The sequence below is a fragment of the Lysinibacillus zambalensis genome (assembly GCF_040183165.1).
GTDB classification, from domain to species: Bacteria; Bacillota; Bacilli; order Bacillales_A; family Planococcaceae; genus Lysinibacillus; species Lysinibacillus zambalensis.
Genome location: NZ_JBEGDG010000015.1, coordinates 1 through 57,671 on the forward strand (window position 1 = coordinate 1; position 57,671 = coordinate 57,671).

At 34.8% G+C, this 57,671-nt stretch carries 59 protein-coding genes, 7 pseudogenes and 1 riboswitch (1 of these 67 running past the window's edge); of the genes and pseudogenes, 14 read left to right on the plus strand and 52 right to left on the minus strand.

The window, feature by feature from the left end:
* Nucleotides 1-270: 270 nt before the first annotated feature.
* Nucleotides 271-698: pseudogene (locus ABNX05_RS17685) on the plus strand (HEAT repeat domain-containing protein).
* A 194-nt stretch (nt 699-892) separates the two neighbouring features.
* Here the strand turns inward: ABNX05_RS17685 and ABNX05_RS17690 are convergent.
* A pseudogene (locus ABNX05_RS17690) lies at nt 893-1,488 on the minus strand (phosphotransferase); the annotation flags it as partial.
* Nucleotides 1,489-1,547: 59 nt separating this feature from the next.
* Between ABNX05_RS17690 and ABNX05_RS17695 the strand changes: the two are divergent.
* Nucleotides 1,548-1,811 (plus strand): annotated as a pseudogene (locus ABNX05_RS17695) (transposase); the annotation flags it as partial.
* A gap of 321 nt (nt 1,812-2,132) precedes the next feature.
* On the opposite strand, the gene ABNX05_RS17700 reads toward ABNX05_RS17695, so the two are convergent.
* Nucleotides 2,133-2,597 carry a VOC family protein gene (locus tag ABNX05_RS17700; RefSeq protein WP_349660914.1) on the minus strand — a complete coding sequence of 155 codons (465 nt, stop codon included), beginning with the start codon at nt 2,595-2,597 and terminating at the stop codon, nt 2,133-2,135.
* A 153-nt stretch (nt 2,598-2,750) separates the two neighbouring features.
* On the opposite strand from ABNX05_RS17700, the gene ABNX05_RS17705 reads away from it, so the two are divergent.
* Nucleotides 2,751-3,185: an Lrp/AsnC family transcriptional regulator gene (locus ABNX05_RS17705; RefSeq protein ID WP_349660915.1), complete on the plus strand. Its 435-nt coding sequence runs from the start codon at nt 2,751-2,753 to the stop codon at nt 3,183-3,185.
* Nucleotides 3,186-3,317: 132 nt separating this feature from the next.
* Here ABNX05_RS17705 and ABNX05_RS17710 read toward each other — a convergent pair whose 3' ends face one another.
* The 3 genes from ABNX05_RS17710 to add form a co-directional block, all read right to left on the minus strand.
* A complete protein-coding gene (locus ABNX05_RS17710) occupies nt 3,318-3,455 on the minus strand; it encodes a hypothetical protein (protein ID WP_349660916.1) in 138 nt (45 codons plus the stop codon).
* A 398-nt stretch (nt 3,456-3,853) separates the two neighbouring features.
* The gene (locus ABNX05_RS17715) at nt 3,854-4,243 is read right to left on the minus strand and encodes a spore coat protein (RefSeq protein ID WP_349660917.1); all 390 of its coding nucleotides are present in this window, start codon (nt 4,241-4,243) and stop codon (nt 3,854-3,856) included.
* 418 nt (nt 4,244-4,661) lie between these two features.
* The gene (add, locus tag ABNX05_RS17720) at nt 4,662-5,654 is read right to left on the minus strand and encodes an adenosine deaminase (protein WP_349660918.1); all 993 of its coding nucleotides are present in this window, start codon (nt 5,652-5,654) and stop codon (nt 4,662-4,664) included.
* 71 nt (nt 5,655-5,725) lie between these two features.
* A riboswitch (purine riboswitch) is annotated at nt 5,726-5,824 on the minus strand.
* 258 nt (nt 5,825-6,082) lie between these two features.
* Between add and ABNX05_RS17725 the strand changes: the two genes are divergently transcribed.
* The gene (locus tag ABNX05_RS17725; RefSeq protein ID WP_349660919.1) at nt 6,083-6,250 is read left to right on the plus strand and encodes a hypothetical protein; all 168 of its coding nucleotides are present in this window, start codon (nt 6,083-6,085) and stop codon (nt 6,248-6,250) included.
* A gap of 84 nt (nt 6,251-6,334) precedes the next feature.
* On the opposite strand, the gene pdxR is transcribed toward ABNX05_RS17725, so the two are convergent.
* The gene (pdxR, locus tag ABNX05_RS17730) at nt 6,335-7,735 is read right to left on the minus strand and encodes a MocR-like pyridoxine biosynthesis transcription factor PdxR (RefSeq protein ID WP_349660920.1); all 1,401 of its coding nucleotides are present in this window, start codon (nt 7,733-7,735) and stop codon (nt 6,335-6,337) included.
* A gap of 168 nt (nt 7,736-7,903) precedes the next feature.
* Between pdxR and ABNX05_RS17735 the strand changes: the two genes are divergently transcribed.
* Nucleotides 7,904-8,521, plus strand: a complete 618-nt coding sequence (locus ABNX05_RS17735; protein ID WP_349660921.1) for an FMN-binding negative transcriptional regulator — start codon at nt 7,904-7,906, stop codon at nt 8,519-8,521.
* On the opposite strand, the pseudogene ABNX05_RS17740 reads toward ABNX05_RS17735, so the two are convergent.
* The 7 genes and pseudogenes from ABNX05_RS17740 to ABNX05_RS17770 all read right to left on the minus strand — a co-directional run.
* Nucleotides 8,496-8,790 (minus strand): annotated as a pseudogene (locus ABNX05_RS17740) (GNAT family N-acetyltransferase); the annotation flags it as partial. The gene ABNX05_RS17735 and the pseudogene ABNX05_RS17740 overlap by 26 nt on opposite strands.
* Nucleotides 8,791-9,041: 251 nt before the next feature.
* Nucleotides 9,042-9,452 (minus strand): hypothetical protein, encoded by a 411-nt coding sequence (locus tag ABNX05_RS17745; protein ID WP_349660922.1) that lies wholly within the window; start codon nt 9,450-9,452, stop codon nt 9,042-9,044.
* A 263-nt stretch (nt 9,453-9,715) separates the two neighbouring features.
* On the minus strand, nt 9,716-11,797 hold the full coding sequence (locus ABNX05_RS17750) for a serine hydrolase domain-containing protein (RefSeq protein WP_349660923.1): 2,082 nt from the start codon (nt 11,795-11,797) through the stop codon (nt 9,716-9,718).
* Between the two features lie 352 nt (nt 11,798-12,149).
* Nucleotides 12,150-12,656 carry an NPCBM/NEW2 domain-containing protein gene (locus ABNX05_RS17755; RefSeq protein WP_349660924.1) on the minus strand — a complete coding sequence of 169 codons (507 nt, stop codon included), beginning with the start codon at nt 12,654-12,656 and terminating at the stop codon, nt 12,150-12,152.
* A gap of 17 nt (nt 12,657-12,673) precedes the next feature.
* On the minus strand, nt 12,674-12,931 hold the full coding sequence (locus ABNX05_RS17760) for a hypothetical protein (protein ID WP_349660925.1): 258 nt from the start codon (nt 12,929-12,931) through the stop codon (nt 12,674-12,676).
* Between the two features lie 543 nt (nt 12,932-13,474).
* A complete protein-coding gene (locus ABNX05_RS17765; RefSeq protein ID WP_349660926.1) occupies nt 13,475-13,660 on the minus strand; it encodes a hypothetical protein in 186 nt (61 codons plus the stop codon).
* 288 nt (nt 13,661-13,948) lie between these two features.
* Nucleotides 13,949-14,307: pseudogene (locus ABNX05_RS17770) on the minus strand (MFS transporter); the annotation flags it as partial.
* A 463-nt stretch (nt 14,308-14,770) separates the two neighbouring features.
* Here ABNX05_RS17770 and ABNX05_RS17775 point away from each other — a divergent pair.
* The gene (locus ABNX05_RS17775) at nt 14,771-15,190 is read left to right on the plus strand and encodes a DUF4183 domain-containing protein (RefSeq protein WP_349660927.1); all 420 of its coding nucleotides are present in this window, start codon (nt 14,771-14,773) and stop codon (nt 15,188-15,190) included.
* A gap of 52 nt (nt 15,191-15,242) precedes the next feature.
* Nucleotides 15,243-15,563, plus strand: coding sequence for a DUF4183 domain-containing protein (locus ABNX05_RS17780; protein WP_349660928.1), 321 nt, complete (start codon nt 15,243-15,245; stop codon nt 15,561-15,563).
* A 369-nt stretch (nt 15,564-15,932) separates the two neighbouring features.
* Here ABNX05_RS17780 and ABNX05_RS17785 read toward each other — a convergent pair whose 3' ends face one another.
* The 6 genes and pseudogenes from ABNX05_RS17785 to ABNX05_RS17810 form a co-directional block, all read right to left on the minus strand.
* The gene (locus tag ABNX05_RS17785) at nt 15,933-16,961 is read right to left on the minus strand and encodes a collagen-like domain-containing protein (protein ID WP_349660929.1); all 1,029 of its coding nucleotides are present in this window, start codon (nt 16,959-16,961) and stop codon (nt 15,933-15,935) included.
* 89 nt (nt 16,962-17,050) lie between these two features.
* Complete coding sequence (locus tag ABNX05_RS17790) at nt 17,051-17,191, minus strand: hypothetical protein (protein WP_349660930.1); 141 nt, start codon at nt 17,189-17,191, stop codon at nt 17,051-17,053.
* A gap of 296 nt (nt 17,192-17,487) precedes the next feature.
* Nucleotides 17,488-17,862 carry a VOC family protein gene (locus ABNX05_RS17795; protein ID WP_349660931.1) on the minus strand — a complete coding sequence of 125 codons (375 nt, stop codon included), beginning with the start codon at nt 17,860-17,862 and terminating at the stop codon, nt 17,488-17,490.
* 417 nt (nt 17,863-18,279) lie between these two features.
* Nucleotides 18,280-18,813, minus strand: a complete 534-nt coding sequence (locus tag ABNX05_RS17800) for a VanZ family protein (RefSeq protein WP_349660932.1) — start codon at nt 18,811-18,813, stop codon at nt 18,280-18,282.
* Between the two features lie 165 nt (nt 18,814-18,978).
* The gene (gene vanY, locus ABNX05_RS17805) at nt 18,979-19,866 is read right to left on the minus strand and encodes a VanY-A/VanY-F/VanY-M family D-Ala-D-Ala carboxypeptidase (RefSeq protein ID WP_349660933.1); all 888 of its coding nucleotides are present in this window, start codon (nt 19,864-19,866) and stop codon (nt 18,979-18,981) included.
* A gap of 434 nt (nt 19,867-20,300) precedes the next feature.
* Nucleotides 20,301-21,634 (minus strand): annotated as a pseudogene (locus tag ABNX05_RS17810) (IS3 family transposase).
* 216 nt (nt 21,635-21,850) lie between these two features.
* Between ABNX05_RS17810 and ABNX05_RS17815 the strand changes: the two are divergent.
* Nucleotides 21,851-21,973 carry a hypothetical protein gene (locus ABNX05_RS17815; protein WP_349660934.1) on the plus strand — a complete coding sequence of 41 codons (123 nt, stop codon included), beginning with the start codon at nt 21,851-21,853 and terminating at the stop codon, nt 21,971-21,973.
* Between the two features lie 251 nt (nt 21,974-22,224).
* Entirely contained in the window at nt 22,225-22,596 is a 372-nt protein-coding gene (locus ABNX05_RS17820; RefSeq protein ID WP_349660935.1) for a hypothetical protein, read from the plus strand.
* 437 nt (nt 22,597-23,033) lie between these two features.
* Here the strand turns inward: ABNX05_RS17820 and ABNX05_RS17825 are convergent, their stop codons facing one another.
* From ABNX05_RS17825 to ABNX05_RS17840, 4 genes are all read right to left on the minus strand, one after another.
* Complete coding sequence (locus tag ABNX05_RS17825; RefSeq protein ID WP_349660936.1) at nt 23,034-24,302, minus strand: MFS transporter; 1,269 nt, start codon at nt 24,300-24,302, stop codon at nt 23,034-23,036.
* Nucleotides 24,303-24,647: 345 nt separating this feature from the next.
* On the minus strand, nt 24,648-25,835 hold the full coding sequence (locus tag ABNX05_RS17830; protein ID WP_349660937.1) for an MFS transporter: 1,188 nt from the start codon (nt 25,833-25,835) through the stop codon (nt 24,648-24,650).
* A gap of 193 nt (nt 25,836-26,028) precedes the next feature.
* Complete coding sequence (locus tag ABNX05_RS17835; RefSeq protein ID WP_349660938.1) at nt 26,029-26,184, minus strand: hypothetical protein; 156 nt, start codon at nt 26,182-26,184, stop codon at nt 26,029-26,031.
* Nucleotides 26,185-26,522: 338 nt separating this feature from the next.
* Nucleotides 26,523-27,455, minus strand: coding sequence for a bile acid:sodium symporter family protein (locus ABNX05_RS17840; RefSeq protein ID WP_349660939.1), 933 nt, complete (start codon nt 27,453-27,455; stop codon nt 26,523-26,525).
* A 149-nt stretch (nt 27,456-27,604) separates the two neighbouring features.
* Between ABNX05_RS17840 and ABNX05_RS17845 the strand changes: the two genes are divergently transcribed.
* Entirely contained in the window at nt 27,605-28,630 is a 1,026-nt protein-coding gene (locus tag ABNX05_RS17845; protein WP_349660940.1) for an S-layer homology domain-containing protein, read from the plus strand.
* Nucleotides 28,631-28,828: 198 nt separating this feature from the next.
* On the opposite strand, the gene ABNX05_RS17850 is transcribed toward ABNX05_RS17845, so the two are convergent.
* Complete coding sequence (locus tag ABNX05_RS17850) at nt 28,829-29,719, minus strand: LysR family transcriptional regulator (RefSeq protein WP_349660941.1); 891 nt, start codon at nt 29,717-29,719, stop codon at nt 28,829-28,831.
* Between the two features lie 113 nt (nt 29,720-29,832).
* Between ABNX05_RS17850 and ABNX05_RS17855 the strand changes: the two genes are divergently transcribed.
* Nucleotides 29,833-30,390 carry a flavodoxin family protein gene (locus tag ABNX05_RS17855; protein ID WP_349660942.1) on the plus strand — a complete coding sequence of 186 codons (558 nt, stop codon included), beginning with the start codon at nt 29,833-29,835 and terminating at the stop codon, nt 30,388-30,390.
* A 215-nt stretch (nt 30,391-30,605) separates the two neighbouring features.
* Here the strand turns inward: ABNX05_RS17855 and ABNX05_RS17860 are convergent, their stop codons facing one another.
* The 3 genes from ABNX05_RS17860 to ABNX05_RS17870 all read right to left on the minus strand — a co-directional run bounded on the left by ABNX05_RS17860 (nt 30,606) and on the right by ABNX05_RS17870 (nt 32,359).
* Nucleotides 30,606-31,244, minus strand: coding sequence for a hypothetical protein (locus ABNX05_RS17860; RefSeq protein WP_349660943.1), 639 nt, complete (start codon nt 31,242-31,244; stop codon nt 30,606-30,608).
* 87 nt (nt 31,245-31,331) lie between these two features.
* Nucleotides 31,332-31,679 carry a hypothetical protein gene (locus ABNX05_RS17865; protein WP_349660944.1) on the minus strand — a complete coding sequence of 116 codons (348 nt, stop codon included), beginning with the start codon at nt 31,677-31,679 and terminating at the stop codon, nt 31,332-31,334.
* A gap of 257 nt (nt 31,680-31,936) precedes the next feature.
* On the minus strand, nt 31,937-32,359 hold the full coding sequence (locus tag ABNX05_RS17870) for a pyridoxamine 5'-phosphate oxidase family protein (RefSeq protein WP_132359637.1): 423 nt from the start codon (nt 32,357-32,359) through the stop codon (nt 31,937-31,939).
* Nucleotides 32,360-32,518: 159 nt separating this feature from the next.
* On the opposite strand from ABNX05_RS17870, the gene ABNX05_RS17875 reads away from it, so the two are divergent.
* The 3 genes from ABNX05_RS17875 to ABNX05_RS17885 all read left to right on the plus strand — a co-directional run bounded on the left by ABNX05_RS17875 (nt 32,519) and on the right by ABNX05_RS17885 (nt 34,169).
* Complete coding sequence (locus ABNX05_RS17875; RefSeq protein ID WP_349661022.1) at nt 32,519-33,145, plus strand: YczE/YyaS/YitT family protein; 627 nt, start codon at nt 32,519-32,521, stop codon at nt 33,143-33,145.
* A 144-nt stretch (nt 33,146-33,289) separates the two neighbouring features.
* Nucleotides 33,290-33,577 carry a PadR family transcriptional regulator gene (locus tag ABNX05_RS17880; RefSeq protein WP_349661023.1) on the plus strand — a complete coding sequence of 96 codons (288 nt, stop codon included), beginning with the start codon at nt 33,290-33,292 and terminating at the stop codon, nt 33,575-33,577.
* Complete coding sequence (locus ABNX05_RS17885; RefSeq protein WP_349660945.1) at nt 33,564-34,169, plus strand: DUF2812 domain-containing protein; 606 nt, start codon at nt 33,564-33,566, stop codon at nt 34,167-34,169. Before ABNX05_RS17880 ends, ABNX05_RS17885 begins: the two co-directional genes overlap by 14 nt.
* A gap of 49 nt (nt 34,170-34,218) precedes the next feature.
* Here the strand turns inward: ABNX05_RS17885 and ABNX05_RS17890 are convergent, their stop codons facing one another.
* The 25 genes and pseudogenes from ABNX05_RS17890 to ABNX05_RS18005 form a co-directional block, all read right to left on the minus strand.
* On the minus strand, nt 34,219-34,854 hold the full coding sequence (locus ABNX05_RS17890) for a 50S ribosomal protein L25/general stress protein Ctc (RefSeq protein ID WP_349660946.1): 636 nt from the start codon (nt 34,852-34,854) through the stop codon (nt 34,219-34,221).
* Nucleotides 34,855-35,101: 247 nt separating this feature from the next.
* The gene (locus ABNX05_RS17895) at nt 35,102-36,391 is read right to left on the minus strand and encodes an opine metallophore biosynthesis dehydrogenase (RefSeq protein ID WP_349660947.1); all 1,290 of its coding nucleotides are present in this window, start codon (nt 36,389-36,391) and stop codon (nt 35,102-35,104) included.
* A 24-nt stretch (nt 36,392-36,415) separates the two neighbouring features.
* Nucleotides 36,416-37,207 (minus strand): methyltransferase domain-containing protein, encoded by a 792-nt coding sequence (locus tag ABNX05_RS17900; protein ID WP_349660948.1) that lies wholly within the window; start codon nt 37,205-37,207, stop codon nt 36,416-36,418.
* 603 nt (nt 37,208-37,810) lie between these two features.
* Nucleotides 37,811-38,512: a YjjG family noncanonical pyrimidine nucleotidase gene (locus ABNX05_RS17905; RefSeq protein WP_349660949.1), complete on the minus strand. Its 702-nt coding sequence runs from the start codon at nt 38,510-38,512 to the stop codon at nt 37,811-37,813.
* A gap of 454 nt (nt 38,513-38,966) precedes the next feature.
* Nucleotides 38,967-39,926, minus strand: coding sequence for a thymidylate synthase (gene thyA / locus ABNX05_RS17910; protein ID WP_349660950.1), 960 nt, complete (start codon nt 39,924-39,926; stop codon nt 38,967-38,969).
* Complete coding sequence (locus ABNX05_RS17915; RefSeq protein WP_349660951.1) at nt 39,926-40,573, minus strand: sigma-70 family RNA polymerase sigma factor; 648 nt, start codon at nt 40,571-40,573, stop codon at nt 39,926-39,928. Before ABNX05_RS17915 ends, thyA begins: the two co-directional genes overlap by 1 nt.
* Nucleotides 40,574-40,620: 47 nt before the next feature.
* Nucleotides 40,621-41,349 carry a pyrophosphohydrolase domain-containing protein gene (locus ABNX05_RS17920; RefSeq protein WP_349660952.1) on the minus strand — a complete coding sequence of 243 codons (729 nt, stop codon included), beginning with the start codon at nt 41,347-41,349 and terminating at the stop codon, nt 40,621-40,623.
* 3 nt (nt 41,350-41,352) lie between these two features.
* Nucleotides 41,353-41,475, minus strand: a complete 123-nt coding sequence (locus ABNX05_RS17925; protein ID WP_349660953.1) for a hypothetical protein — start codon at nt 41,473-41,475, stop codon at nt 41,353-41,355.
* Between the two features lie 23 nt (nt 41,476-41,498).
* The gene (nrdF, locus tag ABNX05_RS17930; protein ID WP_349660954.1) at nt 41,499-42,509 is read right to left on the minus strand and encodes a class 1b ribonucleoside-diphosphate reductase subunit beta; all 1,011 of its coding nucleotides are present in this window, start codon (nt 42,507-42,509) and stop codon (nt 41,499-41,501) included.
* Nucleotides 42,510-42,528: 19 nt separating this feature from the next.
* Nucleotides 42,529-44,622, minus strand: coding sequence for a class 1b ribonucleoside-diphosphate reductase subunit alpha (gene nrdE, locus ABNX05_RS17935; protein ID WP_349660955.1), 2,094 nt, complete (start codon nt 44,620-44,622; stop codon nt 42,529-42,531).
* On the minus strand, nt 44,619-45,002 hold the full coding sequence (locus ABNX05_RS17940; RefSeq protein WP_349660956.1) for a class Ib ribonucleoside-diphosphate reductase assembly flavoprotein NrdI: 384 nt from the start codon (nt 45,000-45,002) through the stop codon (nt 44,619-44,621). Before ABNX05_RS17940 ends, nrdE begins: the two co-directional genes overlap by 4 nt.
* Nucleotides 44,999-45,223: a glutaredoxin family protein gene (locus ABNX05_RS17945; RefSeq protein ID WP_349660957.1), complete on the minus strand. Its 225-nt coding sequence runs from the start codon at nt 45,221-45,223 to the stop codon at nt 44,999-45,001. Before ABNX05_RS17945 ends, ABNX05_RS17940 begins: the two co-directional genes overlap by 4 nt.
* A gap of 41 nt (nt 45,224-45,264) precedes the next feature.
* Nucleotides 45,265-45,675, minus strand: a complete 411-nt coding sequence (locus ABNX05_RS17950) for a nucleotide modification associated domain-containing protein (protein WP_349660958.1) — start codon at nt 45,673-45,675, stop codon at nt 45,265-45,267.
* 66 nt (nt 45,676-45,741) lie between these two features.
* On the minus strand, nt 45,742-45,888 hold the full coding sequence (locus ABNX05_RS17955) for a hypothetical protein (RefSeq protein WP_349660959.1): 147 nt from the start codon (nt 45,886-45,888) through the stop codon (nt 45,742-45,744).
* A 353-nt stretch (nt 45,889-46,241) separates the two neighbouring features.
* Nucleotides 46,242-46,352 (minus strand): annotated as a pseudogene (locus ABNX05_RS26560) (hypothetical protein); the annotation flags it as partial.
* A gap of 110 nt (nt 46,353-46,462) precedes the next feature.
* Entirely contained in the window at nt 46,463-46,792 is a 330-nt protein-coding gene (locus ABNX05_RS17960; RefSeq protein ID WP_349660960.1) for a hypothetical protein, read from the minus strand.
* A gap of 668 nt (nt 46,793-47,460) precedes the next feature.
* Complete coding sequence (locus tag ABNX05_RS17965) at nt 47,461-47,643, minus strand: hypothetical protein (RefSeq protein WP_349660961.1); 183 nt, start codon at nt 47,641-47,643, stop codon at nt 47,461-47,463.
* On the minus strand, nt 47,628-47,771 hold the full coding sequence (locus ABNX05_RS17970; RefSeq protein WP_349660962.1) for a hypothetical protein: 144 nt from the start codon (nt 47,769-47,771) through the stop codon (nt 47,628-47,630). The genes ABNX05_RS17965 and ABNX05_RS17970 overlap by 16 nt, the downstream gene beginning before the upstream one ends.
* A 156-nt stretch (nt 47,772-47,927) precedes the next feature.
* Nucleotides 47,928-48,122: a hypothetical protein gene (locus ABNX05_RS17975; protein WP_349660963.1), complete on the minus strand. Its 195-nt coding sequence runs from the start codon at nt 48,120-48,122 to the stop codon at nt 47,928-47,930.
* Nucleotides 48,123-48,273: 151 nt separating this feature from the next.
* Nucleotides 48,274-49,053: a 3D domain-containing protein gene (locus ABNX05_RS17980; RefSeq protein ID WP_349660964.1), complete on the minus strand. Its 780-nt coding sequence runs from the start codon at nt 49,051-49,053 to the stop codon at nt 48,274-48,276.
* A 121-nt stretch (nt 49,054-49,174) separates the two neighbouring features.
* Nucleotides 49,175-53,212: a PHP domain-containing protein gene (locus tag ABNX05_RS17985; RefSeq protein WP_349660965.1), complete on the minus strand. Its 4,038-nt coding sequence runs from the start codon at nt 53,210-53,212 to the stop codon at nt 49,175-49,177.
* Nucleotides 53,213-54,267: 1,055 nt separating this feature from the next.
* The gene (locus ABNX05_RS17990) at nt 54,268-54,477 is read right to left on the minus strand and encodes a hypothetical protein (RefSeq protein WP_349660966.1); all 210 of its coding nucleotides are present in this window, start codon (nt 54,475-54,477) and stop codon (nt 54,268-54,270) included.
* A gap of 256 nt (nt 54,478-54,733) precedes the next feature.
* Nucleotides 54,734-56,509, minus strand: coding sequence for a DHH family phosphoesterase (locus tag ABNX05_RS17995; RefSeq protein WP_349660967.1), 1,776 nt, complete (start codon nt 56,507-56,509; stop codon nt 54,734-54,736).
* Between the two features lie 56 nt (nt 56,510-56,565).
* Nucleotides 56,566-56,712: a hypothetical protein gene (locus tag ABNX05_RS18000; protein WP_349660968.1), complete on the minus strand. Its 147-nt coding sequence runs from the start codon at nt 56,710-56,712 to the stop codon at nt 56,566-56,568.
* Nucleotides 56,713-56,763: 51 nt separating this feature from the next.
* A protein-coding gene (locus ABNX05_RS18005) for a hypothetical protein (RefSeq protein ID WP_349660969.1) crosses the window boundary here: on the minus strand, nt 56,764-57,671 show its 3' portion. The gene runs 205 nt beyond the window's last position; 908 of the gene's 1,113 nt are visible here — the last part of the coding sequence; the start codon falls outside the window, past its right edge — the gene reads right to left on this strand; it ends in the stop codon at nt 56,764-56,766.

A 57,671-nucleotide genomic window follows, 5' to 3' on the forward strand; every position in this document is an offset into this window, starting at 1 on the left:
TGGGTTGCGCTTTTTAGTATAGCATGAAGTGTTTATTAATTTAAAAGATTTTTATTGACAATCTATTAGCTGGTTTAGTTTAATAAGAAAAGCAAATCCAATAAAGAATAGTACCTACTTATGATACGGTCCACCTTAATGTAGTTAGTTTCCATTTTCTATATATATCCTTATCAGCGATTCTTCGCTATTTTCACCAAGACAACGTATAATAAGAGAAGCAGAAGAAGAATTCATTTTTTCTCTAGTTAAAAAAAGAGGTGCAATTACTTGAAACAATTTGAAACAGCATTACCTGAGCAGTATGAAACATTAAAAAAACAGGCCAATTATACGTCTAGCTGGCGAGAGCGTTTAGGCGCAGTCGAAATGTTATCGGCTTATCAACATGACAAAATCATAGATTTATTAAAAAATCGTATGCAGCATGATACTGTCTACAAGGTGCAATTAGCAGCTATGAAGCACTTGTGGCGCTTGGCGAGGACGTAGAGAAGCCATCACCTGCACGTTTTGATATTATCAAAGGAACAGACAAAATTTTCCTTCGAGTTAAAAAGAGCTTGCCGAAGGACCATACAGTGGCAGACTTTGCGGATAAACTAAAACGTATGCGTTTAGATGTCTTTGATGCGTATGAAGGCGACAAAGGTGTACAATTTATGAACTGGTTAGAGGAACGTTGGGCAAAACTGTAATCAGTAGTTTTGCGATTTATGAAGGAAAGTCATTCTCTTCGCTTGTGGAGGGAATGGCTTTTTCTGTTGATTTTGAATAAAGTTTGATTAAAAAAGTTCCACAAACACTAATTAAGAAAAAAGACGGGATTGCTGTGGAATCCATCTTGAAGTAAAGTCTTCGTTAGTGAAGTAAAAATTCTATTTTAATGCCTTTATCTTTCAGTTTCGTAATCATTAATAATTACGTTTATAATATTACATTGTTCATCCGCAACTGCTTTGTTAGATTGTTTATTATAGTCGTAGGTTATCAAAGCCTTCCATAAAGCCCAACCTCTTGCTCTATTCCAAGTTTCTTCATCAACATTCAATGCATTCTTAAATGCCTTTCTGCTTTTGTCATCAAAGAACGTCCAAGCAATTGCAGCATCACAAGAAGGATCTCCTACTCCCAATATCCCAAAATCAATACCCGCACGTAATTACCATCTTTAATTAATATATTTCCTGGAGCTATGTCACCGTGGACCCAAACAGGTTCACCAGCCCACTTTGAAGTTAATGCCAATTCCCAGATTTCCTTCAATAAGTTTTATTAAAAGCAGTTACATTATTATTAATGGCATCTCTACACTCATCATCGTATACAACAATACCACCGCCTCTATAAAAATTATATTCCCCAGCTATGGGACCTCCACTGGCGTCAATAGATTGTAATTCAACTAAACCCCTCCAATTCATTCGCAAATTGATTTTTAATTTCTAAATTAGACCTCTCTGGAAATTGGCTTTTTATTAACTTCGAACCTAAATCTACGTCTATTTTTATCATTTAATTTCTCCCTTTAATTTGATTACATTTAATCCGGGAAGTTTATAGCTAAAGACAAGATTAATAAACGCGGCAATAAACACCTACGTAAAATAATGTATCTAACCGTTCAGAACATGATTAGACAGCGACGATTTGGTGGAAATCACATCGTTGAGTACTACGATAAATTAAAAACGCAACCCTATAACAAATGTCATAAGGTTGCCTCCGTCGCATGTGTAAACAAGTTATTGAAAAAGATCTTCTTTCTTGTCACACATAATCAAAACTACGACTACAGGTTGGCTCCCTAGTACAGTCGTAGCATCAGTTTAACATACTAAAGCCTTATGAAAAATCGAAAAATCACTAGGCTTATTCGGCATGGCCCAATTTATCAAAATAATATCAGAGAGTTAAGAAAGTTATTATAGATACTTGACTAATCGTAAGAAAGAGCTGCCTAGGCAACTCTTTGATCTTTAATTACGCACCCGTTAGCCATCCATATCGCTTAAAATCAACACTACACCATAGAAAATGAAAGATGATTACGTTCTTTCATGGGAGTTTAAGAAGAACACAGTGGCATTCTAGAATAGGAAAAAGTCTTAGATTGCCACTAACTTTTTGAACTACTGCCCTGAACTATGGGACTCTATATCAAAATCCACATCTTGAATAAATTCGATAACCTCTCCATTAGGACTGTGGACTAGAGCGTTTCTGATAATAAGAGGAGGCTCTCCGAGAGTTAGATAGTCTGCTTCCACACAAGGTTTTGCCCCATGGGCAAGTGCCGTTTGAAACGCTTTGTCGACATCTTCCACATAAAACGCTAGGTGAAGCATAGCTCCGTAAGCAACTTCCTCTTCCGACCGCGCTTTCTTCCCTTGTGCTGGAATGATAGCTTCGTCATCAAAAACCTCGAGACATGTTCGGCCGTCGGGAGAGATCAGCATCGAAGCTTCCTTGATTTGAAACGAAGGAAGGCTCCAATGATGTCCACGCTTAAATCCCAATGCTTCAATGTAAAACCGGATTGTTGCCGGATAATCTTTTGCCTGAATTGCAATATGAGCAAGACCTTTGATATTCAAATATAATTTCCCCTTTCTAATGAATTTAGTATAGAATAGTGTTGCAAGGAAATACATACAATATAAAAGGAAATTACCGAATTACACTTTCCAAAAATAACGAAAATCAATTAATTTTATTTATTTTCGAAAATGCAGTAGGAGGAATTATATATGGAACATTGGATGGATGAAACTGATTACCACATCTTGGGTCTTCTTCAGCAGAATGCACGTATCTCCATTTCACAAATAAGTAAAGAAGTGTCCATGTCCCAGCCCTCGGTAAGGGAACGAATAAAAAGGCTTGAGGAGAAAGACATCATCTCGGGTTATACGGCAACCTTTCGCCATCAGGCACTAGGTCGAGGGACCACGGCATTCTTTCTTATTAAAACAGAGCAATGTCAAGCACTGGTGGATTTTTGCGAACGAAATCCCGTTGTAACCGATATGTTTCGAATTAGTGGTGAATACAATTACATGGTCAAGATTCAGACTGCTTCCATAGAGGATATTGGTCAATTTCAAGATTCTATTATTAAGTTCGGACCATCCAAGTCCCTTATCAGCTTGAAAAACCTGATTGAGAGTCGGATTCTACTATAAGCGCCATTCTCAAAATAACAAAAGAATCCTACTTATGCTAAACTGCTCCGTTAGTTCAATAAAGAAAAAAAGAGCTGCATTATGCAACTCAATAATCTTCAAGTAAAGCACTCCTTTAGTGCAAAAACAAACTTAGAATCGGAGGTGATAACAATAATAATAGTGCAATGGAGTCCAAATCCCTAACATCTCTGACGCCATAATAATATCGTATCCATTAGATTGTGTTGCTTTTAACGGTACATTTAAATAATCCCACATTGTTTTCATTGGTTGCATCAATTCATATCGAAATGAATCTTCATTACCATTTCCTACTAAACACTTATCATAAAATTCTAAGCTATTGATTAAGTTGATTTTTATTATTTCCACATTACAATGATCTCTAATGTTGAATTTAAGTGTTTTAGCAAATATATAACCTGTTAATCCTAGTGTCGCTCAAATTCTCCCCCGGAAAAGCGCATGCACTTTAGCACCATCTATCCGCCTCATTTACTCGATATGAACTTCGACAGAAAGGACTTTGTTTGATGTGCAAACTCATCCAATCATTCCTAGCTGTCAATGAAATTCGCATGCCAGGTGCACAAAAAAACAAGCACCCAATAAAATAAATTGGACGCTTGTTTATTATACCCATACATTTAATAGGGCAATAACATTTAGTTAATGAAATCTTGAGGAATACATTCACGAACACCTGAATTTCTCAAGGAGTTAAATAAAGCTGCACCGATTCTTAATAAAACATTGGTATCAGTACCATTCTCTAAATCATAAATTACGTAGTATGCATTATCAACTGTAAAAATACATTTTCGTTCTAATTCAAATCCAGGTGGTACAGTTGGAAGATTAATAACTGGTCGAATCACAGGTGTATCTCCTTCATCTCTAATAAAATTGAAAGTTTGTTGGTCAATCTCATAGATATTAACTGGATCAATCTCTACACCTTTTTCTGGAATTGTAATTTCATCTTCAACTAATAGGAAAAAGCGTTCGTTTCGGAAATTGAAAAGACTTCTCGAGCCAATTTCAAATGATGCCATTTTATATTCACCTCCTCTTCATATATTAAGTTTATTCATATCGAATAAAGTTGTTTGGACGAAAAGGAAGGAGGAGTGAAGAATAGAAAATATTATATTATCAATACTTATAATACTCCTGGCTGTTCGTGGGATTTTATCACAGGAATTACTGTTACGATAGATGGAAGATACAAATAACCTACATGAAATCCTATAACAATTCCAATCTCTGATAAACCATGTATGTACTAGTATCTCTTTTGCTTAGAATTAATATAGTAATTTAATTTTACTCAAAAAGATAAGAGCCTTGCTACAATTTATAAGTAGCAAAGCTCTTTATGTTGGTTCATGTTTCATTTACATTTAATAATTATTTATCCCTTAACAGTATGTTCGAGTTCTAGGATAGTTTGTGTTGCTAATTTAATTTTCTTTAATATTGTGCCAAGCACCATTCTTTAGTTTCTTGATCGGCAAAGGATGCTTCTACACTATTTAAATAAATTATCCGATAATCTTCTTCACTTAGATTAAATTCGTTGTCAACTAAATGTATTTCTTTTTCCATAGTAGTATCTGAAACTGTTCTGTTATCCGTATTAAATGTCACTTTTATTCCATCTTTATGAAACTTATAAATCGGATGTTCAGAATAATTATGAACGGCTTTCGTCTGGACATTACTTGTTGGACACATTTCAAGCACTACCTGTTTTTCTTTCACAATCTTATAAGCCTCGGCGCAATCTTTAATAAATACTCCATGCCCTATTCTTTCAGCACCTAGCAGTTCAACAGCATCTAAAACGTTTTTTCCAATTCCTGTTTCACCGGCATGAATAGTAACTCTGTAGCCATATTTTTTAGCTAATGCAATTGGATCTACGAATTTTTCACAAAAGCTTTCTTCTTCAGATGCACATAGGTCAATTGCCACCACACCGTTTCCAAGGAATTTTTTCCCCTTTTCAACTACTTCAAATGCGCTTTCTACAGACATCGTTCTCATGCAAGACAAGATTATATTTCCCTTTATTTCGTAGCGGCTTTCAGCGTCCCTCATCCCCTCTATAACAGATTGAATAACTTCTTCAACATCAAGACCTTGTAATATATGAAGTAACGGGGCAAATCTGACTTCTAAATATTTCACGTTTTCTCTTGTTGCATCCTCAAATAGCTCAAAAGTAATTCTTCTTAAGTTCTCCTTAGACTGCATAACTAAATTAGGAAGAGAAAATCTTTTTAAATACTCATCAAGGGATTCACATTCTAACGGAGCAATTAGCTCCTTTTGCAGTTCATCCTTATCAAAAGATGGTAACTGAATACCTTCCTTCTGTGCAATATCGATAATAGTTTCACCCCTTAGGCTTCCATCCAAATGACAGTGAAGTTCAATTTTGGGCAATGCTAAAAAGTTCATTTTTGTCCTCCTAAAATAAATTTTTAGATTAAAATACAAAAAAATTCCTGACTACAAAGAAGATACAAGTATTGTACTTGTACTTTCTTCGTAATCAGGAATTTCGGTTCCTGGTAGAGACCCCCAAACCATATTATTGGGGTTATACGGAATTTTATTTTTTTAAATAATAATAAAAAAATATTAGGTTGTCAACATGGTTCCGAACCTTTTCTTTAATAAAAAGCATATTCTACAATAAAAATTTTCAGTCAGTAGCCGCATTTGGAATTTCAAGTTATTAACGAACATGAAATTTCAATTAGAACCTAAGACAATTCACGTTTTATAGCACATTAAAAATCCTTCATAAAAAAATGTCTGCTTTATCATTAGCAGTCATTTTTTTATTAGTAATATTTTATATATATAAATTCTATATCAATAAAATGGCAGTAGTAAATGGTTTCATTTTATTTAAGGCAGTGTTTAGTGTAATTACCATTTTACAAATAGAAATTAAATCTTCTGCTACAGCACTTTTAGATAGTCTTTTAGTTACGCAAATGTCTGCAAGCACTCGAAGTACCGAATGCCACCAAAGAAAGCTTTTATAAAAGAGCATGTCCTTTTTTATAATATGCTTTGAATTTTTTTATTTGAAATAATATGCACTTCTTAAAAGCATAAAATAATATGGATTAAAACCAAGCATTTTTTAAAAGCTCTATTCCCTTATAAATTCCTTCTTCATCTAAGTTAGCAAATCCAAGTAAAACTTTTGTTGGTTTTTCTTCTGGAGGAATCGCATAAAAAATTGACGTTGGATATAACTTTACACCTTCCATTTTTGCTTTTTCTATTAGTTCATCTTCGGACATACTATTATTTGGTTCCAGCAGAATATGTAATCCACTACTAGCACCATAAATTTTCACTTTATCTCCCATTATTTGATTAATTGCCTTTAATAAGGCCTCGTATTTTCTCTTATAGCTATTTCTTGATTTACTCAGATGTCTCTCCCAATGACCACTTTCCATAAATAATTGTAAAGTATGTTGATGTAATCTCGACACAGTTTGAACATAATAGCTGTTCTCGATATATAAGTTAATTAATTTTCTTGGTAAAACCATATAACTTAGTTTTATGGAAGGAATCAACGATTTTGAAAATGTTCCCATATAAATAACATGATCATACGAATCTAATCCTTGTAGAGCCGGTATTGGTTTCCCAGCATATCTAAACTCACCATCATAGTCGTCCTCTATGATATAAGCATTTTCTTCTTTTGCCCACTCTAATAATTCTAGTCTTCTTGAGATAGGCATGACTGTTCCCATTGGAAATTGATGAGATGGAGTCACATATATGGCTTTAACCTTGCTATTTTTTAAATGGGCGATACTAATTCCATAATCATCAAGATGTATTGGTTTTACCCTTATACCATTATCTTCAAAAAGGTAGCGAACTCTATAATATCCTGGATCTTCCATACCAAAAAGCTTTTCTCGTCCAATCAAGTTACATACTATTCCTGTAAGATATTGCAAACCTGCCCCTATTACAATTTGGTCTGCAGAGCATTTAACCCCTCTAGCTTCATAAAGATATTTTGCAATATAACCTCTTAATTCAAGCTCACCTTGTGCATCCCCATATAAAAAAAGGTGACCTTGTTCTTCATTAAGACTTTGCATACTCAATTTACGCCATATTTTATAGGGAAAGTCTTTTAAATTTATATCTCCATAATTAAAATCATACTTAATTACAGTAGGATCTTTTTCTTGGTTAGACTTTAATAATGTTTTATCAAATTTAACATTATTTTTTTGAAAATAATCCTTTTCAAGTTCTACAACATATATCCCCTCTCTTTCTCTACTTACCACATACCCTTCTGCAAGGAGCTGTTGATATGCAACGTCTACTGTGTTGCGACTAATGTTTAAATGTTTAGCTAAGCTTCGTTGAGAGGGCAATTTGGTTTTAGCTAAAATGTTTCCATTTTGAATTTCATCTTTAATGTATTTATATAATTGAAAATATAGTGGTTCTCCATTATTTAATATTGGTGTAATTTCAAACATATATTTTTGGCTCCTTTAGAAATAACATTCTTGGCACTTTTAACGGTACCAGAGGGTTATTATAATAAAATCTACATTGTGACAGAGAAAATGTAAACACATCCGATAATAATATTTTTTTATTCCGAAAACTCACAATGATTTCTATTAAGTAAGGAGAGATTTTACATGTATATTCCTAAGTATTACATAAAAACTGATTTAGAAGAAATCAAAGAATTTATTAAAGACAATTCATTTGCAACAATTGTTTCAATAAGAAAAGGAAAACCAATAGCAGCCCATGTACCATTATTATTGAATAAAATTAAGGATGAATATTACCTCACAGGTCACTGTGCATATGGAAATCCTCTATGGAGGACTTTTGAGGATATAGATGAAATATTAGTTATATTTAATGGTCCACATGCGTATATTTCTTCTTCTTGGTATGAAAAAGAAAATGTGCCAACCTGGAATTATCAATCAGTTCATGTTTATGGAAAAGCAAGTCTCATTGCAGGAAATGAGTTAGAACAAGATTTAATTAACTTACTTGAAAAATATGAGAAATTCCGTGAAAATCCTGTATTGTGGGATAAACTTTCTCCTGAAATGTTACAACAAGAGTTAAAAGGAATAAAAGGATTTAGAATTAAAATAGAAGAAGTTCAAGCTGCCTATAAATTAAGTCAAAATCGTAATGCTAATGATTACGCAAATATTATTAGCGAGCTTTATAAAGAAGAGGATCCTAATGCTTCTGCAGTGGCAGAAGCTATGAAGAAAAATAAAAATGACTAAAACAGAAGGCAGAAATGTTATATAAACATTCCTTCCATATATTGTATATACAAATTTTTGTCATGATGATATCAATTTGTTCTTCATCACCCATAAAAAAGAGTGAGTCCCAGTATGGATAAAACCTATTTTCTTGTAAAAAAATATGGCATTATCATTCTTTTCCCAAACACCTAACCAGATGTTTTTTTGTTTTGTGCTACAGCTATTTCCATCGCTTTGTTGATTAAATGTTTTCCTAGTCCTTTTCCTTGATATTTATTCCTAATTCAAATTCTTCCATGCAAAGTAGCACCTACATATGCAGGGAAAAATTTGAAGATACTTATTTGAAGGTTTGGAAAGCATTTTTCTCATAAATAAAAGCTGAACTAAGTTGTTTGAATTAGTTCAGCATAAAAATAATGTATTATAATGTACACATTTTATTAAGGTGACTCGTGTATTTAAGATACTACTTTACTTATTGACTTATAATAAAATATCTAAGATGTTTTTATTTTTTAGGTAATTTGAAGTTTTAGCAAGTCATAAATGTAATTTCATTTAAATCTATTGCAACCTGTTGGCCACTAGGAAGGAAACCACCTAAACTTTTTTCATCAATAGAAGTCACAAATACATTTAAAGTTCTTCCGTCTCTTAACTTCATATTAGCCCATTTTTGAATACATCCACCAGTTTGTTGTGGTGGAGGATATGGTGGGTATGGTGGATATTGTGGTGGATACTGTGGTGGAAATGGTGGGTACTGTGGCGGATATGGTGGAAATGGTGGGTACGGTTGTGGTTGTATCGAGCCTGGACTTATATATGGCTGTGGCTGTATTGAACCTGGACTTATATATGGCTGTGGTTGTATTGAACCTGGACTTATTTGACGTGGCTGTGGTTGGGTTGAACCTGGACTTCGCCGATATGGTTGAGTCATGAACACACACTCCCTTATTAACCTAAATTTTTAATCTAAATTAACTTATGTAAAATATCTAGATATGTATCCGCTATTATCTCTATTACAATCTTAAAAATCTCTAGATTGATTTGTTTTAAGGGCTGATAACCTATTTTAGCCGCTTTTATAGTGCTTGTATGATACAACAAAAACAACGAAATACTCGATTTATAAATTGAGTATCTCGTTATTTTTTTCATGAATTTTATTAAAATTAAAACCCTAAAATTGAATTGCAGCTAGTTCAACGTGATTTCAAATTCCGAGTTCGGCACGCCAGCAAATACAACCGTTCCGTCCTTCGGCAGTTTTACTTTGTTATCGCTACTCACAACAGTAAAATTGACGCATACTCCATTCTCATCATACACCGCGAACGCACTCTTCTCTGGCAACGCCACGTTCATCGTTTTCCCTGCTACCGCTTGCGGGATCGTAAACCATCTCGCATGCCCATTTGCTTGTAACGTAACTTTAGATGAATTGCTTGCATCAAGCGGTTTTACGTTGGTTTCACTTACGTATAACAATCCGGACATCTCCATATATTCATTACCGCCTTCTGTATAAAAAAGAGATTCCGTCGTATCACGGCCTGTCATCCCAGGGATCTGTAGCTGATGCGCGGCCGAGTTTGGGCCTGTAATTTTTCGGCCGGCCCAATAGCCCTCTAGACCTTCATTTCGATTAATTTGTGTTGTAAGCATCATTGGTGCGAGATATTGAGCAGAACTATATTTCTCATTTACGAGATAGAACTTGACGCCTTCCCGCTTCGCCCATGCAGCAGTGGTTTCCTTCGATAGCATGTTGTCTTCTAGTTTCTCGGCTAAATAGTGAGTAAGCGCTACTTGCCCTAAACCAGGCATCGATATAAATGAGCTTTCTTTCAAATAAGTTCTTCCATTCTTCTCAGTGACGAAGTTGAGTTTGGAGGTACCTTTCTCGTTAATAAAGCTTTCATTCGCAGTATATACATATTTTTCTTCTGGATTAGATGGTAAGAACAGTTCTCCATTTTTCTTGATTTCTACATTGAAATGACTGAAACTATTGCCGTAAAAACCCGCTTTCTTCGCTACATCTTGAGGCACCTTGGCCTTGACCGGCTTGCCAAAGGATTTGTTCGGCTTGATATCCTTAATTGTGCCCTTCTCTTTGAGTGCAGCGAGCAGTATTTCAGTCGCCATCAGTTGATTTGTAGCGCTGCTACCGCCGGAGGACAACACAGCCACTGCCATCTTCTGTTCAGGAAGTACGACCAGTGAAGCATGTTGCAGTCCCGTGTCGCCGCCTTTAGTCAAGCCCTTTATCCCATATTCACTGAATGGATATAGTTTCACACTATCCCAGCCAAGACCATAGTTGAAGATATTATCTCCATCCCCCGGCCACATTCCTTTTTTATATTCCTCTTGCTCCATCGCCTTGACTGCCTTATCAGAGAGGATTCCTTTTCCCTGCCCCATAAATAATTGTGAGAATCGAACCATATCTTCTGCTGTGGAAGAGATCCCTCCCGTACCGATCACATTCACCGATTCGGTAGGAAGCTGCCCTTGATAAGTTGGAAAATAAAGTCCAGCCCGCTTATCGTCTTCCCATTTGTCCTGCGGCGTTTTCGTATGATTTAGCTTTAAGGGTTTTGTAAACCGTTGATGTATAAATTCGGTAAAGCTCATACCACTGACTCTTTCCACCATAATCTCGGCTAGCGTAAAGCCGTCGTTGCAGTATACGGAGAACGCTCCAGGATCCGCCTTCAAGTGCTGGTTGGACAATTGCCGCAACAAGTTATCATGTGCATAGGTATCATTATCTTTGAATAAAAATGTATTACCATACCCAGTACCTTGCAAGCCGGAGGAGTGGTTCAACAGCATACGCGGCGTAATGCGTTTATACCGTTCATCCTTCATCTTGAAATCAGGAACATAGTCGACGACAGGAGCATCCAAATCTACTTTTCCTTCGTCGACCAATTTCATCACAGCTGCCGCTGCATACATTTTACTGACTGAACCAATCCCGTATAGGGTATCTTTGGTCAGTGGCTGTTTCCCTTTCATATCGTTCTTGCCTGTCTGACCCGACAAAATAAGTTTGCCATTATCAATTAACGCATACTGCACACTAGTCGTCTCATAGGACTTTGTAAGTAGCGCAGCCTTCTCTGCTGCAATCTTTTTCAGTTCTTGACTAGTTACTTCTTGGCTAGCAACAACCGTAGTCTGACTGCTAGAAGACGCCATCACCCCTGATGGTAGGCTCATCGTTAACGCTAATGTAGCAGCTAACGCCCCAGATAGTTTATTTTTCATAAAAGAATTGCCTCCTTAGATAAGTATCGATTTCATTGCTTATTTCGAACAAAGGTATCTCCTTGTTGTCCTTGTTAAGCAGTATACATAACCAAAACCAAATTAAAGGAAAAACAAAGTAAATAAAAGGTAAAATTCAGTATCTACCTTCCGTAAAAAAACTATTTAGTTAAAACAAGAATAGCCGCCTATCAGTAGTAATCTTTTTAAAATTTGTGAGTAGATTTTCTTATAAATAAAAACTGAACTAAATTTTATAAATATTAGTTCAGTTTTTAAATACCCTATTATAATGCTCCACATTTTATTAAGAATACTAGTCTATTAAAGATATAACTTTATCTATTGGCTTTTATTGAATAAACAATTTTGCATCTGCCCAGTTGGTATGATCATTGTCAATATTATCATTAGCATCAAACACAACTAAATCAAGTGTATTTTTTCCTGCAATATTTACTTCTACATGTTCAGCTGGTTCGTTCGATTTTTTAACCGGACTTATATTTAAAATTTTACCATCAGCGATTATCACAAAATTCACAGATCCATGACCCGGCGCTACTTGATCATCTATTCCTACATCTACTGTAAATTTAGTATACTGTCCATTCAAATTATACTTAATTGAACTATTTGAGTGCGATCCAATCTCTTTTTCATATTTCACACCATTAATAGATATCTGTGTTTTATAAAACGATTGGTTTTTATTATAAGAAAAATAATTAGATGTCATTTGCTCTATATCTCCTGTAACTGAAATTGGAGTTAATTCATCCCTTAATTGCACAAATACAGGTGTAACAGCTAAAGTAGTAGTATTTCCGCTTACAAAAAATGTACAAATTGTAAGCATTAAAACCACAGCTAAACTTAATACATTAAATCGAAAACCTTTTGATAGATAACCTTTTTTGTGTTTTTCATATCAAATAAATCCCCTTTCGATTTTGAAATACATTTCTTATCTTCACATAACAAACCAAAATTTTCAATCTTTTTTAATAATTGTGAATTTCGTCTTAAAAATAGAATATCGGAAACATTAATCCTCAGGTTGGGAAAACGTTCATTAACACTTCCTAAATAACTGTTGCCATTAGGAAGAAATCCACCTAAACTTTTTTTCATCAATAGAAGTCACAAATACATTTAAAGTTCTTACGTCTTAACCTCGTAATAGCTCATTTTTATGGTGGATACTGAGGCGGAAATGGTGGGGACGATTGTGGTTGTATTGAACCTGGATTTATTCAACGATATGGTCGAGCATTTAACATACCCTACCTTTTTTACCTAAATTTTCAATCTTTATTAACTTTAGTACTTGTATGATACAACAAAAATAACGAGGGCTCCTTTATAAATGGAGCACCTCGTTATCATGAATTTTATTAAAATTAAAACCCTAAAAAGAAACTGTTCTAAGTAAGTGTGAGTAGTTCTTTCAAAATACATTACCTTACCGTAAAAGCTTTGCTGGTGATAAATTTGGACCGACTGGTTCATTCATCAAAGATTTGAATTCAGGTCCAGAACAACTTAAAGACAATGATTACGAGTTCGGTGCAATACCGAACTCATTTTACCCAAGCTCCTAATGCTATTAGCGGGTTACTTCACATAGAGTGGCTTTTTCTAAGATATTTAACTAGAGAACTTGCAATGCAAAATCTATCTATTGTTTTCTTCTTCATGATCATTTTCGTGATCATTTTCGTGATCATTTTTATTTTGATCTCGTTGTTCAGAAGGTTCTTCAGTCGGATCTGGCTCCTGTTCATCATTAGGTGTACCACATCCGAACAATATTCCAGTAGACAGTATCGCTGTAAACGTACCTAAAAGTATTTTTTTCATATATTCACCTCATTTAAGGAAATTTTATTTTCCCCTTTATTATTGTCCAAATTATTTTTTACATACGATATATTTTTAGTGACTGTAAAGTTAGAATTACACTCATAAAACATCTACTTAAAAGTTTCATTGTAAACATAAAATTTTTTGTGAGTCTAAATAAAAACTTAAAATGTAAATACTTTTTTATGTTTTTCCAATCGTTATTAAGTTTCCCTTAAAGGCATAACGATTGGCCTTTCGATTTATGTAATAACCTATAGACCAAACAATATTCAGATCTATACCGAGCGTTGGAAGAACCATAGAACCTAATGAAATCCTAAAACAAGTCCAACCTCCGATAAACCGTAACTATGCTGTTTCATATGTATTGGTGTCATCGACATAATAGCAACCATTTCAATTTGAGTAAGTACCATCATCGTTTCATCGACTGTAAGACCTCTTTTATTGTGAGCTTTATTAAAAAATCCTGCCTTATTTCTATGTCCATATTCTTGTTTGTGCACTTCTATCATTTTCGCTATTTCTAATGGATCCGGACGCAACATAATAAAAAGGACCAAAACTGATAAGATAAATGGACCTGTAAGAGCCGGCACACCAATAGAAACTGCAAATTCACCCATAATATCTGAACTATTCTTCCATTAACCCCTGTTAGTTTGATAATATCCTATAACATTTTAATTTAGATAGCTTTTTCCATTTACTTAAATACCTACTCCTAGGGGGTAAAATTTTTGTCTTTTTGTGTTCATACTATACTTCTTAAAATTTTCCTATGCACAACATTTTTTCTCACTATTTACTCGGTGACCCTTTTATAGTTACTTTCCTCAGATTGCTTAGTAACAAGGTAAAAATCTATCTCCCCGTATTCCTCAAAATCCCATTTTCATAGCTCTCAATTGATTTTAGGTATTTAAAAAATCCCATCTTTTCATTAAAAATATTATTTATTTCTCTTTAATAGACATATTACCAACCATCTTCCAACATACATCCATAAAATATTACTGAAGGAACAGCTTTCTCAATTAATAAGTAACAAACGCCTAAAACTTACGGGGTAAGCAACATATTACGAAATGGAGGTGACAAATAATGAAAAAAATGGATCCACAAAATTTGATTAGTGACAGTTGGTGTGAAAATAACCGAGTTTTTTTGCCCCGGATAAAAGCTGTTGACATATGTTCTATTCAACCTCCGCCAGTGGTAATCCCTGAAGGAACTGTTATTCCAATAATAAATAGATATTTCTATATTGTTGCAGAAGATATTGATTTAACAAACGGAACAACCCTTCCAGCTAATTTATTTACAGATGATAATGGCGATCCAGTAACAGAATTCAAACTTTTTAATCCCAATGGATATGTCAATCTTTACATCAATGCTGTGATGCAAGAGGGCGGTGCTTATAAAGTAACATCAGATTCATTAAACCTTAAACCATTTAATGCCACTATTTTTGCCGGAACACCAATCATTATTGAATCATTGGGATTCCAACAAATATGATATAAAAATCTGCTAAATTACTTTTCTTTTTCCCTTGAAAGGAGGTGAAACAATGGCTCTTTCAATTATTAATATTCATGTAAACGTTAATGCTACTTCCACAAGATTTTTTGATGTGTTAGCAGCAAATTTAACAGTTGCTGACGGTACTACAATCCTTGCGACTGCCTTTCTAGATGATAGCGGGAATGCCGCTACTACTTTTCCAGTAGTAGCAAATGGTTACTATAATTTTTATATAAATGGTGTACTACAAGAAGGTGATTCGTTTACAATTTCTGCAACAGAGTTAACTTTTAACGGTGTTACTGGTACAATCACAGCAGGAACTCCTTTGGTAGTAGAAGCTGTGGAATTAGTTACACAAACTTAATGACTAATAATCATCCAAACAATAAATTTTAATAGTGTAAGCTTTCTAGCTTGTCTTCTATTTTGGTGCTTAGGGTCACTTTTATCCCAAGTGACACCCTCCAAGCCTATAAATATTTATATAGAAATCCCTCTTCTCGAATTCTCTTCATTATCACTTCAGTCATTTCCCCCTAAGGAGATGGCTCTTTTTATTTCATACCTTTCATACATATATAAAGTTGTAATGTTTTTGGCATATACTTACTCGGGATAGCAAACTGTTGCATGTAACGGTCCAAGCTGTTATTGCACTACGCTATCCCCTTTTCCCCTGTACAATTTATTAAACTTGAAATATTTTCTTTTTGTTTCGATCAAAAACATCAAATCACGGAGTATTTAATAAAATAGTCACAGTAACACCATTAGAAAATGCCCCACCTGTTGTAGTTAATTGAACTGATAGAAGTGTACATCTATTAACTGTTAAATTTGCAGATGTTGTTGCACAACAATTCGGAGTTGTAGACGAGTTTGGTCCTGTAACTGTAGCTATAATTCCAGTAGCTATCGGAGCAGTAAATCCACAGTTTGAACTTGTAAATATTTGGGCGGAAGCTATTTGTCCAGCACTTAGACCGTGGTCACGTATATTTAAAGTTATACTTTTTATCGTAGCATCCACTGGAATAACTATTGAACTTCTTACAAACGAAGCTGATGAAGTACCTGATCCAAGAAAGTCATTGTTTCCTACTGATTGATCTGTAGAAAGAAAAACCTCCATTAACCCTGAACCACTTGGTCCGGTTGGTCCGGTTACCCCTTGCAGACCAGTTGTTCCTGTTGTTCCGGTTGCCCCTCGTAGACCTGTTGCTCCCGTTGCTCCGGTTACCCCTTGGGGTCCAGTTGCTCCCGTTGCTCCGGTTACCCCTTGGGGTCCAGTTGCTCCCGTTGCTCCGGTTACCCCTTGGGGTCCGGTTACTCCCGTTGCTCCGGTTACCCCTTGGGGTCCGGTTGCTCCCGTTGCTCCGGTTACCCCTTGGGGTCCGGTTGCTCCCGTTGCTCCGGTTACCCCTTGCAAACCAGTTGCTCCCGTTGCTCCGGTCACACCTTGCAGACCTGTTGCTCCCGTTGTCCCGCTCACACCTTGCAGACCTGTTGCTCCTATTGTTCCAGTTACCCCTTGTGGTCCGGTTGCTCCCGTTATTCCGGATACCCCTTGTAGACCAGTTGCTCCTGTTGCTCCTGTTGCTCCAATTCTCCCCACTATTATTTGCAATCCAGGTGAATCTACCTCTTCCGCTAACCTTTTGAAATCTGTCAAACCAGTTACTCCTGTTATTCCTTGATAACCTACCTCTCCAGTTGAACCTGTTTCTCCGTTTAGCCCTCTTCTAAAATTACTAAATCTCATTAGATCACCTCCTCCTCTTTTTTTATAATATTTTAATTGAAAATAATGAAATAGACATAACACTAGCGAAATAACCGGAAAATGATATCTTATAAATTCTTTATTCCATCCTCAAGATAATATTTTCCTTCATCTAAAGCACGATAAAAAGCTGTAACATCCTGTTTAGTTACAACAGAACCGCCAATATTTGATGCACCACACCAACAAAGGAATCTTTTTGAATACATAAAAAATCAATGCTATATAGATTAGATCTTGATAAAAAAGTCGTTAAAAATATTGAAATAAATACTACCAACCTATATTGTTAATTGACTCATCTATTTTTTGAGTTACTGCTTATTACAGCTTGTCAAAAATCTAACTATTTCACAGTTGAAGCATTAAGAAAAGACCAAAGGCACCTTTCATCGGATGCTTTTTAAGCAGATTCAGTGGTTTATTGTTACTCAACTAACAAAGCAGGTTTGTTACAAAAGGAGATTAAAAAAGTTCAACCATTATGTTGAACTTTTAATGCTTGTTACATATTTTCAAATTGGAGATACTCTAAAATATTTCCGAAGGGGTCTCTGAAACTAATATATTTTCCTGGAGGACAATTAGTTGGTTCATCTACAATAAATTCCACTTCTTTATCTTTTAAAAAATTAACCGTTTCATAAATATCTTCAGTACTCAATCCTAATACAACTCCTGTAATTTTATTATCTTGATTAAAGGTTGTATTATCGTTCTCGTTCTCCTCTAAAATAATTGGTAACTCTCCGTGTACTAGTGATGCAATATTAGGTCCATACTGCTTGTTTAATTCAAAACCTAAAGTATTGGTATAAAAGTCAATTGCTTTGTTTAAATTGGGCACGTAAATACTTATAACACAAACCTGATTCACCATTTCACCCCACCTATTCTTAGTATTACCATAAATATTCTACACACATTTATGAGAATCCTTTATTTTGAAAAAACAGAGTTCATTCTACGCATTTTGTAGATTAGATCTGTCTCTTTGTTTTAATAGCAACAATCTTTGAGAAAACAGCCTTTATTTAAAACCTAAAAAAGCTTAGGAACAACTCCTAAGCCTTTCTATTATTGAGTAACGCTTGAAACAAACTCTATTCTGAAAAATATAAATCAAAATGGAGTTTAACCTTTTCTAGCCCCCGTTAGCCATCCAAGTCGTGTGAAATTAACACTAACCACAGAAAATGAAAGATGATTACGTTCTCATGGGAGTTTAAGTGTATTCATTCACTAATGTGCAAATAAGAGTGCAGAGCAAGGTCTATCAAGCAAGAGTATAAGAATATTAAAGAATGCGAACTTTAATACCGAAAACACCTGATGAAAAACAAATACTCAAAATCAAGAAACTGATTCCTACTATAATTGAAATTAACCCAATAGCATATTCGACTTTATCTTTAAAAATTTTGCATAAGATTTTATAAATAATAATTCCAAGGAATCCACCTAATCCATTCAAAATTATATCATCTATATCAGTAGCACCTACTTTAAATGAGTATTGCAAGATCTCAACTGCCACACTAATAAGAACGCTCCATAAAGTGTTAATGAATATCCTTTTATTGTGATTAAACAAAATCAAATAGATACCTAATGGTATAAATAAAACAATATTACCCAGTACATTAACTAATGAAAAAATACCACCAATAGATAAATAATCTGTTATAGTATAAAACGGTATAAGATTTATAGATTGAAATGAATTCGCTTTAAAAAATAAAAATGCAAATAAAATAAAAATATAAAATCCTAATCCTATAATTAACAAAATATAGTTGTGTTCTGTTTTTTTGCTTTCATTAATCTTCATAGAGTATTCTCCTAATGCTAATTTATTTTCTTATAAGATATCTGCCTATATTATTATAATCCCCTGTAAACATTAATATTTTACTTAATTTAATCCCTATTTTCGCCGTGTGGTAATACCGTTCATCAATTTCGTTCAGTTTATTCCGCACCCTCACCTAAGTTTCTACACGTTATCAGGAAATATTGTCACTATCACACCATCCGTATTATTGCCCGATACCTCAAAACGAAGATTTGCTGGCACATTAATAGTGGTATTTTCACTAACAGGATAATAAAAGGCCTCATATTTTTGACCATTTACAGTAGCAGAAATATGCTTTTCTTCTTTTAGATAGTCTAAATATTCCTCTAACACAAAATTCTTTTCTTTCATAATCGCACTATGTGGTAAACCGACATAGCGAATATGCCATGGTTCATTCATAATTCCCGTTATGTCCGTTTTATCCTCTGGATAACGTAGAGTAAACCCGTATTTCCAAGCGTTCTCTGCAATCCACTCTCCCTCAGGTGCTACCTCCATCTTCCCTTGGGTACTTCCCACATCAAGCGATAAACCTAAATTGTGTTCGCTGTAACCTGCTGGCAAGGCTCGAATGGAACCCATTTCTTTATAAAGTTTAGATTGCTCATCAAATCCTCGAAAACCACTTGTAATTAAAAAACTAGAAACTTCATCTTCTTCCGCATCAAGAACCATATCCGAAAATTTCCTTGCAATATCTTCTGATAAATATGTTTCGCTATTAAACAATCTGTATCCTTTTACCAATTCTTTGCGAACATTTAAATTGATGACATCTGATTTTATACTTTCATTGTGAACTGGGTGCTTACTGTTGACCAAAAGTAAATTTCCTTGATAAATTTGTTCTACTGGAATTTCTACTTTTTTTATATTTCCAGAAGACAACTTTCCCTCCACTACACCATTCTCATTATAGGCATTTCCTATTACACCTTTTTCATCTTGAAAGAATGGTCCTATCTTAAAGGCTGTCACACCCAAACATATTGAAAAAATTAATAAAAAGCCCCACTTTTTCATTCTTAATTTCTCCCTTATTCTTCTTTACTTAAAAGATTATAAGTAAAACTAATTAAGAAAAAAGTAGGATGAATCTTAAGTTTTTCTTAAATTACTTACTTAAAATATGAAGCTACCTTAACTATAGTGAAGAAAAAATAATTTCCCTCTTCATTTATAAAAGTGTTTTGAATTTATATTTATAATTTACAAGCTAGGTGTACGCTTCGCTAAAACCCAATAGAAATAATTAGCTTTTTATCCACTATCTGATGCACAATGGATCTCTGCGATATTTATGACGACGACGTACCCTACCAAACGTCAACAAAGGAATATTTTTAGATACATAAAAAACCAATGCTATATTCATAACTTTTTCTTTCATTTAAAACCTCAAAAAAAGCTTAGGAACAATTAAGTGTACCCTTTATAAAGGACATTTTGAAAAAAAGCTAGGCAACCTTTTGAAGCTGCCGTCTGTATTTTGCAGGCGGCAGTTTTTTCAACTTCCATTGCCCTCGATAATGGTTGTAATACATCATATAACTTTTTATTTCTCATTTTACTTCTTCTAATGTTTCGCACGCTTTCAGATTGGTTTCATCTTTAAAATGACCGAAGAAGGATTCTTGAGGGGCGTTATCCCAACAGTTTCCTCGGCGTGACATAGATTGCCCTAGTCCCATTTTCTTCACAAGTTTCTGGAATTTTGGATTCGTATAATGGAATCCTTGATCTGAATGAATACATGCATCTTTCGTTAAATGGTGGTGATTTCGCTTCAATTTACGAAGAGTATTGAGCGCAATATCCATACTTAATGAAGCAGATACTTCATACGCTAAAATTTCGTTTGTTTCAGCGTCCTTAATCGTTGATAAATAAGCACGTTTGCTGTTTCCATACGTCAAATACGTGATATCTGTTAATAATACTTTTCCTGCTACGCCTTGTTTAAAGTTACGCTGTAATTCATTTGGACATGTACGATGTTCTTTTGTTGCTTTGGCCATTCTACGTTCCGGATTCGCTTTTCGAATTGGGCATACAATCTCGAATTTCTTCATAATACGGCGAATACGTTTTAAGCTATATGTAATTCCATATTGATTTTCTAACGTCATCTTAATCTGACGTGCACCTTTTCTACGTCCTCGGAAATGATACGCTTTTAAAATGATCTCTTTGATTGCTTCATCTGCTAACTCATATGCTGCACGCTTTTGCATTGATTTCTCTGTGAAGTAATTATAGTAACATGAACGAGATACGCCCATGATTTCACATAAATAGCTTACTAAACGTTTTAGTTTATATTTTTGAATCGTTTTACTGATTAATTCAAACTTTAGTTCCGTTGCGATTGTTATTTCTTCTTTAACATCTGCCTTTCGAGTAGATCGAGCTTTTTTAAAAGTTCATTCTCCGCTTGTAATAATCGATTTTTTGCTTCTAATCGTGCAATTTTTTCTTCTAAACTTAATTCCCGTTCTACTGGACGACCTGAATTCGTTTTACGTGTATCTTGTAGACCAGCTACTCCAGTTGTGCGATAAGCTGCACGCCAACGCTTACCCGCTGAACTAATGCGCTTCAAACCAATCAGTTCTACATCTAAACCAGCCTCTTCAAAAATCGTTCTTGGGAGTTTTCCTTTTTCATTTTCTGCAATAAAATGGCGTTTAAACTCCTCAGTATAAGTAATTGCTTTACCACTAATAGCCTGGATATTAGGATTACATTTTAGTTGTTCTTGCTCTTTTTTAGTAAATAATCTTTTCGTCATTTATTCCGCTCCGACATCTTTTTTCTCATTATAAACAAAAGTACCCTATAGGATAGACTTTTTTCAAAGTGTCTATCTTATAGGGTACAGTTTAAACGTTGCGGGTTTTTATTTATCAAAAATCATTGGACTACACAAATCTATTCGAAACCTTTTTTAATTTTATTCGTACATTAATTAGAAAGTTTACCTTTATTATTATTCGGAGGTATTTAAATGGACTCTTTTGCACTGATGGCTTTTTCTTTTGCTTGTTTGTCATTTGTTTTTGCTGTCTCAGCAGATTCTAAAATCAAAAAGTTAGAAAAACGTATAGAGGAACTTGAAAGAAAAAAGTAGTTTTTTAATACATAACTGGATTATAGAGCGATATTTTAATCGCTGTTTAATCCTTATATTGTTCAATACTTAATGTTTGTGTATCAGAAAACTGATGTTAAAAGTTCTGGACGAATTTCATAATAGAACCCCCATTTATTAACTTTATAGGTTTTAACAAATTATACAAAAATACATAATTAAACCTATTTTAAGTTTATTTAACACAAAGCTTTTGATTTACTATATTTTGAAACGAAGGAGAATTATGAATGAAAATTCAAACCGGTAGTACATTAAATTATTTAAAAACAGAGGTAAATAAAAATATAAAAAATGAAAATCTCTTAGATTTATTTGGAAATGAAAATATACATAAAGACGAAGACGAAAAAAATAACAAATCTAAACTTGAAATCAGATATGAAAATGGTTATATACGTAAATATATTGTGAAACCAAATGGACAAAGAGTACTTATTATGGATGTTAAACAAACCCCAAAAAATATGAAAGAGTCCGGAGATTTAAATGATATGTTGATACAACAGGTTGAAAAGTTATCTAATCCAAAAAAATATGAACAGAATACTTCTATTTTTGAAAAAGAAAAAAATATTTCTAAATATAAAACAGGTATTTGAGGACAATAATTTTATTGCACATTAGAATCCTTTATAAAAAAGATGTCTGCTTCCCCCATAAGCAGACATCTTTTTATCTTAATTATACTTTGTTGTATTTTATATCATCAAAATGACTGTAGGAAATGGGTTTCATTTTCACTTTGAAACATCCCCTTAAAGCCGTTGGTTACCCCTAAACATTTCCAAGTGTTGTTGTTTAGTTACCATATTTATAATAATTCTTCTGCTTTGGCATATTAGTAGTCTCTTGCCTGAAATCAAAGTCTTATCATTGAATGATCAATTTCTAATTCTTTCGCTACTGAAGCTCTTGAAGTTGTAAGTTTTATTTAAATTCACTCTAAATTCTTGATTTCACTGCTTGTTTAAAAAAAGATTGCATTGGTTACTTTGAAACTATTTTAGTAACCATTGTTAGTATCATATAATTTATCTCAAGATTTTTTTGTCCAAATGACAACTGGAATAAGGATCAAAGATAATAGACCTCCAGCTAAAGATAATGTTGCATAGCTTGCATTAGCCACTACCATGCCTGAGAGAGCACCACCAGAAGCTCCTGCTAGTGCAACTAAAACATCTATTTTCCCTTGCGTTTTTGCACGTGTAGAAGGCTCTGTTGAATCAACTATTTGTGCAGTACCACTAATTAAGCCAAAGTTCCACCCTATTCCAAGTAAAGAAAGTGCTACGATTAATAGAACTAAAGAATCGCTCGGTGCGAATGCGGCTAATAAACCTGCAAATAACAAAGTCACTCCGGAAGCAATACTCATGGCTGTTCGTCCGACTTTATCCACAAGAATACCTGTTACGAGCGACGGAAGATACATAGCACCTACATGAAATCCTATAACAATTCCTACTTCCGATAAACCATGACCATGATGTTTCATATGTATGGGTGTCATTGTCATGATAGCAACCATTACAATTTGGGTAAGTACCATAACCGTTGCACCTACTGCAAGACCACTTTTATTAGAAACTTTTTTATTAAAGGATTCGATCTTATTCCCATGCTCAGTTTCTTGTTTGTGCGCTTCAATCATTTTCGCTATTTCTAATGGATCCGGACGTAACATAATAAAAAGGACCAAACCCGCTAAGATATATGCTGTTGCTGATAAGATAAAGGGACCCGCAAGAGCCGGCACACCAATAGAAACAGCAAATCCCCCCATAATATCTACTAGATTTGGCCCTGCAACAGCACCGAATGTTGTCATCACCATTGTTGTACTGATAGCCGTTGCTCGTTGTTTATTATTGGCTAAATCTGTCCCTGCATAGCGGGCTTGTAAATTTGTTGCAGTTCCTGCGCCATAGATTAGTAGAGAAGCGAATAATAAAATGACACTATTTATGATGGCAGCAATCACTACACCAATTGCACCGAGTCCTCCGACAATAAAACCTGCCGATAAACCTGTACGACGACCATAACGTTGAGATAATTTCCCCACAATTAAAGCTGTCCCCGCCGACCCTAAAGTTAATAAAGCGGAAGGTACGCCTGCATAAGCATCCGTTCCTAGCATTTGTTGAGCTAAAAGAGCCCCTACCGTAATACCTGCTGCAAGTCCTGCCCCACCAAAAACTTGTGAGAGACTAACAACGAGTAGCACTCGTCTATATAAGCTCTTTAGCTTTTCGGGTGATTCTATATAAGTCTCTATCGGGTCTTGTGTTTTTCCAAACATTTTTTTCAATACCTTCTTTCTACTTATCTTAATGATTAAACATAATCATTTTGTCAGCCCATTCGACAACTTCTACAAAATCATTCATTGCAGAGATTTGACAATAGATATTTTATCAAGAGATCGCAATATTATTTAGAATTCAAATAAAAATACCATCTATTACTTTTATTACTTTTCCATTCAACAAACCTGTCCTCGTTAGTCATAAAAGTTCTTAGCAAAAGAAAGCAGAAGTACCGTCCATAGACCGTATCCTAAATATTCCTATGTAAAATGTATATAGAACGTAATAAGAAGATAGAACTGTCAAAGTAGAATACAAATTTGACAGTTCCTTTTTAATTAATGCGCTTGCATCACAACATTCTTTTTCTTTGAATATAATAAAAAAGTGATCGTTAAGCTTAAGCTGATTATACCAAAAACTAGTCCCAATCCACTTAAACCAACTAAATCTAGCATCATGCCTGTTGACAATAAGACGACTTGAAAGATGACAGAATCGATCATATTACGGAATGAGAAAAATCGGCCATGAAAATCTTTTGGCACTTGCTTTTGAAAAATCACCATGGTCGTTGGGAAAAAACAGCCTACTGAAAAACCAAAAACGCCAAAAGCTACTAATGCAAAAAATTTAATATCCGATAATAGTAGCATGAGCTCCATCGAGCCGATGATAAATGCTAAAGTAAAGAGGAGTGTACCAATTTTCACCCGTTCCGTAATCAATTTTAAACCAGCTGCCCCAAGCATAAAACCAATGCCCTCAACTGTATACAATAATCCAGATATTGTCGTTGAATGATGAATCTCAGAAATTTTCATAATAACTAAATTAAAGGAACCTAAAAATAATGTTGGAATTAACATTAAAACAAGTGTCATTAAAACTATTGGGTGCTCCTTCACCATCGGTAACACTTCTTTAAAGCCGCCCTTTTCCTTAGTTGCTAAAGAATGATTATCCATCTCGTCTAATTGTAGGAAGCTCGTAATAACAAACATCAAAATATAGACAATAAATGAAATGATGTACAACCATTTCAACTCAAAGAAACTTAACATGAATCCTGCTGCAGCCGTACCAATTATCCTTGAAATCGTTCGGGCATTCATTTGCCAAGCATTAAGTGTGATTAAATCCTTATCCTTAACAATCATTGGAATAATAGATTGTAGAGCAGGCATATAAAAGGCTGCTGCTATTTGCAGCGTAATTAAAAAAAGAATCATCCATACAACCGAATTTGTAAAAAGTGCCATAAACATAAATAAAACACTTATAATTCGTCCTACACTTGCCCACTGTATAACTGTTTTTTTCTGCGAATTATCAATAATACGTCCTGCCAACGGACCTACTATTAAGCCAGCCAATATACCGCAAGAAATAATTAATGATTTGTGAAAGTCAGAGGGAACGACCTCTTGCATAAAAGCTAGATTGCCTATAATCCCAGCCCATAAGCCAAGACCAACGACAAATTCACCCAATAAAATAATCCATACATTCCGATTATGCCACATGCCGTATCTCCTTGTTGTTTCATTTATTAATTACTACATAGTAACAAAATTACAAATAATCGTACATAGTCGTTTTTCAAAAGTAAGAACTATGCAGAAGATTAGAGGCAAAAGCAAAAAAACACCGTTTGATTCCAGTATCAAACGATGTTTAGCTTTTTTTGAATAAAGCAGGCTGTAACTCATATTCAATTTATAGTGATTTTCTAATAAGGCGCCGCCAGCCTATCCAGAAAATAATAATCAATATACCTGCTCCAACAGATTCGGTCAGTTTCCACAATAGTATAAGAATCAGTAAAATAATTAACGGAAGAATCGTCAGCTTCAAATCATCTAATTCTTTCATTCGCGCACTCTTCTTTCTTATGAGACATAATTAGCATTCATAATACTTTCGCAAACACAACTGATATTTACTTTCAAATTATTATTAATGTAAAATTTTAAAATAGACTATCTCCCCCATCCCACATAACGATGGATACTGCTTATCTTCATCATATTCTGAAGGTAGCATAATGGAAACCTCATATTTTGATATTTTCATTTGATTATATTACATCACATTTTTTGTTCTCTTCTTCTTTTGGGACAATTAATGAAATTAATGTGGCGTCTTAATAACAATCGATAGCGTAAGTCTTAAAAAATTTATTCACTTCCACATAAGAATTGCGAACATATTTAGCCTTTCGAAACTTTCAACTGATACTGCTCAACTATTCGGCTAAAGAATGAGGCTAGAACTTGCTGAAATAACATACCAAATACTACTGGCATGACCGTTTTTGAAAGTATGTAGTGGCTATCACTACTCCAACAGCAATATTCCGCATCCCTCCTGTAAAAACAAACATTGTTATAATACTTGTATCCCTCCCCGAGTACTAAACATAGCGCATATCCTGATACAGCTAGAACAAATACGACTACTATAACAACGACAAGTTCCCAGCTAAAATGTTTAATATACGGGGCGATTGCGCTACTATTAATCATCACAATGCTAAATAAGCTTAGTTTTGAAAAAGGGGCTAATTTCTTTCCTAGTGTCATTGCAATATTGCCTTTCGTCAACTCGTTTAACGCTACACCTACAAGTGAAGGCACAACAATCATCCAAAGTAAATCTAGCATTAGACCTGCAGTATCAATTTCGATTGTTTGCCCCATAACAATATGTAGTAAAGCAGGAATAACTACGGGTGATATAAGTGTGTCGATTAAAATAATCGCAAGACACAATGGAAGATGTCCTCTACAAATACTTACCCAAATAAAACTCGTTACTCCAGTTGGCACAGCGACCGATAAGACAAAGCCAATCGTTAGTAAGTGATCGTGAAAGATAACGGTTGATACAAAATAAGCCCACATTGGCATCATCAGATGTAAAAATACAAGGGCTATTACTATAACCTTTGAGTAACTTCGAAGATTTTTTATCCCTTCAAAACTCATATTTAAACTACCTGCAAACGTCATAAAAGCAAAAAGCCACGGCATTAAAAATAGAAGCTGATGCCCTACATTCCCCAATAAAACACCCACCACTAAACTTAGTGGTGTTAAAATAGGCATCCATTTTTGGAGATATTTATTGAAACTATTCAACATCTCTGTTTATTCCTTCTTTCCCAAAAGAATCTCTTATAGGATTGCACTATCTCATCCTTTCTACTTAAAATAAACTAGAAAAATTTGCAGTTTTTATCCATATCCTTCAAACTATTAATAGTACTAGAAAGAAAGGATGACAGAGACAAATGAAAAAAATAGTGTTCGCTTTATTGCTTCCCATACTTGTTGTGGCAAGTGGATACACTGTGCAAGCTGCTGGTTTTAAAGATGTGCCAGAAGATCACTATGCGTATGAAGCCATCCTGTGGGCAGAGGAATATGATATCGTTAATGGCTATGCAGATGGTACATTTAAGCCCAATGCAACAATCACGGAGCAACAATTCGCAAAACTACTTGCTAATTTTTATGAGCTCGAATCACCTTATGATGAGCTAAAAAAACAAACCCCTCTAGCAAACTGGTCTGATGAATTTTACAATCGACTTGCAAGCTATGGTGTACCATTAAACGGGTATTTCGATAACAATATTCGAGGAGCTAATGTGAAGCGCGGGGTTGTGGCACAGGCTATTTCACATTTAGTTAATGGTAAAAGTGGATTAGATCAATCCATACAGTTTTTACTCGATTATTACATTTCCACTGGTCAAAACTTACAGTATGAAAACCGTAATTTACAGAAATTTTTTGGCGTGTCAAACAATATGACGCGAGCTCAAGTCGTTACAATGCTACACCGTATGGATGAAAGAAATTTTTATGAGATTTCAGATTACGCACAAAAAATCAACGAAAATATGAGTAATGCTTCATTAAATACACGAGCGAAAAATGGCCAAAATCAGCTAGATAAAACAATGCAGCTGACAACACCTTCTAATAGTGCTTGGAATGGCACCTATTCGTATTACTATAAATGGGGGACTGGCTCAACTGATTTTAATCGCCGTGATGCCTATATTTCAAACGCAACAAGCAAAAGCTTTACTATTTTCATGACTGCCAATGATGGGACAGCTGCAGGGAGTGTCGATGGGACAGCGACGATTACTTCTAACACTAAGGCCGTGATGAATAAATCCTCAAACGGCAATCGATGTGTCTTGGAATTTGAACGTCATAATAATGCGCTTAAAATTACCGAGGTAGATTGTCGTAAAGAGCATGACGAAGGAACGAATTTTTCCGGGACTTTAAAGAAGCAATAAATTCCCCATAGATCAAACTGTATGGCCCTTTATTAATCACAATAATACTCTTCAATTGTGAAAAGAACTAAAAAGTGCAAATGGATTAAAAAATTCATTCGCACTTTTTTGATATAACTTTGTACTTTAAAAGATTGCTTAGTCAGTAAACAAATAGAATCCATTTTGAAAAAAGTCACGGGTAAACAATATATGCCCTTAAAACTTCTTATACATTTTCATAGCAATCTCTATAAAATCAGCGAGATACGGAGATATATGCTTATCCTTATGCCAAGCGATATCCGTAAAAATGTTTGCTAATTTCGTTGATGTAACCAATTCTTGTAAACGTTTGTTTTTTAGCTCCTCCTCCACCACCATTTTGGGTAAAAACGTAATACCTAAGCCCGCCATCACACATTGCTTAATGGCTTCAATACTTGCAAATTCAATCATTTGTATTGGAAGCGCAGCTTCTTGTTGCAGCTGTACTTCCAATTGATTACGGTAAGAGCAACCGCTCTCCGTCAGAAGCATCGTTTCATTTGAAAGTTGCAGTAAAGAAAATACCGCTCTCTCCTCATTGCTATCAGTAGGTGCACTGACAAAAACTAATTGCTCTTGAATAAGTCGCTCACGATGTAACATAGGTGTTTCCTTATAGGCATCCGTAATAAATGCTATATCTAAATTGCCTGACTGTAATAAATCTTTGGCTATTTCAGTTGTATGCACAGGTTTAAAAATGATTTTGACTTGTGGATGGGATTTCTGAAATTGTTGTAAAACACTTGGCAGACGGTATACACATTGACTTTCCTGTGCACCAATTTTTAATACCGCTTGTGTTTGTTCATTTAATACAGCTTTTTTCATCTCCACATTTAGATCTAACATTTTTTGTGCATACTGTTGTAATCGCTGGCCCTCCTCCGTAAGAGTGATGCGTTTGCCAAGCCGCTCAAAAAGGACTACACCAAGCTCTTCTTCAAGCGATTTAATTTGTGCTGTAATACTCGATTGAGCATAATCTAATAGCTGTGCTGTTTGCGTAAAACTTAACGTTTCTGAAGCTGTTAAAAACGTTTGCAGCTGTTTAATATCCATCTTCCCCACCCCTAAATCGTTTTTTTCGATACATTCCATCGAAACATTCAGCTTTATCGATAATAAAGATAAGTTTACACTAGTTATAACCTGAAGGACAGAGGAGGATTTTCATGAACATTACCGCATTTATTGGTAGCTCTAGAGCCGATAGTAATAGTGAACAATTAGCTAATTATGTTTTAGAGGGCTTACATCATAAAAAAATAGATCTAAAAAATTTAACGATCGAGCCTATTCACGATTTGCGCCATGATGATAATGGCTTTCAGTTTGTAGATGATGATTATGATCAAATTATCCATGCGCTTTTAACAAGTGACGTCGTTATTTTTGCCACACCGATCTATTGGTACAGCATGTCAGGAATAATGAAAAACATGGTAGATCGACTGAGTCATGCTATTCGAGATGAGCGTTTCCCACAGCTAAAAGAAAAGCTACAAACTACCGAGGCCATCGTTCTTGCCGTCGGTGGTGATGCCCCATATATAAAGGGTCTACCAATGATTCAGCAATTCCAGTATATTTTTGACTTCTTAAAGATGCCGTTCTCCTCGTACATCATTGGAGAGGCAAACAAACCTGGTGAGATACGTCACGATGAACAAGCACTGACGCAGGCATCTATTTTAAATAAGCAGTTAAAAGCACGTATCTATCCCATTTAAAAAAACGACCTGAAAGCAGCTATGCTTTTAGGTCGTTTCATTATGTTGAAACAAAATGATCGAGAAAATTTTAGTGAGAATTAAGGCATCCTCTTAAAAGTCCCCCTTCAGCAAAACGAGTGGTTGATTTCCGCTCCGACTGAGTGCTTTTCTGGGGGCGACTTCTCCTTTTGCTTGTAATCTTCACTAAATTTAAAAACAAAAAATTAAAAATCCTATTCGCTAAACAATTTTTGTGTAAATTTATCTACCAAGCAGCTGATGCTTTTTGATTGTTCACTTTCATCTTTATATTTTAAATCAAGATTTGACAGTGGCTCAATAATGAAGTTACTCCCCTTACTTTGTAAACTAAATGGGACATTGTCATATATAGCAAATAACACAAAATTATAATTTGGTAACGTACTATATTTAGTAAGAAGTTTATTTTTTATCCCTTCCCAAACTATTGGAATTACATCCCCAGATAGTTGGTCTCCTATTCGATATCCATTATAAGGACTGAACCACCAAACTTTAAAGGACTTCAATATTTGATCAAATGTCTCCTTGCCTTCTATATTATTTTTAAAGAGGGTATGATAATTAAAACTATTTGGCTTATTTATAAAATTGATATCCATTGTTAGAACTTCATTGTCAATAATACGATCGTGGAGAGAGTGAATATAATTTTCCCAATATTTGGATATTTCATCTATAAAAGCATCCATTGATAAAAGTGTATTTTTCTCTAAATACAAGAAAGGAAATACTTTTGGTTCATCACTATATTCATAGTAGTTTTTATAAACGTTTGAAACATAGACAAGAAAATTTAATATGATTGAACAATCATTTCGAAGAATCACTACTTCATCCCACCTTTATTTTTTAATTGATTATTACCTTATAATAACAAAAAAACTAAGCCTCAAGGACTTAGTTTTTTTAATTTTTTATTTTCTATAAGCAGTACTACAGTTTGGAACCACAAAACTCGATGTTCCTTGATTGTCTCTTGCTACTCCTGTTAGTTTCACTGAGTAAGTTTTCCCTCCAGTTGACGGTCCATAGGCAATGTCAGTTAATGCCTTTGTCGCTTGACCCATTCCACTTACTGGGATTGTGTTAACAACTTTTTTTCCATTTGAAATTAAAATTTCTCCAACAAATGAATATAGAGTACTAAATTTCGGGTTAACATACCACCATATTTTTCCGCCGCCCTGATCTTCAATTTTTGCTACCCCTCCATTTCCCGTACATGTAACAAATGGCTGTACAGTATTTACTTCATGACTCATACTACTTCCTCCTCTCCTTGATAGTTAAGTTACATTTACATATTCAACTTAATTTACAAATAACCGGTCATTATTGAACTTTTGAATATGTATCTAATAAAGAGGTTTTTAATACTAAAAAAACAACCATAAACCGTAAATTAGAAAAAAAATTAATAATACGAAGCTATTAATATAGTTAACGCAAGTTCCCTAGAAAGCTATTTTCGCTATACCATGTTTTTTAAATCACACTGTAATCAAAAAACGACCACATTTTAATGGTCGTTTGTAAATTCTAGCTCTTTAGGTGGATCGCCTTTTTTATTCATTAATCGCATACGTATTGGCTCGATTTTTAATGTAATCATTTCATCTTGATTACCAACGAAAATGCTTGTAAAAAGTTCGGCTAACTTATTTTTTATTCCTTCCTCTAAAATCTCTGTTAGCTTTCCTTCAATTTCAACGTACGTGTCACCAAAACCTCCATTTTCGTATCCATATAATATATGTGTATATGGGTTTTTACGAAGCTCTTCCATTTTTTCAGAATGTTTATTCGTTACTGTGTACAATACAAAATCTTCATGTTGGAATGTCATATAACGTGAGTACGGTTTGCCATTCTCAACGGTTGCCATCGTTCCTATTTTTTCACGATTTAAAACTTCTAGTATTTCATCTCGCACAGAGGTCATATCATCTCATCCTTTCTTATCCATACTATTTTGTCCTTATTTAGCTTAGTTAATCATATTTTTTGAAAAATATGAATTGACAATTTTCGATTCATTTTAAAATCTATTGTTATAATAATTTGTTGAACAACATGAATTTTTAGAATGAGGGTTATAATGATGAAGGAAGCATTTTTCACACGGTGTCTGTTCTTCTTAACGGGTATTTTGCTTTTATCCTTAGGTATAACATTGACAATTAAAGGTCAGATTTTCGGTGTTGGTTCATGGGATGTATTACATATTGGACTAGCTAAAACATTGGGATTAACTATTGGTACTTGGTCCATTCTCATCGGACTAGCCATAATAGCATTTGATATAGTAATAACAAAGAAATTCCCACTGCCGGGTACGTTTATAGATATGTTTTTAGCAGGAATCTTTATTGATATTTTTAACTATTTGATTCCTGATATAGATGGTTTTTGGTTGCAACTGCTTTCATATGTATGTGGCTTACTATTACTTGGCTGGGGTTGCGGTATGTATATGGTGGCAAATTTAGGGATTGGTCCTCGTGATTCATTAATGCTTCTAATGGTTCATAAGCTTGGCTGGAGTGTCACACGCTCTCGAACAACTATGGAAGTAACTGTCGCTTTGATTGGCTTTTTACTAGGTGGTCCTATCGGCGTTGGTACTGTGCTAATGGCTTTCGGACTAGGACCGATTGTACAGTTTGCTTTAACATATAATGAAAAATTATTTATGAGATGGACTGGCGTGAAAAGCGCTGTAGTATAGGCTTACAAGACAATGCAAAAGTGCATTGTCTTTTTTTATTCGGTTGAAATATACAGTTTAACTATATATAATCGAACTATATAGTTGAACTGTATATGAGGTGAACTTGTGAAAAAACATAAATTACTACCTTTATCTGAAACCATGCATTATATTTTACTCGCCTTACGTGAACCGCTTCATGGCTATGCGATGATGCAAAAAATCGAGGAAATGAGCGCTGGTAGTGTAAGGATTGCGGCCGGCACTATGTATGGCGCAATTGAAAATTTGTTGAAATACCATTGGATTTCACCTGTAGAGACCCAAGATACGAGACGTAAGGTTTATCAAACAACAGCTGAGGGATTAGAAATATTATCGGCTGAGCAAAAAAGATTGCAGCGAATTTTATCTTTATATGAGGGAGCTGATGGACATGATCAAGTTTAAACTCTTTTTTGATATCGAAAAAGAAGAAAAATGGTTAAATCATATGTTGTCCAAAGGATGGGTTTGTACAAATGTGATTTCTGGCGGTTTTTATACATTTAAAAAGACAGATGATCTTGAACAAGTTATCCGTATTGATTTTCAGCAAGATCTTAAAAAAGCAGAGCGAACTAACTATAAACAGTTATATGAGGATTTTGGATGGCAAACATTAAAAGAAAAATCGTATGATGGTTCCTATTATTGGTTTAAAAGAAAAGATGGCAATGATGAATTATTTTCTGATCATGATTCGCAAATTGCTAAATATAAACGATTAATGAAGCATTCTAGCTATTGGGCCATACTCTTTTTTATATGGTTAATGATGTTTTATTCCAATGATAACTTTTACCCTTTCAATATAAAGGATGCTTATTTTACGCCAGGTTTATGGGATGAAGAAGGTTTTTCTTTCCTTTTTTCTTTTTTATTTGAAACACCCCTTGCCATCATGCGGTTTATCCTACCTTGGCTCTTTTTCGCAACTTTCGGTATGTATGTAGTGACGTATTTCCGTTACCGCAAATCTTTACAGCAGTTTATGCAATAAACAGCAAGGAACCTCTTACCGCACGTGTAAGATGGCTCCTTTTTTGTTGCTATTCTTCTGACGCAGATGGATTTTTCCCAGTAGCCTCGATTACTTCAGGGGTCCCATCCACTATGTCGTCCTCCTGTACATTTTCAGCGGCAGGAGGTGTAATCGTCACTAATGTATAGTCATCTTCCTGTAATATTTCAAAAGAGAACTTTTCGCGAATATCTCCTACATAAAGTGATGTCCCGATTGCTACATCAGTCACATCCACCTCTATTGTTTCAGGAATTTCTGACGGACTTACTTTTATGCGAACTTCACGGTTAGGCTGTAATAGGAAACCACCATCAGCAACTCCAATAGCATGACCCTTAACCGTTACTGGAATATCAACCTCTAGTTCTTCGGACATATTGATGGACTTAAAATCTACATGCTTAACATTGCCCTTTAACGCACAGCGTTGTACTTCTGTTAATACCGCGTTGACACGTTTACCGTCTACATCTAATTGAAAGACATTTTTATTGCCGAATTGAGCTAACATTTTTGCAAATTGTCTGGCATCCAGTGATACTGCTGTGGATTCCATTTGATAGCCATAAACAACACCCGGAATAGCACCGTTCTGTCTAAGTTGAGTTAATGATGAATTACGCCCTTTATCGCGTTTATTTACAGTTAAAACAGTATTCATCGTCTTTTCCCCTTTCATGGAAACTAGTCTCATAAAAGGTTTTGCCCGTTCTAATGATTTTTATACCTATTGAATCTACTGTTCAATAAATAGCTGTAGGTTAGTAAACAGCTACTCCATTCAATAACAGTACATTGCCCGCTAAAATTACCCTAAAATGATACGTAGCATATTTCCTTCAATCGTATACCATGCCCTAAACATTAAAATGCCACCGAATGAAATGTCCACCATTATTCACTCGTTTTTATATTAATTCTTTACAAATCATATTAATATCTTTTGAAAAAGTTTTTATTTGAAATGCTTCAGAAAAGGACATTTGCTCAGATGATGCTACTACTTGCTTGAGCTTTTGTTCATACGTAAATATAAATTGATCAATCGTTGGACATTCAAGTTTTAAGGCTCTAGCTACCCCTTGAATAATTTTCAGACGATAGTAATCCTCTTTTGGCATTCTAGGGATATCCCATATACCTTCATGATTCATAAATATCCTTTTTATAGGCACAGCTGAAAAATCAAAGTATCTTCCCTCTTGATCAGGTTTAGAAAATGGATCAATCAATAACGATGCATAACGTATATACAGCAGATACTCCTGATGAATAGACTCCAGTTTTTCAAAATCTTCTACATCTTGTCGTGCTATACTTGGCGGTTGTAATGAATAATTATCATCTACCATAAATTTCAAAAGATTTAGAGGCTGAATATTGACATGCGTTACTATTTTCATCATTTCTTTCCAATGATTTAGTAAATGGCGAATCATTGTGTACGTAATAGGTCCCTCAGGATAAAGCTTATAAACATACTTTATAGTCTCTTGCTCTTCAAATATTGCCTTTAATGAAAAATCATTCATAAACAGTGCTGGATGTACGTATAAGGAAATATTTCTTGTTTCCGCTTCTAATGGTGATGCTAAAACTTTCACATAAATTCCTAGCTGATTAAATAACTCGCTTAGTTTATCCATATGTTCCGATTTTGATTGATTCGATCCAATATAAACCGTTTTCTTTATCCCAGTAGTTAACACTTCATTCGATGGCACACCGTTTAACCATCTAGTATCACCATAATATGTAGATAAACTAATTACCTCAGCACAGGAGGATATCTGTTTTAAATAGTTAGAAATTAATTGATTCGAGCCAAATGTAGGAGAAATCAATACAATACACTTGGCTTGCTTCAAAACATGGATATCAATTTGTGAAAATACAGCCAAATAGGCATCTGTAGTCACACTGAGAATAATGGTATCCCAATCTCCTGATATTGTATTATAATCTTTAAAAAGACAATCAATCACACATTCTCCAGCTGCAGTCTGATGCTGTTTATTTTGTATATGTGCTTTAAGTGTACGTTGTTGTTTGATTGTTTTTTCAAAGAACAGATTTGAACGTGAAGACTCTCGACCAGCAATCCCCACTTTGCTATTGAAATGACTTCTAAAATTTACAGCTAATTGAACAGATGTTGGCCCTGTCCCTAATAATAAAACCTTTTTGAAAAATGTCATATCATTCTCCTTAAAATTTAGTATTTACACTTTTTGATATAAAGCGATATCAAATACACCTTGAGGGACTGCAATTTGCTCGACTATACGCCATTTTGTTGCATCTACTGTTTCCATTGGGTAATTAAAAAGAGACTTTAAAGCATTCCCATAACGCATCGCAATCATCACGTCCTTTTTTGTTAAATTATGTAATTGTTCTAATATGTCATATTTACAATTGACTGTTGAGCTAAAAATAATATGACTAATCTGTTGAATGGATTGAAGTTCATTCACTGATTTATTTTCAATCTGAATTGTATGATTTCCAAGTTTAGCAGCCACTTTTCTCCCCAACAGAATAGCTTCATCGTCAATATCAATACCAAAAACTTTTGCTCCTGTACGTTTAGCAATCGATAATAATGTTATTGGAAAAGGACCTGACCCTACTACTAACACCTTTGATTTATTAGTAATAGGAAAATCACTAAGTTCTTTTTCAATGCAGACCTCTATATTGCGAAAATAATCCGTCATCTCTTCGGTTTCATGTAAGTATTTCAAAGCCCAATATTTTTCCATTATTTTCACACAATTAGCAGACATTTTTCTTAACTTCTCGATTAATAGTGAGATTTCATATGTTTGTTCTAAATTATGCCATTGATTTTCATTCTCACCGTTAGTTATAAAGGAAGAATAATCATCAATCACTTCCTCTAGCTCTGAATAATAACCTACCATTTGATCTTGATTATGTTTGTCAATTAAAAACTCAAGCTTACTAGCAAAGTAATGTAATTTCATTAATAAGGTTTCTGGATTTTTCACTTTTGTCACTCCCAATGTTTGTAGATTATTCAACTATCCCTCTCTCGCAACCGCACTTTTTTATATAAGATAAATAAACCGATAGATTTTGTTCTTATGCTTCTAACTAGCATGTTCACTGTACTATGACTTATCTAGGTAGCAATAAAAATTATATGTGGTACCCCTTTTGTTTAATACTTACACTAAAAAAATTCATGCTAATATTGACAAATTCATTCACTGAAAAAACAACAAAAAAAATCGAGAGACATCATGTCCTCGACTTATACTGACTACTTTTATATTCTACGTACAACATCCAATGACACCACTAGCATTTTTAATAAATTTATCTTGTCATTTGGGGCAAATTATGACGCAACGTTTCCCCCTGACGATAGTATTTGAATCAAAAGTAGATGGCGTTTTCCGGTTTAAAATTCCTAAAGCAAGCAAAACACCAACATATTTATTGGGATCTATGTCTTATCTGAATACATGAACAAATACTGGATTCAACTCCCAAAAGTATAGTACTTTTCAATAATTGTTCAATCAAAAAACTACACCTCAACTGTTCAGACTTACGAACAGTTGAAGCGTAGTTCAGACATGTACTTATCAAATTGTTACTTTATTATCTAATAATACGTGTAAATCATGAAGCTTTTTAATTTCAAAATGTGGTTGAATATCGCTTGTATTTTCAATATCACGTATATTAAACCAGCATGTATCAATTCCGGCTTGTAGTCCACCTTTAACATCGGATGTTAAGGAATCACCAATAATCAAGGTTTTATCTTTATTTATATGTTCGATACGCTCAAAAACATAATCGAAAAAAGCTGGCATTGGTTTTTGATAGCCTGTTTGTTCTGAAATAAAAATGTCTTTAAAAAATCGTGCTAAATTTGCATCCTCTAGACGTTTATTTTGAGTCATTGTTTTACCATTTGAAACGACATATAATTCATAGTTATCGGCAAGCTGTTCGATTACTTCGTAGGCACCATCTACAAAATGATGTGCCTCCTTCAAATATTTTTGAAAGACCGCTTCAAAGTACTCCCCATCTACCTCTAAGCCGAATTCCTTTAACGCAATCGAAAATCGAGTGTTATGTAATGTATTTTTAGACACCTCACCACGTTCAAAAGCACGCCACATAGATTCATTAATCTCTTTATAACGCGCAATCATCGTCGGAGTTACTGCAATATTTTCCTGTTTAAATAAACGATCCAGTGCTGCATTTTCAGCCAAGTCAAAATCCAATAATGTGTCATCCACGTCAAACAATAGTGTTTCATACTTAGTCATGTCTTTTCCTACTTTCTTCGTTGCTGTATTACCATATCATTCCTACTATCATAACGCTTTTTTAGAAAAATAACAGTAAATTTACCCACCTATCAACTTTGCGGAATTTTGAGAAATATCATATAAGGAGAGCTATAAAAAATATTTAAACTTTTTCCCTAAAAGAAAAAACCTAGAATATCTAGGTCTTCGGCTTATTGTTTTGGTGGTTTAGGAAGCTTTACACACACGAAACAGTTAATGTTAGTGCTACCTAATACAACATCTTAAAATCTTCGCAGTGTAATTGAGTAACAACTTCATCTCCATAGAGCTTGATGTCTTTTTCAAATGACCTCATTATCTCCACTAAGAACTTTTTGCTCAAAATCAATGTCTATTCTTTCAAAACCTATCACTTTAATTTTTGGTATCTTTTCTTCGGTTATTTTGGTTATTGTTTGTTTTTCTCCTTTTATATAGCAATCTCGTAAAAGAATGGCCCATTATGTTTGTAATCTTGAACCTTAATATCATTCACTGTGAAGTCATAGAAGCTTTTTACTTCAGGGTTAATCCAAATTGTAGGAGGCTCATGCACCTCTCCCTCAATCTGCTTATCGATAGTCTCTAAGTGTCTGTCATAGATATGTGCGTTATCAATATTGATGCATAACTCACCAACTTCATGACCTGTCACCTGTGCGATTAATCGATGCAAAATTGAGTATTGATAGATGTTATAAGGGTTACCTAATGCCATATCATTTGAACGAATATTTACAGTAAGTGCCAATTTACCATCAAACAGTTGCCAATGTGTTTCATACACACATGGTTGTAAAGCCATTTCCTGTAAGTCCTCTACACACCACAGAGTAGTCTTTATTCTACGTGAGTGAGGGTTCTTTTTGAGTATGTACAATAAGTAATCCACTTGATTTAAGTCAACATACTCTATGTATTCCTCACAGTAAGCCACAGCTTTCTCAAATTCTTCATCCGAAAGAACTTCATCAGGCTTCTCAGATAGCTCTCCATTTCGAACCATCTCTAGGAATGTTCTGTCAGCTATAATTCGCTGGTATTTGTTGCGAAGTTGCCAACCGTAAGCATTTCCGACTGTTCCATCTTTAAGCTCCCATTCATCCCAAACGTGACAGCCCATTTGCTGTAGGTCAAAGACTACGTTAGACATTTTCTGCCAAATCCAAAATAGTTCTTTGATTGGGTCTTTCAATGGCACTCGCTTTGTTGTTAACACAATAGCATCTATACTATTGTCAAATTTCATCTGTACATTGATAATCGCTTTTGTAGGTGCTTTCTCTCCATCTTCATAGACAGTTCGCACATGCTCAGGACTATCCATAATACCATTATCAAGAATCTGTTGAATAATAGTGTTGTATTGCTTATCTGCTGTTTGGTACATTAATAATCTCTATTCTTCAAAAATTTACTCAAGCGATTTTTAACTCGAATAGCTTTCTGAGTTTTTAATCGTTGACTGATTGCGTTAGGGTGTTTGCCAAAATGTTTGGCAATCTCCCTCATTGTTTTCTCTTTTGTTCTAGCAATAAGAATATATAACAATTCATCATCTATATCTTTATCTGCTTTTAAGAACTCAATAACCTGCTGCTGAAACAAGTTACCTTCTGCAGTTTCGCTAGTATTTTCATTTGCTTCTATGGTGTTGAGGAAAATTACCGCTTCTTCCTCATTGCCATTCATATTAAGTGGTGTATCTACACTCACAACATTAGCTAAATCATATGATTGAGTATTAACTGTGCGTAGAGATTCTTTTTTTGCATTGGTAGAAATAGACCAAGATATACAGTTGATTGCATACGTTCGAAATGAACTCTTTCTAATAGGCTCAAAAGTTCTGATTGCATTTAGTAACCCTATGTTTCCTAGTTGAACTAAATCATCTAAATCAAGCATATGAGCTTTACAAAAGTATTGATTATTAGGAAACTTTCTTCTAACTGTAGTAATAACTAGTCTTCGATTTAACAGAAAAACCTCTTCTTCTGTTAGGCCTTCCCACTCTGTATTAGAGAAATTTTGCATATCGTTTACCTCTTAGAGAAATTGCAGGGTACCCCCCTGCTAATACATTAAGCTTGAGCTTGACGTAAAACTTCTTCTTTCAATTTTTGTTCAGGTGGGAAGAACTCAGGTGATTTAAGAACTTTCCCATCCTCGCGATATTTAGGATGCTTTTTACCATTTTCGTCAGTGAACAACTTGCTCATATTAGAAGCATGGACAATTTCGAATAGTTGTTGTGGTAGTACACCTAATTCCACAAACGAGCCTTTAAGGAAGTAGTCTGAGTCTATTAGAGCGTCTGCCATTGCGACAATACGCTCAGTATTATCTTGGATGAAATCAGTTGCTAGTGACTTCTTGTATGCTTCACCTAGCCCTTCGAGGAAAGCATAATAAAGTTTAGCGAACTGTTCTTTGTCTTTTGAGCAAGCGTGAAGGAACTCAACTAATTCCTCACCTGCCCAAATTGTGCGTTTTAAACCTCTTTCTGCTCCAATTGCTGTTGGCTTCTCAGCTACAGGGTGATTAAAAGCACTTTGGAACTCTTTTACGAGTTTAAAATGGCGATTTTTGTCAAACTCTTTACGAGGATGTTTCTCCAACACGATTAAGTCGTACAGCTTGGATTCAACAAGCTCTGTTGTACGTTGTTGAAGCTCTTTATTTGTATCAACAATGACTTCAATTTTTGCTGTTTTATTTTGGAAGTTGATATAAGATACTCGCCCTTCAAATTTTTGCTTACGGTCAAAGACAATATCTTTAACCTGTGGTTTTACAAATTGCTTCTGCATAGATTATTCTGTATCCCCTTTGATGAGTTGTTTTATTTTATCTTGAAGCTTTTTGTTGGCTTCGAGCTCTGCATTAGTGTTATCAGCGTTTTGATTGAACGCCAATATTCTTTCTTTTAATATCATTATATTATTTTTGATAGCACCAATTAAATACTGTACCCTTTAAAGTTGAATGTTTCATCAGTGATAGGTGCAACATTAGCCATTGTATAACTATTGCCCTTTTGTGAGAAGAAATCATGTGTCACTGAATCAGTACGAATACCGTTCATAACAATTGGGTCTACTTCTTCGTCAGGGAACATAGTATCTAAGCCTAAGTTCATTAGAGCTTTGTTTGCGTTGTAGCGCACATAAGCCTTAACCTTACCACCTACCCCTGTTTCAGCGTACACATCATCTGTGTACTTTAACTCATTCATATAAAGGTCTGCTAAAAGCTCATAGCCCCAAATCTTTAATTCATCCTGAGTTGCTTTATCAAACGTCTTAAACATTTCCTGAGCTTCGTAACCTACTGCAACCCCATGAATTGATTCATCACGAACGATTAATGAGATAACCTCAGCACTATTTTTGAGTATCCCATGCCCCCCTAAGTAAAGTGGATAGAAGAACCCTGAGTAAAACAGGAATGATTCTAACATCACAGAAGAAAAATGCGCTTTCCATAGTGAAACATCATCATCTTCTTTAATAGCTGAGTAAATTGCTTCAATCTTACTCGCTTTATATTGAAGATATGGATTGGTCTTAACCCATTCGAATACTTCATCAATCTGAGAGTTCGTTGCAAGTGTTGTAAAGATATAGCTGTATGATTTAGCATGAATTGCTTCGAACGCACCAAACAAAGAGTACAATGCTTTCTGCTGTAGTTTCTTAACAAAGCGTGAAAGCTCATTCATACCTACGTTAGTTTGAATTGTATCTAATAAAGTAAGCCCTGCTAAAACTCGCATATAGGTTACTTGAAACTCAAATTGCTTCCAACCTAAAAGATCTTTAGATACAGCTACTTCCTCAGGCAACCAAAACTGCTTGACCTGTTGTTTCCAAAAGACTTCATGTAAGCCTAATTGTTTATTCCAATTGACAGCTTCAAAGACTTTTTCAAATCTTTTTTGTATATACGCTCTTTCTGATAATACATTCATTTATCTATAACACCTTCTTTTAAACTGAACAACTTTCACATTCTTCAATTGTTTGCATACGTTGTCGCACATAGTAGACTGATTTAATCCCTTTTAGCCATGCGTAAATATACACTTTAGCTAACTGCTCTGTTGTCCAATTATCTTTAATGTACAATGTCATTGAGATAGCTTGATCAACGTGTTTCTGAGCGATTGCGTAGGAATCAATCATCTTAAACATGTCCATGTCGTATGCTTCAACATAAAGATGTTTGTTGTTATTATTAAGGTAAGGCATGGGGTAAATTGTTCTCGAATCAGCGTAGTCTCGCACTTCTACACGCTCTGTGATTGGTGACATTGAAGCACTTGAGCTTCTAATGTAACTAATTGAACCTGTTGGTGCAATTGCCAATCTGTATGCATGGAACATACCATGCTCTTTAACTTCTTGAGCTAATTTTTTCCACATGGCAATAGTGATGATTGGAACAGTGCCTAGCGCCTGTTTAGCTTTTTCAGAAGTAATTACTAGTTCTTTTCTGTAGTAATGCTCGAAGTATTCACTACTTGCGTACTCAGAATCTTCGAAACGATAGAATTTATTCTTACGTTCCTTTGCAATCTCTACAGAAGCCTTAATAGAGTAGTAGTTTAATGCTGTGAAGAAAGCGTCAATGAACTCGTTGGCTTCCTCACTTCCATACATGATACCCTGAGAAACAAAGTGACCATGGAGGTTCATAACACCTAATCCTACTGAGTGCATTTCTTGGTTAGCACGAGCAACCGCAGGCACATTGTTAATGTTAGTTAATAGAGAAACTTGTGTAAGCATCCGCATTGAAGCGTTAACTAACTTATCGAAGTCTTCTTCTTTAACTGCATTGTGAATATCAAGTGAACCTAAGTTACAACTTACATCAAGACCAATAATATCTACTTCATCATAATCATTGATTTCAGAGGTTTCCATTAATTGCATGATTTCTGTACATAGGTTAGTGATTTTCACTCGCCCAATCTTTTTCAATGGATGTGCTTTGTTGACATTATCATCAAACATTTCGAATGGATAACCACTCTCAATTTGAGATTTCTTAATGTCAGTGTATAACTTACGTGCATTAATGCGTTTCAGTTTTCGAATGTTAGGGTTATCAAGTAACTCGTAGTACATGTCAGTAATCGAGATTTCAGACATAGTTTTACCATACTCATTCTTAATATCATAAGGAGAGAATAGAACAATATCCTTATCCTGACGAGCTAACTCGAAGAAAATATCAGGGAAAATGATACCTGTACTTAAAGTGGCAAGGCGAATCTTTTCATCTGCATTCGGTTTCTTAGCTGAGATAAAGTCCTCAATATCACCATGAAACACATTGAGCCAAATAACGCCTGAACCTGCTCGTTGACCTAATTGATTCGCATATGAGAATGAGTTCTCTAGCAACTTAGCAACAGGTATAACACCTGACGCTCGGTTCTCAATGCCTTTGATTGGGTCCTTTGCACAACGTAAATCAGTTAGTGAAATACCAACCCCACCACCTAGCTTCGATAGCTGTAGAGCATTTCCGATATTGTGAGCGATTGAGTTCATGTTGTCTGCCATAGCAATCTTGAAACATGACACAAACTCACCGCGAGCTTTCTTTCCAACATTAATGAAAGTTGGTGTTGCAGGTTGGTAACTACGCATTAAGTAATGAATCCAATCCTCAGCGTCTTTACGCTTACCTTGAGCTAGATATAAGGCAACTATAGCCATTCTATCTTCATACCGCTCTAAGAAGTTGTTTCCATCACGAGTTTTTAGTGCATATGAGCTGTAGAACTTACTAGCACTCATAAACGTTGGGAATCTAAACTTATAATCATAAGCTAGTTTGAAGATTTTCTTGACAAACTTAAATGAATATTTGTCTAAGAATTCCGTTTCATAATAATTCTCACGCTTTATGTAGTTAATCTTTTCTTCAAGCGTATGGAAGAACATTGTTTTACGATTGATCTCTTCAAAGAAGAAATCACTTGTAGCTTCTCTGTCCTTCTCTCGGTCAATAATACCCAATGTTTTGTAAGTATTAAGAACCTCGTTGTTTAACATTAAATAATTTTTCAAACTTGTTCACCTACAATCATTTTTCTATAGCTACTGCTAATAGTTGCTATATCATCCTGATTCCCTCGCAGATCAATCATGCGTATTATTGGAACTCTTAACCACTGAGAGATCTCAATAGCGGAGCCACAAAAATTCCGATTTCCAAAATTTGCGTTACCACTTGCGATTACACCTCTAAGATTTTCCCTATTTTCTTCATGTGAAGATAGGAATTGTCTCACTACCTCAGGCGCTTCCCCTAGCTTATCTGTATAAGTTAGCAAGTAATAGGGGTCTTGAACAATAGTACTAGCTGTAATCTCCTTCATAGGAATAGACTTATCTAGTCTTCCCACAATATCTCTCACGTTACCTGTTCTACTAGCGTAGGCTATCATGCCTTTTGATCAATGAGAGCCTGAATTGAAGGAACGTCAGCATAATATTGACCTTCATCAAGTGCGATAGGTAGGCCCATGAATCCTTTTTCCTTTAGCTCCGCTTCTGCTTTTTCATCAAAGTCTAAGTTGACTTGTTCGTATGCCACCTCTGCTGAATTAAGAAGTGTTTTGATTAAAGTACACTTTGGGCATACTGTACGTGTATAAAGAATAACCACGTTAAAAACATCCCCCTTTTAAATACAATATTATACAACTTTTAACAGTTGAACGTAAAAGTTGTTGATCCTAATGTTCGTTTATCTTGAGTTGTAGCTTCTTTTAATGCTTTTTCGATTGCTGTTGCAACCTCTTTGTCAATCTTATCTACAACTTTATGGTTCATTTCTTGCATTTTGCGATAACCTAAGATCGCGTACCCTGCTAGGTCTAATAAAGTATCTTCGATAGCTTCATCTGACACTTGGCGAGTTTTACTTTCTTTGATTAGGTTTTTGAATCGACTGAGTTTATCATCTAAGCGAATAGCTAATGAAGATAATCCCCATTCGTCAATGTTTTTGTCAACATTGTTGCCATAATCAGCATTCTTACTTTTAAGTGTTTCTACTAATTTAGTTGTGATAATTTCAACTTCTGTTGCGAACCTTTGAGCGTTATAGTTTGTCATGTTTCTCACCGCCTCCTAATCACATTAAAAACGTTAAATATCATTACATTACTTTTAATAAGGTTTTTAAAATACTACATCATATTTTTCTAGTAAACCTATCTCCCACCAATTTACAACTGTCTCGAAAGTAACATCATGCCTATCAAGAATCTCATTCTCAACAAACATATCACCTAACCAATCCAATGTTTCGTCAGTTAGTTTAGCCATAATATTTCACCTCGAAAGAAACAGAGTATTTACCTAGTAGCCTGTCATAAAACCTCTTCCAAACTTTCTTTTGAGAGGAAGAAGCTGAATCACGCTCTAGTTGTGATAAGTGTTTGCTCCTTCTATCAAGGATTGAGTTAATCATAACATGCTCTTGATCGTAAGTTAACATACCATTATACACCTTTTATATAAATTTGATTAACCTTTACTAATCTTTCACTTCGATATTTTAATATGACGTGATGTGCCATGATGCTTTGAAAATATGATTGCTTCCTCGATGTTAAGGAGATTCTACTCTCCATTTGGAAAGTGATTGATAGTAAGGTCATAATTATTTAGTAATAACATTATTCTTCTTCCCCTTCATCATTCATTACTTCACCATAGCCACTCCAATTATCTATACCACAAGCTTGTAAACAATTAAGAGGCACATTTCTTTCAAGCAGATGTTCATGTTCTGCTTTTGTATTGTCACCATTTCAACTGATTCCATTTTAAACAACCCTCTCCATTAGTTACTTATCTATGTCAACAGCTTTAACTGGGGTTCTTATTGATTTAGTACTTATTTCAGTGTTTTTCTGTGAAGAACTACATTTGCTTCTTCTAAAATTGTAGATAGCTTTTCCACAACATCTTTATGACCATTTTCGTAAAGAACATGAACCAAAGAACTATAAGCATCTTTTAGCTCTTTTTTCTCAAAGCCTTTGTATCGGTACAGATTCACCCCATTTTGTAGTGGTGTTTTTTCAATAATATGACCTTCCTCATAAAGCTCTGATAACCTTGCTCTAAAACTAGGTGATATTTTAATCAATTCATTGTTTGTTAAACCGCTTGGTGTGTTTTGTAGTGCTTCAAGTACTTTTTGTCTAGCTGTTGTTCTAGTCATTTCTTATGCTCCTAACCACCCTATTTGTACTCTCCCAATATTACTGATATTGCTGTTATGACTATTAAGATAGCCCATGCTATATGAATTGCAACAAATTTTAACAAAGCCTCAAACTCCTTATATTTCCAATACTTTAGTAGCACCTGATTGGAACATTTCAATTATCGACATAACTCATGTCAACAGCTCCCATGAAGAACAATTGATAACCTGCTACATAAAGCGCAAGTGCTATACCTTCGTACATTTCTTCAATGCGTCAGTTGCCTACAAATCGGAATAACAATCTCTTGTTCTCCATTGTGTAATTTATTCATAACATTTTGAGGTAGATACATCACCTTCAGCTTTTGTCATCACATTATTTTTCATCCATTTTATTAAGCGTGAAACTCTTAATCTATTACGTTTCATAGGTTCCACCTCCTTCCAAAAATAATGTCTATCACTTTTGTTTACCCCATTTTTGACTGAACTTTTCAACTTGTGACATTAATTCTGTATTTGTCTATCTTCTTGTGGGATATAAGGAATAATATCAGGGTGATTTTCCAAATCAATGACCTTTGCTAGTGCTTCACAATTGCGTAAGAAGTACTTGCGATTAGAAACCTTCTGAGATGTGCGTTGCATTTTTCGATTGCTTTATTACACTCATTCATAAATTAGTAATTTGCTTTGATAAAGTTTTGAGCTTCTACTAAATTAATCAGTATGTCTTTTATATCTCTGCGCTTGAATCGTATTTCTCGTATCGCCCTGTTAACAGCATTAATTTCTTTTCTATCTAGGTCAAGTTCAAGTGCATGTAATAAATCGCCTTGTCGATTATTTAAGCTTTCCTCCATTTTTTGGCTAAGAAAAAGTTTTGCTCTAAAGTTTGCATTAAACCTAAAATTTCTTGCATTAAACTTATTGGATTAAGTGATTCCCATTGTTGCATTTCGTTCTTTTCTTCAATTGTTTCATCTATCATATTTCTTACCTCACTTTTATATCATTATGTTACTTTTTATTGATTGAACGAGAATTCTCATCTGTACAAATGAGTTTACATTAACCATTGTAAGTTATAAACATATTATCATGTTACTTTTGTAAAGTAAATGCTTTCCTCTAATATTTTTATAGTTCAGTAGTAGCTAAGCTCAGTTTCATCATGGCGAACCCCTTTGAATTGAGGGAACGTTACAGATGGTTCACCATCAGCATATTGTGAATCTCGGAAATACTGTACTTCAATATTATTTATTTTAGTTGTTTCAAATCTGGTCCGTACTTCGTCAATGAATCCCTTTACACCCAATGAATAGCCCTTATAATCCACGCTAGTCAGTTCATCAATTATTTATTCAATAAGTTTCTCTTTATTCTCATAGTGTTTCTCCTTAAACAAAAATGGGTATAGAGGAAAATTTCAATTATAACTCTATACCCAAATTTTATCATTATATTACTTTTAAAAAGTTTTTAAGAAACTATTTGCCGTTTCTTATCACTTTAACGTAAACAGTATGTCTACCTAAGTTATAAGCTGTTTGTTTGTCAGCTACAAGAATATCAACCTTGTGACCTTTGATCGCTCCACCAGTGTCCAAAGCAATTGCTCTAAATTTCTCGAAAGGTGTTGAAACCTCTACAATAGAGTACAAAGGGATAACACGAGGATCTACAGCAATTACTCGCATACCATCAACATAAATCGAACTACGAACATCATAGCCTGTTGCTGTAACACCTGAGCAACCGTTACAATATGGTGTGTAGTAGCTACCATTGAATGCTACACCATTTGTTGCTAGCGCTTGTTTTTGAGGTTGCGCATTTGTTTGTTGCTTTTGGTATGCTATTTGCTTTTGCCTCGCTATTTCTCTTCGTCGCTGTAGCATTGCTTGACGCTTGCATTCAGCTTCCTCACGTGCTTTACGCTCTGCTTCTTCTTTGGCTTTGCGTTCTGCTTCAATCTTTGCTAAACGAGCTTCTTCTGCTAATCTTGCTTTTTCATGCTCGATTCGTACTCTTTCTTCTCGTTCATATTGGAGTTTTTCGCCCTCAGCTTTGATTTCTTTTGCTGACTGTTCAGGTGATTTAAACGTTGGAACTAAAGCACTTGAAGGTAGCTCAATTTGTGTTTCTCCTTTTGTTATATTCGGTGCTTCTACTTCATAGCCTGTTACATTAAAAACTAATGAAATAAAAACTAACCCTCCTGTCACTAGAGTTGATAACATTACTTTTGATACCTTAGTGTTTTTCATTAAACTTGTCGCTAAATTCTACGAAATCTTACTTTGTCACATTTGAAACATAGACATATGTCTTGAATTTCATTTATAGAATATAACTTCCTTCCTTCCTTCCTGTAGTAAGAATATGAGCCTAGTAAGCTCTTGCTCTTTCATCTTGAAGAATTAAGTCACCATTTTTCTCAACACCTAGTATTAGGTTTACAGTGTGTTGAACTTCTTCACCTTTGACTTTGTAAGTTTTCAATACAAATTGTTCTTCTCTGCGGAAACCATTAAGCAACACTAGATTACCGCGAGTGAACCACGACTTCTCAATCACTTCTTTTTTCTCGCCTTTTTTGCGTGAAATCTGTTTATCATAGTGAGCGAAAGCTCCTGCATATGTTTTCACAGTAACTACACCATGAGGTGTTAATACAGTAATTGTATGTCTTGTTTTGTTTCGGTCAAGTACAGTACCAACAATAGTAAAGACTTTCTGCTTAGGAATGTTTTTATCTTTGAAATGCGAATATCCTATTACTACAGGTTTTTCATCAAGTTCAAAGAAGTTAACAATATTGTATTTCTCCATGTTCACATTGAATAACTCATGATCATTCTCATAATATGAGATAGAATCCATTTCCCATTTAGATACTGAGCCTTTAGCTGTTTTGTACCACTCTCTCTTAAACATGGCTTCATTATAAAGTTTGATGAACTCTTTCGTAGTTATTAGCTCTTTGAAAGGCTTTATCTTTTCATTATACTCTTTAGTGAATTGTTTCTCCGATATTTCAAGAGTAACATAATTATATCCACGAACAGAACTACCGTCAAACGTTTTCTCATAAAATTGCTTGGCAATTTCATCTAGCCCTAGAATCTTATCTTTAAAAAACCCTTTCTTACTGCATTTGTTTGATGCTTCTTCCACTCGAACAACACTCTTTGAGATATACTCTTTGAAGTTGAATAGCTCTTTATAGATATGCAAATCAGGATTATCTAACAATCCTAAATCAATGATAGACTTCATGTTCTGCATATTCAGGCTCTCTTTTATCCCGATTTCTTTTAATAAGAAATCTCTCATAATATATCTCGGTTGATCAAACTCGTTAAATGCACCTGCTTTAATGAGCTGGATAACGTGTTTCTTCTGTACCAGCTTCTCAACATATATACGCTCATAGAAGTCTTCAAACGAAGCGTAAGGGCGATTAGCAAGGATTATATGAGCTACTTCATCACCGATTCCTACAATACCTTTAATCGAGAAGATAATACGGTCATTTGCAATATCAGGTACAAAGCCGAACTCAGCTCGATTGATTAATGGTTGTGATACATTAACACCTCGACCTTTCATCTTTCCTATGGCCTCTGCTACTTTACCATAGTTGGTTGACTTCTGTTTCGCGTCCTCTTCTACCTCCAAAGAGCCTGAGTTAACCGTTAGGCACGCTGTTTGCCAATACAGAGGATTGTAATTGTATGATAGATTCGCTTCAACCATAGCTATAAGAGTGTACGCTAATGTGTGAGGAATCGAGAAAGCGTAACCTAACATTCGTGAAATCTGTAACCATAAATAATCTATTACCTCATCGCGGGTTCCTCGTTCTCTCCCCCATAAGAATAGCTTTTGTTTTACTTCTTCCTGTACATCTGCTTTTTTCTTGGCAATACCTTTACGAAGGTAGTTAGCTTCTTTAACGGTGAATCCTGCTATGTTTTCATCCATAGCCATAAGCATTACAGCTTCCTGTGTATCAGCTACACCGTTTAAAGATTTTAGGTACTTCTCAAAAATAGCGACTTCTTTTTTAGTTAAACCATGTTGGCGCATTTCTTCATACCAAAGGTTAATATCATTCTTGTATCGAATGAATGTATCAATTGGTTGTTCTTCGCCCTCTGACATAAGTCGCATGATAGAGTTCAATGATACAAGCTCAATAAGGCTTTTAGGTTGAGCTTTCTTGATAACAGCCTGGCCTAATTGTGTTGAAAACTGGAATAAGTCAACAATCTTATCTTCACCAATCATCTTAAATAACTCAGGGTTACTCTTGTCAATGATTTCAGGATGGAAGTATTTATGGAATGTTTTTCGAAGTGTCCCTTGCCACTCAATCTCACCATATTTTAATAGAAGTTCCATACATTCTTGAATCTTATCGTTACCCTCAATTGTAAGAATATCGAACTTGATAGCTCCACATGCCTGACTATCATTTAAGTTAAACTGTGTGATAGGTGTTCCATTCGGTGCTTTCATCATTGCGTTCATCTTGGTGTATTCTTCATTAAGAACTAGTACACCGCCTGCATGGATTGAGCGCTTGTTGATTAATCCCTCAATCTTTAAAGCTGTTTCACGTAGTCGTGGGTATATGTCGATTTCATCAATAAGTTGTTTGATAGGTTTCCTACCTTTTTCTTCATTTCCATAAAGACAATCTTTCAGTGGCCACATATCGCCACGTTCTACTGGAATAAGTGAAGCAATATATAAACCTACATCTCTATCAATACTTAAACCACGACAGGCTGTTTGAACCGCAGATTTTGCTTTCTCAGTACCGAAAGTACATACTTGGATAACTTGTTTCTTACCAAAGAAATCTCTCATTCGATCAAAGAGGAAGCCTTTTTTAGTTGAAGTTACATCAATATCAATATCCAACGCTGAAATATCAGGCTTAGACTTGTGTAAGTGTCGCCAATGGGGAACTTCAATACCATAAAACATTGGGTTAACTTGAGTAACATCAGTTAAGTAGTTGATTAAAAAAGCTACAGCAGAACCTCGCCCTGCACCCACAATTGAACCTTCTTCTCGTGAAGCGTCACCGCAATCATCACCCCAAATTAGCTCAATGATTTTAGCGACTGTAACATAATAACTAGCCATTGATTGATTTAGGATATTTGACATTTCCCAAAGTTCTTCTAGTTCTATGTTTATTCGAGCCATTACTTCATGAAATGCTTCTTTTGACATTCCACGATAAGGAATTTTCTCTTTGAAGCCCTTCTCGATTAAATGAAGCAAGTATCTATCTTGTTCATTATCAGAGTGTGCCATTTTTTCAATGTAGCCATATTTCTTATAGCCACCTTTAAATAGGTGAGCCACCTCAAACTCAGGTAACTTAGCAACAGGAATGATAGTGTCACCCTCAATTGTGTAGTCACAAATCATTTTTCCTATAACCATTGTATTTTTCAAAGCTTCTTTGACAACACCTTTATCTAAATAGCTCATTTTCGCATAAATCTCACTAGCCTTGTGCAAGTAAGTGTGAGCATAGAATGAATCAGTCTCACGTTCATCTTGTTTTGAGTTTAGGTATGCTCGATGAATAGGCATGTCCTCAGGTCTTAGATAGTGAGCGTCATTGGTGATAATTAGTTTTAAACCATATTTTCGTGCTAACTTGATAAGCACTTTGTTTACTGTTGATTGCTCATAATCAGCACTTGGTTGTAGTTCAAGATAAAAGTTATCTTTACCATGTAGCTCAATGTTCCACTCAATGAAAGATATTAATTTTTCAATATTATATTGTTTCTTTTGTATATCCCCTTTTAAACGAGCCTTATCAGCTTCTAGGATATAGTAAGAACTTTCAGAGCCTAAGCAAGCAGTTGTAGCAATCAGTGTATCAGGGAACTGCTTTACAATCGCCTCAAGGTCTTGTTTGACTGTTGGTACTCGCTCCATAGTACCTGTGTAAAATGAGTTCTCCCATGCTTTTGAGGATAAAATACGGAGAGCTTCATGACCTTCTTTGTTCTTAGCTAAAAGGAGATAGTGAGGGAATTTAGTTACACCTGATTGATAATTATCTCTAACTTCTTCTAAGCTATCTACAAGGTATATCTCATTGCCTAGAATCAATTTAAAGTCTTTCCCTATCTTGCCCTTTTCCTTTAGCTCACGAACCGTCTGAATGGCTTTTACGTGTGCTGAAAGGGCTTCGTGGTCAGTGATAGCCAAACCTTTAAGACCAATATCCCACGCTGTCTGTATCAGCTCCTTAACAGAGTTGATACTATCTAATAATCGTATATTACTAACGTCTGTATGTGCGTGAAGCTCGATACGACAAGTACATTCACCTTCGCATGTGCATATCCAAACGTCTCCTTTGTGTAATTCACAAGTTTTGCACATATCATCTTCTCCAATCAATTTCAATAAAAAAAGTTAAAGAGATTAACCCATTGTCAATTTTTATATTATTACGCTGCTTTTGTTAATCTTTTGCTATTCTTCTGTTTAGCTTCTTTTGTCTTGTGTTTTTGCATACGCTCAAGCTTTCTTCGCACACTCTCGAAAGTCATTCCTACCTCTTCTGATATTTCCGTGATGTTTTTTTGATTGAAGTAATACATGTCTCAAACAGTGTTCTCTTTTACTATGTCCTCTTTTAACCAAAAGGCTCAGGCAATATTTAATATTGCTAAAATTTATTAGGGTCTAAACTTACTTTTTCCTTATATTTTTCGAGCCAATCCCAAAACTTATCTTGTTCAACACCAAAACTATAGTCATTATATGCAGTTCTATGTTTCTTAAATTTTTTTCAGGTAGTCCATAGTTTCTTATCCAACGTCTTTAGCGCTTACCTCAGCACCTATGATTTCAGAAAGCTCTTGGTTATCATTAATCCTTGAGCAAGCCTAGGATCTTGACTTTCTAATAGTTTAGTTGCGGAACATTTAATAGCTTTAACACGTCTACCTAAATATTTGACATCACTTCACTTCAATGTCTTTAACACCATAATTGGTTTTAATATAATCAAAATGGGAATCAGTCCAATGCTTATTGTCATTTCCATCTCTCCTATGCCACTAATTCACTCATTTCTAACGTGCATTACAGTACGATTCATTTCTATTGCAATAACTCTATATCCTACTTGCTCACAGGAGAATTTTTTTAGTAATAAATTCAACTTCTTTTTTTGACCATACATTTTATAAGTTGTATTTGCTCTTGTTGCGCTCTTACCTTACCCACACATCAAAAATATTGTATATAATATTGTTATTTTTGTAAACAAAAAAAGAGTAGGCTTTCCTACTCAATTTAAAGATTTAAAACAGTTTTTTGAAAGGTAACAATAAAAGTTTTACAATATCTAAGAACCAATCAAATCTGTCACCTTCCTCTTTCTTATTTGCGTGTTTAACTTCTTATTTTTCTTCAAAAATCTCTTTTGATTACTTATCTATATGATTAATTTTACAACCTATAAATTTTTCTATCACAAATAACTTCTTGTCTTGATGCTCTATTTCAACATCTTTTATTGTGAATCCTGTAGTAATCCTATTTTTTACGAAATCTAAATTCAGATTTTTCCCGTTAATCACTACGATTGGGTCTTTACAAACGTTTAAGCCTTTTAGACCACCAGCTTGACAACCCATCACGGAAGACTCATTTTCTATTTTAACTATGATTCCTAAGCTAACAGTATCGAGAACATTGACATATGAAACTAGGTCGCAAACATTGTAATCTAAATAGCCGTGTCTTTACCTACAAGGCAATAGCTTTCATTGTGATTAAAAAATTCATTGTATTTTTTAATAATTGCTATTCTCCTTTTATCTAGACCTTCCTCTTCTAAATATTAATAATTTCACCATCGCCATAATAATAGATCATTCAATTTTATCATTTTTACCAATTGAATAAATCATCTACTTTGACTTCTTCAATTGGTGTAAATTCTGTTTTTTCACCTATTGCTATATCTTCAATTATGAACTGTGGTGTGCTTTTCCCCAAGAAATGGTTCACACTCAAGCTTCCAACGATTGTTAGTTTAACGATAGGACCGTCTTCCATCAGGTCAAGTAAGCGTCTATCGCATGTGAATTGTAGAAACTTTATATTGTTGTGATACCACTCAATCATGTTTGAGCTTGAAGATTTTTTAATTTTGTTTGTATCTACTTCAATATCAATTGCAAACAATGGCTTGCTTGCTCCTTTGCCCCAAAGGTACTCATGTTCATAAACTTCATCAACAAGCTCAGTAGTTAATTGTCCATCTTCTAAATAGAAATCAACATCAATCTTCTGCTGACCTGTTAGATTCTGTTCCTCTAAAGCACTATTAATGGCACCATTCAAACTGAATAATGAATCTTTTGAAATCTTGAATCCGCAAGCATTTTGGTGCCCACCTAGATAATCAAACAATTTCAACCCTTCTAGGAAGTCCTTAGTGTTCTTCATAGTGCCATCATAACCACGTAGAGAGCCTGAAAAGCGCTCTATCTCGCTATCCCACACTAACATTAGGACAGGCTTTCTATACTCTCCTGCTAACGCTCCAGCAAGATAGCCACCTAAGTCACGGTCAAATGATTCCTCTAGCTCAATCAATAGAAACGCATTTTCGTGAAGATTCTTTTCTACAATCTGCTCCTTGATTTTGACAACCCATTTTTCACGCATTGTCTTCTGACGCTTATGAGCGTTGACACATTGTCGAGTTACCTTTTGTGGTAAAGTCTCACTTTTCTTAGTGCGAGGATTCACTGTAGCTTGCTCAATCCCTCTAAAAGCATTGAATAAGTCAACCTTTTCCTCAGGTTTCCCGACTCGGATAATACCATTCATCTTAGGGATAACACCGAAAGCCATTGTGTGAGGATATACACGCTTAAAGTCACCAATCTGTTTTAAGATGATTTCCTTTAAGAATTCATTTCGTATATTCTTTAATCCTTCATACACTAAGTAACGCGTCTCAGGACTTTTTAAGTCCATGCTGTCAGCGATATTGCCAAGCGCAACAAGGTCTAAATACTGCTCTGCTTCCATGTAGCCATACTCATCATCAAGCGCCTGTAAAAACTTGTATACGATTCCTACGCCTGATAGAGCCTTGTTAGGATAGTTATCTGATAGTTGGTTGTTCACTACTAGAGCAAACTCTGATTCACCATTCTCAGCTTCGTGGTGGTCAAGGATTAAGATAGGTATTTCATGTTCTTCACTAATAAGATACTGTTGTCTGTAATCGCTTGTCCCTGCGTCAGCTACGATTAATAAATCAAGAGCTATTTCCTTATGTAGCTCTACAATCTCTTTCATTTTGTCCTCTGTGATACCATGTTGTTTACCTTCATGGAATAAGAAGATAAGTTCAATATGAGGGAATAGAGTTTCGATATATGAAGTAAGAATAGCTGAACTTGTATTTCCATCAATATCACTATCAATGATTAGTGCAACTCTTATCTTACCTCCTTCTACTCGCCCTCTGTTCTCAATCTCTTTGAACAGTGCTACAGCTTCCTTCATGTTGTGTAAGTTTGAGTAGTGAATTTCATTACTTGCTTTGGGTTCTAAGAAACTCTCTTTGTCTCTAATGCCACGATTTCCCAGAATCACTTCTAGGAAATCATCTGTGACAATATTGGATGTGCTAATTAACCGATACAACAAATCCACTCTCCGATTATATAATTATGTTACTTTTAAATAATATTTGCCGCTTGTTATTTTCCTAAATTCGGAAGCTCTTTACTTGCATCTAGAACTAAGATTGCAACTTCATATCTTTGGTATTTTCCTTTGCTTCTTTTTTCAGATGTTAAGCAGCCAAATTTAAATTTTGTTTCTTCATCAGCGTTAGCAATCTGCATTGCAGTTTCTACTGATTTCTAATATCTTAATTGCTCTTTCCATTGCGTTATTCATTCCTTTGTGTTAATAGTTCTTCTCATTTTGAATAACTCAACAAAAACCTCTTTACCTTTATCAGAAGGTGAATCCTTGAAATCTAGTAGTTTCCCCCTGTCCCATATCATACTTACCTTTGCGTAGCTACTAAACATTGAACAAAGTCGCTCTAGTTTTTCTTCATATATGTTAGATTCGTTTGTGTTGAGAACTGTGAACTCTTTATCTAACGCAATAATAATTTCCTGTACGCCTAAGTTAATTAGCATTTCCACCTGTTGTTTACTAATGTTACTACCACAAAGGGCTACACTAAAGTTCTGATTAGGAAAGTAGGTTTCAAACTGCATTACTGACTTCTCAGATTCAAAAATAACTACCTTTCGAATCTTTTTAATAAAGTCTTTGTTTTGATACAATCCATAGAGATTTTGGAATGTTGGGTAAGAATACTGTACATTCTGTATCTTTAGTGGAATGTATTTATATCCATTATCAATGTCCTCGAAGTTTAATGACCTAGATTTAAGACCAATCAACTCACCTGTGTCATGGCTTCTGTGAGGAATGACAACTCTATTTGATTTCTCATAATACATAATTTCATATTTTTTCATTGTTTCCTCACTAATATTGTCAGATAAGAACAATGGGTGTGGTTTTCTAGAAAACAATTCCAAAGTGTATTCTCTATGCACTTTCATTTCAATGTTGACAGGCTTTTTAACTAGTAAACTATCAAGCCAATCTAATTCTTCTCGTCTACTAACATAAGAATGACCAAAACCCTCATGTCTAATTGTGTACTCATTTGTTTTTCCTAGAGTTCTTAGAATCCAATTAATTGCACCTGTCAGATTAATTTCCGCGCCTTTTAAAGCATAGTTTTTAATCACTAGGTCAAATACATCAAAATTACTAC

Bases quoted from the DNA above. Each gene is read 5' to 3' on its own strand.
- ABNX05_RS17715 (WP_349660917.1), bottom strand. From the start codon at position 4,243: ATGGCATCATTTGAAATTGGCTCGAGAAGTCTTTTCAATTTCCGAAAC.
- ABNX05_RS17745 (WP_349660922.1), bottom strand. From the start codon at position 9,452: ATGACTCAACCATATCGGCGAAGTCCAGGTTCAACCCAACCACAGCCA.
- ABNX05_RS17960 (WP_349660960.1), bottom strand. From the start codon at position 46,792: ATGACTAGAACAACAGCTAGACAAAAAGTACTTGAAGCACTACAAAAC.
- ABNX05_RS17920 (WP_349660952.1), bottom strand. From the start codon at position 41,349: ATGCAGAAGCAATTTGTAAAACCACAGGTTAAAGATATTGTCTTTGAC.
- ABNX05_RS17875 (WP_349661022.1), top strand. From the start codon at position 32,519: ATGAAGGAAGCATTTTTCACACGGTGTCTGTTCTTCTTAACGGGTATT.
- ABNX05_RS17845 (WP_349660940.1), top strand. From the start codon at position 27,605: ATGAAAAAAATAGTGTTCGCTTTATTGCTTCCCATACTTGTTGTGGCA.
- ABNX05_RS17905 (WP_349660949.1), bottom strand. From the start codon at position 38,512: ATGACTAAGTATGAAACACTATTGTTTGACGTGGATGACACATTATTG.
- ABNX05_RS17785 (WP_349660929.1), bottom strand. From the start codon at position 16,961: ATGAGATTTAGTAATTTTAGAAGAGGGCTAAACGGAGAAACAGGTTCA.
- ABNX05_RS17780 (WP_349660928.1), top strand. From the start codon at position 15,243: ATGGCTCTTTCAATTATTAATATTCATGTAAACGTTAATGCTACTTCC.
- ABNX05_RS17830 (WP_349660937.1), bottom strand. From the start codon at position 25,835: ATGTGGCATAATCGGAATGTATGGATTATTTTATTGGGTGAATTTGTC.
- ABNX05_RS17800 (WP_349660932.1), bottom strand. From the start codon at position 18,813: ATGAAGATTAATGAAAGCAAAAAAACAGAACACAACTATATTTTGTTA.
- ABNX05_RS17750 (WP_349660923.1), bottom strand. From the start codon at position 11,797: ATGAAAAATAAACTATCTGGGGCGTTAGCTGCTACATTAGCGTTAACG.
- ABNX05_RS17735 (WP_349660921.1), top strand. From the start codon at position 7,904: ATGTATATTCCTAAGTATTACATAAAAACTGATTTAGAAGAAATCAAA.
- ABNX05_RS17970 (WP_349660962.1), bottom strand. From the start codon at position 47,771: ATGATAGATGAAACAATTGAAGAAAAGAACGAAATGCAACAATGGGAA.
- ABNX05_RS17895 (WP_349660947.1), bottom strand. From the start codon at position 36,391: ATGACATTTTTCAAAAAGGTTTTATTATTAGGGACAGGGCCAACATCT.
- ABNX05_RS17760 (WP_349660925.1), bottom strand. From the start codon at position 12,931: ATGAAAAAAAGTTTAGGTGGATTTCTTCCTAATGGCAACAGTTATTTA.
- ABNX05_RS17820 (WP_349660935.1), top strand. From the start codon at position 22,225: ATGAAAATTCAAACCGGTAGTACATTAAATTATTTAAAAACAGAGGTA.
- thyA (WP_349660950.1), bottom strand. From the start codon at position 39,926: ATGTACCAAACAGCAGATAAGCAATACAACACTATTATTCAACAGATT.
- ABNX05_RS17980 (WP_349660964.1), bottom strand. From the start codon at position 49,053: ATGAAAAACACTAAGGTATCAAAAGTAATGTTATCAACTCTAGTGACA.
- ABNX05_RS17835 (WP_349660938.1), bottom strand. From the start codon at position 26,184: ATGAAAGAATTAGATGATTTGAAGCTGACGATTCTTCCGTTAATTATT.
- ABNX05_RS17925 (WP_349660953.1), bottom strand. From the start codon at position 41,475: ATGATATTAAAAGAAAGAATATTGGCGTTCAATCAAAACGCTGATAAC.
- vanY (WP_349660933.1), bottom strand. From the start codon at position 19,866: ATGAAAAAGTGGGGCTTTTTATTAATTTTTTCAATATGTTTGGGTGTG.
- ABNX05_RS17870 (WP_132359637.1), bottom strand. From the start codon at position 32,359: ATGACCTCTGTGCGAGATGAAATACTAGAAGTTTTAAATCGTGAAAAA.
- ABNX05_RS17915 (WP_349660951.1), bottom strand. From the start codon at position 40,573: ATGCAAAATTTCTCTAATACAGAGTGGGAAGGCCTAACAGAAGAAGAG.
- ABNX05_RS17815 (WP_349660934.1), top strand. From the start codon at position 21,851: ATGGACTCTTTTGCACTGATGGCTTTTTCTTTTGCTTGTTTGTCATTT.
- ABNX05_RS17705 (WP_349660915.1), top strand. From the start codon at position 2,751: ATGGAACATTGGATGGATGAAACTGATTACCACATCTTGGGTCTTCTT.
- ABNX05_RS17940 (WP_349660956.1), bottom strand. From the start codon at position 45,002: ATGATAGCCTACGCTAGTAGAACAGGTAACGTGAGAGATATTGTGGGA.
- ABNX05_RS17950 (WP_349660958.1), bottom strand. From the start codon at position 45,675: ATGACAAACTATAACGCTCAAAGGTTCGCAACAGAAGTTGAAATTATC.
- nrdF (WP_349660954.1), bottom strand. From the start codon at position 42,509: ATGAATGTATTATCAGAAAGAGCGTATATACAAAAAAGATTTGAAAAA.
- ABNX05_RS17775 (WP_349660927.1), top strand. From the start codon at position 14,771: ATGAAAAAAATGGATCCACAAAATTTGATTAGTGACAGTTGGTGTGAA.
- ABNX05_RS17985 (WP_349660965.1), bottom strand. From the start codon at position 53,212: ATGTGCAAAACTTGTGAATTACACAAAGGAGACGTTTGGATATGCACA.
- ABNX05_RS17755 (WP_349660924.1), bottom strand. From the start codon at position 12,656: ATGCTTACAATTTGTACATTTTTTGTAAGCGGAAATACTACTACTTTA.
- pdxR (WP_349660920.1), bottom strand. From the start codon at position 7,735: ATGTTTGAAATTACACCAATATTAAATAATGGAGAACCACTATATTTT.
- ABNX05_RS17790 (WP_349660930.1), bottom strand. From the start codon at position 17,191: ATGTATTCAAAAAGATTCCTTTGTTGGTGTGGTGCATCAAATATTGGC.
- ABNX05_RS17955 (WP_349660959.1), bottom strand. From the start codon at position 45,888: ATGGCTAAACTAACTGACGAAACATTGGATTGGTTAGGTGATATGTTT.
- ABNX05_RS17885 (WP_349660945.1), top strand. From the start codon at position 33,564: ATGATCAAGTTTAAACTCTTTTTTGATATCGAAAAAGAAGAAAAATGG.
- ABNX05_RS17865 (WP_349660944.1), bottom strand. From the start codon at position 31,679: ATGAGTCATGAAGTAAATACTGTACAGCCATTTGTTACATGTACGGGA.
- add (WP_349660918.1), bottom strand. From the start codon at position 5,654: ATGAACTTTTTAGCATTGCCCAAAATTGAACTTCACTGTCATTTGGAT.
- ABNX05_RS17765 (WP_349660926.1), bottom strand. From the start codon at position 13,660: ATGAAAAAAATACTTTTAGGTACGTTTACAGCGATACTGTCTACTGGA.
- ABNX05_RS17855 (WP_349660942.1), top strand. From the start codon at position 29,833: ATGAACATTACCGCATTTATTGGTAGCTCTAGAGCCGATAGTAATAGT.
- ABNX05_RS17795 (WP_349660931.1), bottom strand. From the start codon at position 17,862: ATGGTGAATCAGGTTTGTGTTATAAGTATTTACGTGCCCAATTTAAAC.
- ABNX05_RS17990 (WP_349660966.1), bottom strand. From the start codon at position 54,477: ATGGGTTGTCAAGCTGGTGGTCTAAAAGGCTTAAACGTTTGTAAAGAC.
- ABNX05_RS17825 (WP_349660936.1), bottom strand. From the start codon at position 24,302: ATGTTTGGAAAAACACAAGACCCGATAGAGACTTATATAGAATCACCC.
- ABNX05_RS17710 (WP_349660916.1), bottom strand. From the start codon at position 3,455: ATGAAAACAATGTGGGATTATTTAAATGTACCGTTAAAAGCAACACAA.
- ABNX05_RS17725 (WP_349660919.1), top strand. From the start codon at position 6,083: ATGGCAGTAGTAAATGGTTTCATTTTATTTAAGGCAGTGTTTAGTGTA.
- ABNX05_RS17890 (WP_349660946.1), bottom strand. From the start codon at position 34,854: ATGAATACTGTTTTAACTGTAAATAAACGCGATAAAGGGCGTAATTCA.
- ABNX05_RS17965 (WP_349660961.1), bottom strand. From the start codon at position 47,643: ATGGAGGAAAGCTTAAATAATCGACAAGGCGATTTATTACATGCACTT.
- ABNX05_RS17840 (WP_349660939.1), bottom strand. From the start codon at position 27,455: ATGTTGAATAGTTTCAATAAATATCTCCAAAAATGGATGCCTATTTTA.
- ABNX05_RS18000 (WP_349660968.1), bottom strand. From the start codon at position 56,712: ATGCAGATTGCTAACGCTGATGAAGAAACAAAATTTAAATTTGGCTGC.
- ABNX05_RS17850 (WP_349660941.1), bottom strand. From the start codon at position 29,719: ATGGATATTAAACAGCTGCAAACGTTTTTAACAGCTTCAGAAACGTTA.
- ABNX05_RS17880 (WP_349661023.1), top strand. From the start codon at position 33,290: ATGCATTATATTTTACTCGCCTTACGTGAACCGCTTCATGGCTATGCG.